Consider the following 57671-nt stretch of genomic DNA (forward strand, 5'->3'; position numbering starts at 1 on the left):
TCCTGAATAAATGGAATTACGATAGAAAACATGTCCATACCCATCTAGTGAAGCGACACCTTCCTGGATACGAGCTCCACCTGAATCATTCAGGCCGATAAAAGGCGTGCCATTTTTGGCGGCCAGATCCATGACAGCAGCGATTTTCTTACCGTGCATCTCTCCTAATGCTCCGCCATATACAGTAAAATCTTGCGCAAACAAATAAATCGGACGTCCATTTACTTTTCCATAGCCAGTAACAACACCTTCTCCTGGAACTTCTTTTCCGTCCATTCCGAAGTCAGTCACTCTATGTTCGATAAATGGATTCAACACAACGAACGAACCTTCATCTACTAAATAAGCGATTCTCTCACGTGCAGTGAGTTTTCCTTTGTCTCTCTGTTTTTGAATTTTATCGTCGCCGCCACCCATTTCAACTTTACGACGCTTGTCATATAATTCATTAATTTTATCAAAAATATCCATTTATTAATCCTCCTGCTTTTGTTGACACATTTCGAATAAAACGCCATTCGCTGCTTTCGGATGAAGAAAGGCAATTTGGGACTCATGAGCACCTTGTTTAGGTTGTTCATGGATTAATGGAATCCCATTTTCTTTCATTGATTGCAGGCGTTGTTCAATATCATCTACCTCTAAAGCAATGTGGTGGATCCCTTCACCTTTTTTATCAATGTATTTAGCAATTGGAGATTCCTCATCGATAGGTTCTAATAATTCAATCGCACTCTCGCCAATACGAAAAAAGCCTACCCGTACTTTTTCAGTTTGCACTTCTTCTGTTCCTAAATACTCTAGACCAAGAGAATCTTTGTAAAAAGGAATCATCTTATCTAGATTTTTTACTGCTATTCCGATATGAGCGATCTTTTTCAAGATGCATCACCCCGCACTAGATTTTCAATATAAGTTGCGATTTCGGAAGTGGTTGTCCCTGGTGTGAATATTTTTTTAATGCCTGCATCTTCTAAATAAGAAATATCTTCCTCAGGAATAACACCACCACCGATGACTGGAATATCATCAGCTTTACGTTCTTTTAATTCTTGGACAACTTTCGGGAAAAGTGATTTATGGCCACCTGACAATGAGGACAACCCAATCACTTCAACATCTTCCTGAATCGCTGCTTGAGCAATTTGCGCAGCTGATTGACGAAGGCCAGTATAGATGACTTCCATGCCTCGATCTCGCAATGCCTGAGCTATAATCAATGCGCCCCTGTCATGCCCATCAAGGCCAGGCTTGGCAATTAGCACACGTATTTTCTGTTCCATTCATTTATCTCCTCTCAACTTCACAATTATTATTTAAGCACCTGTGTATTCACCGAATTCACTTCGGAGCACATTACAAATTTCACCGACAGTCGCATAAGCCTTCACACAATCAAGAATGTGTGGCATCACATTTACCTTCTCGTCCTGCGCTGCAGTTTTCAACTCATTAAGAAGTTGGTCAACGTTTTCTTGGTCTCTCTTCTGACGTATTTTTTGTAAACCTTCTACCTGCTCTTTTTCCAAAGCTTCATCTACTTTCAATAAATCAGCATGCACTTCATCATCTGTTTGGAATTCGTTCATGCCTACGATGATATCTTCTTTAGATTCGATTTTCTTTTGTGCTTCATAGGCAGCTTGGTGGATTTCGCGTTGCATATAACCATCTTCTACTGCTTGAACCGCCCCACCCATTTCGTCGATCTTTTCGATATATTCCATCACCTGCTGCTCAATATCGTCTGTCAATTTTTCAACATAATAAGAACCTGCAAGAGGGTCAACAGTATCAGCAACACCACTTTCGTGAGCAATGATCTGCTGAGTACGAAGAGCAATTCTTGCTGACTCCTCAGTAGGTAAAGCAAGAGCTTCATCTCTTGAATTAGTGTGTAGGCTTTGAGTACCTCCCATCACAGCTGATAAAGCTTGTAAGGCTACGCGGACAATATTGTTATCCGGTTGCTGTGCTGTAAGGGTCGAGCCACCTGTTTGGGTGTGAAAACGTAAGCGCCAACTTTTTTCGTCTTGAGCTTGGTACTTCTCTTTCATTAACTTCGACCAAATTCTTCGTGCTGCACGGAATTTAGCTGCTTCTTCAAAGAAGTGATTATGAGCATTGAAAAAGAATGCTAAACGAGGTGCGAATTGATCAACTTTTAAACCGCTTTCAATTGCTGCATCAACATAAGCCATTCCGTTAGCTAATGTAAATGCTACTTCCTGCACGGCCGTAGAACCTGCTTCGCGAATATGGTAACCTGATATACTGATTGTATTAAATTTAGGAGCATTCTCTGCACAAAATTCAAATATATTCGTAATGATTCTCATGGAAGGCTTTGGTGGGTAAATATAAGTTCCACGAGCAATATATTCTTTTAAAATGTCGTTCTGGATGGTTCCAGTGATTTTATCTGCTGGAACGCCTTGCTTTTCTGCAACCGCAATGTACATGCAAAGTAAAACTGAAGCTGGTGCGTTGATCGTCATTGAAGTACTTACTTGATCAAGTGGAATTCCATCAAGTAACGTTTCCATATCTTCTAATGAATCTATGGCTACCCCAACTTTACCAACTTCACCTTCTGCCATCGGATCATCTGAATCATACCCAATTTGAGTTGGAAGGTCGAAAGCTACAGAAAGGCCGGTTTGACCTTGATCCAATAAATAACGGAAACGTTGATTCGTTTCTTTGGCAGACCCGAATCCTGCATACTGACGCATCGTCCAAAATCTATTTCGATACATTGATGGTTGTATGCCTCGTGTGTATGGATATTGCCCAGGAAATCCCAATTTTTCGACATATCTCTCATATCCTGATTCCTCTTCAGGAAGGTACAATGGGTCTATTTCCATCTCAGATTTGTTTAAAAAGGGTTGTTTTCTCTCTGGGAATTTTTCGTTAGCTTTTTTTACTTGCTGTTCCCATTTTGATTTCTTTTCATTATAAGATTGTGACATATGTAATTCTCCCTTCCATGTGCGTTCTTCTTTCATATGGCGTTGAAACATCTACTTTTATTGTAAAGGAAAGTTTTATCTTGTCCAATCAAAGTTTTTCTTTTACAATGTAAAGTAGTGGGAATACGTAAGGAGGAATTCACGTGGCTAATCAAAAGAAAACAAATGCTCCGTTTTCTTCAGGTAACCGTAAAAGAAAGAAGTGGACGACAATAGTCATCTATTTAATGATTATAGCAATGCTTCTTTCAGTGTTTACAATGGGAGCTGGCATGTTTATATAAGTAAAGCAAAAAAAAGGTATGGGGTCGATTTCGATCCCATACCTTTTTATGCTTCATTCACGAGAAATCCTTCTTCTTTCAGTGCAGCTTCTGCCTCGTCAAGAAGATCTTCAGACTGCGCAGAAATCGTATGAAGATGGATGCCATCTGTCAATTCAGAAAGCAAAGAGGCTTTCGAATGACCGACATCCTTTATGAATCTTTCCACTTCTTTTCTGTTCGAAATATGAAGAGATGCAGTGAATTCCCCGTAAATCGGATGATCAATGATCACATTTTTAACGTAAACACCATGATCAACTAACAAATTCAATTCTCTTTCAGTATCCTTCGGTAAATGGAAACAAGCAATCGTGCGTTCTATCATATGATCGGATTGAGATTGGCTAAAGTATACATATCCTTGACTGGTAGATATAATCGGCTCGTCTTTCGCCTTGAGTAAAGCCATATCTCCTACAATCACTTGCCGACTGACTGACGCCCGGCTCGCCATTTGACTTCCAGTAATTGGTTCATTACTGTCTTTCAACCATTTAAGAAGAAAGTCACGTCTTTTCTCTCCTACCATCTTTTCTTCCTTACTCATCATTTCACCTTCTCTACTTGGTCAATCCCTAAATGTTCATAAACGATTTCTTTTATGGTTTGGGCTAAACCAATCACATCTTCTAGCTTGGTATACTTGCCGAACGAGATGCGAATGAACTCCTTTGCCCGTTCATCTGAAACTCCTAATGCTTTCAAAGTGTTTGGTGTATGATTATATTTTACATCACATGCACTTCCTGTGGAAATGGCATATCCTTTTCGATTACATTCCAACATCAACCACTGACCCTCCAGTCCTCTAATACCAAGCCCTAGAATCGATGGTAGCTGGAAATCCTCATTTTCACATCCGTAAATTTCAATCAAGTGATTGATTGAACTCAACTTGTCTATAAATTCTTCCCTCATATATTTCATTCGTGTAAATTCTGAATGACAGTCACCCACTGTTACCTTTGCAGCAACAGTCATCGCCGCCACGCTCGGAACATCAATCGTGTTACCCTCTAGCATCAATTGGGACGTTCTTTTCGCATTTGTGTTATGGGCTTCCTTCAAATAAAGACCACCACTACCTTTAGGGCCATAAAATTTGTGGCTTGCAAATGAAAGACTATCCACTCTTTTGGTTATATGACTTATATCCAATTTCCCAAAACTTTGAACAGCATCTACATGTAATTTGATTTGTTTTTCTTCACACCAATTCGCCACTTCATCTATTGGCTGCATCGTGCCGATCTCACCATTAATATGCTGTAAAGCAACTAGACAAGTATCTTCAGTTGTTGCATTTTGCAAAGCACCAATGTTAATTCGTCCAGATTCGTCCAATGGAATAGAAGTGATTGAATAACCTTCCTTTTTAAATATCTCACATATTTTATGTAAAGAATTATGTTCTGCCTGTGAAATGATGATGTGTTTGCCACTTGAGTTATTCGTATGGAAGTCCAATGCTATCCAGTTAGCTTCAGATCCTCCATTCGTTATGAAAAGTTGATCTGTATCAGCACCTAGTACTTCGCTAATTGTACGTTTGCATTGTGTATAGAGTTGTTCCGCAGAAGTCCCTAGGTCATGCAAGCTATTAGCGTTCGCATAATAGGTTGAAGCACATTCTTTATAGGCCTCTAGAGCTTCCTCACACATTGGAGTAGTAGCAGCGTAATCGAAATATTTCAAAAAGAGGTCCTCCTCTAATAAAAGATGGTTGTACGTACTTGTCATACATTAAAATATATGTAAATATAGATGTCAAGACACATGTAAATTTCGGAGGTCAACATGAAGAAAACTGACGTGATTATTATTGGCAGCGGAGTGGCTGCTCTTCAATTGGCATCTCAATTAAATAATGACTTAGATATAACTATACTAACTAAAGATAATTTGGAAACAAGTAACTCCTCTATTGCCCAAGGTGGAGTTGCAGCGTCAGTGGGACCCGATGATTCAACTGAATCTCATTTTGACGACACTATGGTGGCAGGTTGTCACTTTAATGATGCTGATACCGTTCGCAGCATCATCAACCAAGCACCTAACTTAATAAATGGTTTACTTCAAATAGGCTGTTTTTTTGATAAAACTTCTAATAACCTCCTATCACTAGGTCGTGAAGGTGCACATAGTTTTAATCGAATTTTACATGCTGGCGGTGATCAAACAGGAAAATTTATCGTCAACTCACTTAAGAATGATTTAGGAAACACACAAACCATTGAACATGCATTGGTCTATGAAGTTTTAGTGGATGAATCCTCTAACACATGCTACGGAGTTAAATACAAAGACAAATACAACATAAATCGCGAGTTGCATGCACAAGCCATCGTGTTAGCTACAGGTGGCGCGGGACAATTATACACTTATACTTCTAACGGTCCTTTCGCTACAGGAGATGGATACATATTAGGTTATCATGCTGGTGCTACACTCACTAATTTAGAATTTATCCAATTTCACCCCACTCTTCTTTTCAGAGATGGCGAATGTAAAGGGCTGATCAGTGAAGCCGTTCGTGGTGAGGGTGGCATTCTAGTAAATGATTATAGAGAAAAAATTATGGAGAACTTCCATCCTTTAGCGGACCTTGCACCTAGACATATTGTTTCTCAGAAAATTTACGAGCACCTTCAGAATGGAGAGAACATTTATTTAGATGTCTCCTCCATTAGTGATTTTGAAAAGAAATTCCCTTCAATCACTGAGATGTGTAGAAATAATGATATTTCAATGAAAGAAGGTTTATTACCCGTTTGTCCTGGTGCTCACTTTATGATCGGTGGTATTAAGACAACGCTTAAAGGTCAGACCTCCGTCAATCAACTGTATGCAATCGGTGAAGTTGCGCATACAGGTATTCATGGTGCTAACAGATTAGCGAGCAATTCATTGCTTGAAGGTTTATATATGGGAAAGGCATTAGCTGACCATATAAATAAACGAGCACCTGTAAATCATGAGTACTTTCATAATAGTTCACCTAAAGAATCGAGTGGTCTGTCGTATCTCCCAACCCTAACAGAACTACAAGAACAAATGATGAGGAATGTTGGAATCATTCGAAATCATAACCAATTACAACAAATGCTTAATTGGTTGAATTCTTTCACTAATTTCCCATTAACTATTCCATCATTGGATTCTAGCAGCAAGAAGGAGATCGAACGGTTATTTGCTTATCAATTATCCTATTTAATTACCGAATCTGCATTAAAACGTTCAGAGAGCCGAGGAGCACATTTTCGCTCAGATTTTCCTTACGAACGACAACAGTTTTCTGCGATTCAATCACATTTTAAGAAAATGAGGGAGTCAAATGAACGAGTTAAAGCTTAAAGAAGATTTAAAACATTTTTTTATGGAAGATATCGGTTACCAAGATTTGACGAGCGAAGGAATCTTCAATGACGAACAAGGTGAAATCGAATTCGTCTCTAAGTCTTCTGGTTATTTTTGTGGGAGCAAAGTAATTACTAATGGCTACTCAGTGCTCAACCCATCTGTAAAGGTAGAAATGTTAGTTGAGGATGGTGAGGAATTACAAGAAGGTCTAGTGATTGCAAGAGCTTCCGGGAAAATTATTGATTTGTTAAAAGGTGAACGCGTCATATTGAACCTCATACAACGTTTAAGTGGTATAACTACCATGACCAGAGAAAGTGTTCAAATGTTAAATAACTCACATACGAAGATCAGTGATACGAGGAAAACCACACCAGGCTTACGCATGTTAGAGAAGTATGCTGTTTTTGTTGGTGGTGGAGTCAATCACAGGTTTGGGCTAGATGATGCAGTAATGATTAAAGATAACCATATTGAATTTGCAGGGTCGATAACAAATGCTGTAGAAGCCGTTCGAAATCGAATTGGTCACATGGTAAAAATTGAAGTTGAAACGGAAACAGAATCACAAGTTAAGGAAGCAATTGCTAATCAGGTAGATTGCATTATGTTAGACAATGTCGATCATGCGAATTTAAAGAAGATGCTTTTACTTATCCCACCTTCTATTCAAACGGAAGTGTCGGGAGGAATTACAATCGACACACTACCCTTTTATTCAGACTTGAATATAGATGTCATTTCACTAGGTTATTTAACTCACCAAATCCAGTCATTGGATATCAGCGCACGGGTTAGAACATCAACCAAAGTAAACCAATAGAGAGGATTTTGATGATGAATATATTAGAAGAAATACAGCGATCGACTCCACAATTACCAGATGAATATAAATATGAATCTGAAGAAAAGCTGATGGCTAGAATTCAAGAAGTCAAAGATAAGTTAGGCTCAGACCTTTTCATTCCTGGTCACCACTATCAAAAAGAAGAGGTCATTCAGTTTGCGGACGCTAGAGGCGATTCTCTGCAACTAGCTCAATTATCTGCTAATACAAGTGCACGCTACATCGTCTTTTGTGGTGTACATTTCATGGCTGAAACCGCGGACATTCTTTCCACTGAAGATCAAAAAGTCTATTTACCTGATCTTCGTGCAGGATGTTCGATGGCTGATATGGCGAATATCAAACAGACAGAAAGAGCTTGGGCCGCCCTCACCGAAATGTTCGGCGAAACGATCTTACCTATGACTTATGTCAATTCAACTGCTGCTATTAAAGCATTTGTCGGTGAACGTGACGGAAGTACAGTTACCTCTTCAAATGCTAAAAAGGTCATGCAGTGGGCATTCCAACAAAAAGAAAGATTATTATTCTTACCGGATCAACACCTCGGGAGGAATACAGCCGTTGAGTTAGGAGTACCATTGAATGAGATGGCAGTCTGGGATCCAATCTTAGAAAAACTAGATTATGAAGGTGACCTTGAATCAATCAAAGTGATTTTATGGAAGGGTCATTGTTCAGTGCATGAGAATTTCACTGAACAAAATATTGAACAAGTTAGACAGCAACATCCAAACATGAACATCCTTGTCCACCCAGAATGTAAACGAGAAGTCGTTGAAAAGTCTGATTTATCAGGTTCAACCAAATATATCATTGAAAAGATTGATCAAGCACCTGAAAATTCTGAATGGGCGATTGGAACCGAAATGAATTTAGTTAAAAGATTGATAAAAGAAAATCCGGATAAGAAGATTATTTCATTGAATCCTCATATGTGTCCGTGTTTAACGATGAACCGAATTGACCTCCCTCATTTAGCTTGGTCATTAGAGAGTTTGTTAACCGATCAACCAGTTCATGAAATTAAAGTGGATGAAAAAGTTACAACATATGCTGCCAGAGCGCTTGATAAAATGCTAGATTTATAAATTAATTTGTACACAGTAATATTTTTCACTATTACTGTGTATTATTTTTGTATAAGTTTTTTGTTCCAAGTATAATAAAGTTATCATTTTCACAAATCGCTCGTTTTGACACACATAGGGGGACATAACAATGACATATTTATTGCAACGCTATAAGCTAATCTTCTTGTTTTTCATTTTATTATTAATTGTAGGAATTTATACGTTTACAGAACTACCTCAAAGAGATTTCCCCGAAACACCTTTAAACACTGTAAATATCTCGACCTCCTATCCTGGAGCTGAACCTGAAGCTGTAGAATCAACTGTAACTAATCCAATAGAAGAATCGATTAAAAACTTTGACGGCGTGGAAGAATTTCAATCCACGTCTACCAATAGCTTTTCCTCTGTTATTCTAACTCTTGAAGATGGAGTAGACACCTCTTCAGTGGTTAACGAACTGAATCAAGAAATTCAAAGAGTATCCTCCTCTTTTCCGGAGGACGTTCAACAACCTGAAGTTAAAGAAAACGAACTCTCTACACCTATTTTCTCTTTTTTCTTTACAGCTGATAATCGTGAAGATTTAAATGAAATGTATGAGCATCGTGAGGAATGGCAAGAAACCATTGAAGATATTAATGGTGTACAACAAGCCCAATTCAATGGGCTCGAAAATTTCGAAGTAGCGATTAATTTAGACAACGATGAAATTCAAAACAATCAACTTTTACTTCCCGATATCATCTCAGCAATCGAGAATGAATGGTACCCCTCTCCAGCTGGAGAACATCAACAAGATGATACTAAATTCACTTTAACTATAGATCATTACGAAGAATTAGATGAACTTGGTAATACAACTGTTCAAAATCAATCAGGTGAATCTATTGAATTATCTGAGTTTGCATCGATTGATTTGCAAGAAGCTGAATCACCTAATTTAATCACTTACAAAGGTAAACCAGCACTGAACCTGACAATTTCATTACAGAGCGGTGAAGACATTCCATCGATCAGTGAACAAGTACAAAGCGAAGTTCAACCACTTGCAGATGATTTGCCTGATTCCATCGAATTCGAATCCTATTTCTCTCAATCAGAATTCATTTCAGGTGTTTTTGACAGTTTATTCTTATCACTAGCAATATCTGTTATAGCAGTAGTGCTGATCACAACATTAGGCTTATCACTATCTGGTGCAATTATTGTTGCGATTTCCATTCCTCTATCTGTGGTCTTAGGTTTAATACCGTTGCCATTCTTATGCGTTGATCTCAATCAAATCTCTGTAATCGGTGCGATTATAGCACTCGGTATACTAGTAGATGACTCAATCGTGATGAATGACAATATACAACGACGATACAGCCTTGGTGATAATGCGATGCAAGGCGCTATTAAGGGGATCGCAGAAGTCAGGACGTCTATTATTACGTCAACGTTAGCAATCGTTTTTACCTTTTCTCCACTTATTCTCTTGTCTGGAGCCAACGGAGCGTTTATCCGAGCTTTACCAGCGGTCCTTATCAGTACGATAATAGCTTCAACCATAATTGCGTTGATACTGGTACCATCTATACGGTACTTCCTTTACAAAAAGAAAAGTAATAAGATGTCCGCTAATCCTGGTATCTTAGGAAAACTTTTTAATAAAGGATCTTCTTTATACGCGGACAGTATATTGAAAAAGCTTATCCGCAAGCCAAAGATAACAGCTTCATTAGGTTTAGTGTTCGCTACGTTGTTATTCGGTTTGATCGTTTGGACACCTTTCGAATTCTTCCCAGCAGCTGATCGTGAAGAAGTGACCATCGATGTTTCACTGCCAAATGGCGCAACACAAGATGAAACGTTCGATCTTTTACAACAGATTGAATCAGACTTAATTGATGAAGGATCAGAGGTTAAAGATGTCAGTGTATTCACCGGTTCAAGTGCACCAAACCTGTTTACACAACCAATGAATCAATCAGGGGATTATACTGGGAGATTGATTGTAAGGATTGATAAAAATGATATAAGTGCAGTTGATTATATTGAAAAATGGGAAGGTCAACTGAGAGATGAATATTCAAATGCTACAATATTCATGGAAACTATTGAACAAGGTCCTCCTTCAGGGGCTCCTCTTACTGTAACTATTAAGGGTGAAGACTTAGATCAATTGATTGAGGTCAGAGATCGAACCATGGAGGAACTCAGAAATTATGATGTAGATTTAGTAGTTGATAATGTCGGTGAGCTGTCTCAAGCACTTGTATACGACCTTAATCGTGACGCGCTACAAGAGTTTGGTGTCACAGCTCAATCAATAAGCCAACAGTTCAGTATACGTACTACAGGTATCCCATTACAGCCTATTACTCAAGACCAAAACAATTACGATGTCAGACTGTTTGTGGACCGTTTAAGTCCTGGTGAGCAGTTACCACTTGAGGACATGGTGGTTCCTACAAATACACAACAAGGACCTCCGGTAATAGCAGTTGATGAACTTGTTTCTGTCAGTGAAGGAGAACAAATTCCACTGATTTATCATGAACAAGGAGATCGATCATTAAAAATAAGAGCTTACGCAGATGATACAAGTACGTTTGAAAGTGATATAGAATCCTTTGTCGCTGAAGAAAATGAAGAAGCTGATGGTGCTTACACCCTTTCAACTGGTGCTGAAACGGATAGCCAAGATAGCTTCTTCAAAGAAATAACAGTCATCTTTTCAGTTGTAATTCTGTTAGTATATCTCTTAATAGCTCTTCAATTTAACTCTCTGCGGATGCCATTCTTGATCTTGGTATCGGTGTATCTAGGAATAGCGGGTGCAATTTTAGGACTATTTATCACACAAACACCAATTAGTTTCCTTGCGGTAACTGGAATGGTTTCATTGACAGGTATTGTTGTACGGAACTCACTCGTTCTTGTCGACTTTATCGAGCAGGCATTGAAAGAAGGCAACTCCCTATCCGAAGCAATTATCGAATCTGGTAGAGCAAGATTCAGACCAATTGTTTTAACCGCCTTAACTTCTATAGTTGCTTTACTTCCTGTCGCAATCGCAGGCGATGTATTATTCCGACCTCTTGCGATAACAGTTGTTTCTGGAATTCTGTTCTCGACAATCATGACATTACTACTTGTACCAGTGTTGTATGTGTTGTTTAAAGGGAAGAAAGTTAAGAATGCTTAAAAGAAACTATAATCATAATGGAGATAACAATTAAATGAAAAGAGGAGTCCATAAACGGACTCCTCTTTTGTTATATATCGCTTTTTTTGTATGAACGTTTTAGAATCAAGTACTGCTCGATCTCATTCAAAAGCAAGTAAAGATTTGCTCGTTCTTCAAATTCTTGCTGAGTCTTAGGCAGTTCCTCATGGTTGAATTTTTCGCGTATTCCTCGGAGCTCTTCCAAGTACTTGATCGCTGTATTTCCAGGATGAACGTGATCAGCTAAATGTTCGAATAACTTCCCAATGTATAAATACTCTTCCTTAGAGGCATTAATTCTACTTATTAACGGTAGCATTCTTTCTAGAATTTCAAATTGTTTTTGTCTCATATGGAAATAATGATAAAAAGGATGGTGGTTCCGTAATAAGTGATTCTCTACATCTCTTGAAGCTAAGTCATTAGCACGATCAATTAGCTGAGCAGTGGTAGTGATCTCTTCCCCACTCCAGTTATAATCGCCGGTTTTTAAGTAGCGGGCTATTTCTCTTAAAACAGCAGAAAAATTCTCTTCAATGTCGCTTTGGATTTTCTCAAGGTCCGAATCCAAGCTAGGCATATATAGGTTCAGAAGTAACGCTACTCCCAGTCCGATAGTCAATAAGAGAATTTCATTAAGAACCAATGAAGCACTCATAGCTTCCGCTCCATATATATGAAGAATAATTACAGAACTAGTTATAACTCCTTCAGTAATTTTCAATTGGACAGTTATAGGTATGAACAATAGCAATACCAAACCGACCGCCAATGGAAAGTACCCAACGAACTCAAATACCAATCCTGATACTATTATAGCGATTAAGCTGGCATAGAAGCGATACCAAGCACTCAAAATTGATCGGCGTCTCGTTACTTGAATACATAAGATAGTCAAAATCGCAGCAGAAATAAACTGATCAAGTTGCAATAGTTGAGCAATGAAAATAGAAATAGGAGCTCCTATAGCAGTTTTTATAGTTCTAGGTCCGATTTTAAACATTTGGTTTCCTCTTTCAAAAGTTCTTTTCTCATAGAAAAAAGGTGGTATTAAACCACCTTTTTAGATTCATTAATCAATTTTATAGCTCTTCGCAATGTTCGTCAAATAGACCTTGTAGTTGCTGAACAACTTCTACTGGTGTAGAGCTTTCAACTTCATGTCTTTCAACCATCGTTACAATTTTACCATCTTTCATTAATGCAAATGACGGAGAAGATGGTGGGTATCCTACGAAATATTCGCGTGCACGTTCTGTAGCTTCACGATCTTGTCCAGCAAAAACTGTCACTAAGTGGTCAGGACGACGATCATAATGTATTGCATTTGCAGCAGCCGGTCGAGCTACGCCCCCTGCACAACCACAAATCGAGTTCACCATCACTAGTGTAGTTCCTTCTCTGGTTAATGCTTGATCAACTTCTTCTGGTGTGGTTAATTGCTGGTAACCTGCCTCCGCAATTTCATTACGAGCTTGTTCCACAAAGTCTTGCATATAAATATTAAAATCCATTGTTCATGGCCCCTTTATATTTAGTATTACCATCATAATCCTATCAAGAATATCGCTATCTTTCAAATACTTGATACTCTAGGCTTTCATTTTTATTAAGTAATTTGAGGTTCGATAAAATAATGGTTTATCAATGATTTGATTCATTTCAAAAAGCGCAGTAGCCGACACTTAATATTAATGACGCAATTATAAAAGATAATGACGTAATTCACCCTATTATTTCCCATAAATGTAGGTTTATCTTGCTTTTTCATTGAAAATTAGAAAGATAATGACGCAATTAATTCCTTGTAAGTGATCAGAATAAACTAAGCGTAACTTTTACGAACTATTTTCTCCCTTCTTTCATTTGAGTAATGGTGCAATCAATAACTGCGGATAAATCGATAATAACTATGGATAAACGCCTTTTTATTTCCAATCACAAGGGATAAATAGCTTTTTTTTACTCAAATGGCCTATTTACTATGGATTAAATTTTTCTCTTTCAAAAAAGCTGGTAGACATTTGTCTACCAGCTTAATTACTTAATAAATCGACGTATTGTCTTTAGAAATGTTTTCTAGAATTTCTTTCACTCTTGCTAAGAAGTTTCCACAAACAAGGCCATCTAAGATTCTGTGATCTAAGGATAGGCAAAGGTTAACCATATCTCTCGCTGCGAACATTCCATCGATATAAACTGGTCGTTTGACAATCGATTCTACTTGTAGAATCGCAGCTTGTGGATGGTTGATTACACCCATTGACTGAACAGATCCAAATGAGCCAGTGTTATTAACAGTAAATGTTCCGCCTTGCATATCGTCATTAGTCAATTTGCCATTTCTAGCTTTATTCGCTAATTCCACGATATCTTTTGCAATGCCTTTGATGCTCTTATCGTCAGCATTCTTGATTACTGGAACAAATAGTTGGTTCTCACTAGCAACTGCAATGGATAAGTTAATGTCTTTCTTTTGAATAATCTTATCGCCAGCCCATGTGCTGTTGATTTCAGGGAATTCTTTCAAAGCTTGAGCAACCGCTTTTACGAAGAAAGCGAAGAAAGTTAATGAATACCCTTCTTTTTGTTTGAATTCACTTTTCATTTCATTTCTGTATGAAACTAAATTTGTCACGTCAACTTCAATAGCCATCCATGCGTGTGGAATTTCAGTTGTTGATTTGACCATGTTCTGGGCAATTGCTTTTCGTACGCCTGTAACAGGAATTTCAACATCACCTGGTTGAGCTTCAGGCATCGGGCCTTTAGGTGCTTCAGGAGCTGATGGTGCAGGAGCAGATTGCGTCTTCTGAGGTTGTTCAGAAGATTGAGTTTGCTCGCCTGCTTTCGGGATATCACCTGAAGAAATAATCTTCTCTAGATCTTTTCGAGTGATTCGTCCACCTTTACCTGAACCATTGACTTGATTCAAGTCTATGTCATTATCTTGAGCCATTCTCAAAACAGCTGGAGAATAACGTTTCTTCATAGATTGATCGCCCTGATCAGCCTGTTCATTCGATTCGTTTTCACTTGTATCTTTTTCTTTTGAAGATGCTGCCTCTTCCGAAGTTGATTCTCCTCCACCCTCAGTCTCTATATAACAAATTAATTCCCCTACTGCGATGGTGTCACCTTCATTAGCGACAAGTTCTTTGATAGTTCCGGTGAATGAAGAAGGAACTTCAGCGTTTACTTTATCTGTCATTACTTCTGCAATTGGATCGTATTTGTTTACTTGATCTCCCACGCCAACTAACCAAGAACTGATCGTACCTTCTGTTACACTCTCACCAAGTTGGGGCATATTAATCTTTTCTACTGCCATTCATTTCAACCTCCTTTTCGATTAAAATTCTGCGAGTTCACGCATAGCATTTTCTACTTTTTCTGGATTGATCATGAAATATTTTTCCATTGTAGGTGCATAAGGCATTGATGGTACATCTGGTCCAGCTAATCTCTGTACTGGTGCGTCCAAATCAAATAAGCAGTTCTCTGCAATGATTGCTGCTACTTCGCCAATAATGCTTCCCTCTTTATTATCTTCAGTTACTAAAAGTACTTTACCAGTCTTTTTAGCAGCTTCAATAATTGCCTCTTGATCAAGAGGGTATACTGTACGTAAATCCAAGATATGTGCAGTTATGCCGTCTTCTTCTAACTTTTCTGCAGCTTGGAGTGCAAAGTGGACGCCAAGACCGTAAGTGATAACAGTAATGTCATCACCTTCCTTTTTAACGTCTGCTTTTCCAATTGGTAGAGTATAATCATCGTCAGGTACTTCACCTTTGATCAGACGATAAGCTCTCTTATGCTCGAAGAACAATACTGGATCTTCATCACGAATTGCTGCTTTAAGTAAACCTTTTACATCATATGGTGTTGAAGGCATGACAATTTTCAGGCCAGGTTGATTGGCGAACACTGCTTCAACTGATTGAGAGTGATAAAGCGCACCGTGAACTCCTCCACCATATGGTGCACGAATGGTAATCGGGCAGCTCCAATCATTGTTGGAACGATAGCGGATTCGAGAAGCTTCAGAGATGATTTGGTTCACAGCTGGCATGATAAAATCAGCGAACTGCATTTCAGCAACAGGTCTCATGCCATACATTGCAGCTCCGATTCCTACACCTGCAATAGCAGACTCAGCAAGAGGGGTATCGAGCACACGCTCTTCACCGAACTTGTCATATAATCCGTCAGTAGCACGGAACACGCCACCTTTTTTACCAACGTCTTCACCCAAAACAAATACTTTCTCGTCACGTTCCATTTCTTCTTGTAATGCTTGAGTGACTGCTTGAATGTAAGATTTTACTGGCATGTTATTCCCCTCCTTCTTCTGCGTATACATACTTCAGTGCATCTTCTGCCTCTGCATATGCTGCGTTCTCAGCATAATCAGTAGCTTCATTAATTTCATCATCTAATTCTTTGATTAGTTTCTCTTCTTGTTCCTCCGTCATTACACCCGAATCTTTCAAGTATTGAGCGAAGAACTGAATTCCATCTTTTTTACGCGCTTCTTCCACTTCTGATTTTTCACGATACAAAGAGTCATCATCATCACTGGAGTGCGCAGTCAAACGGTATGTTATAGCTTCAATTAATGTAGGACCTTCACCATTTTTTGCACGCTCTCTAGCTTCTTTTACAACTTTGAAAACCTCTAGAGGATCATTACCATTAACAGTTATTCCAGGCATTCCGTATCCGATCGCACGGTCTGCAACACTTTCACATGCAAGTTGTTTCTCTAAAGGAACTGAGATTGCGTATTTATTATTTTCAACCATTGTGATAACTGGAAGTTTATGAACACCAGCAAAGTTAAGTCCCTCGTGGAAATCTCCTTGGTTAGAAGAACCTTCACCTAAAGTAACGAAAGAACAGATATCTTTTTTCTCCATCTTCGCAGATAAAGCTACCCCTACTGCGTGTGGCAGCTGAGTTGTTACTGGAGATGATCCAGTCAAAATGCGATTCTTCTTCTGGCCGAAGTGTCCTGGCATCTGACGTCCACCAGAGTTCGGGTCTTCAGCTTTGGCGAAACCTGATAAAAACAACTCTCTAGTAGTCATGCCGAAAGCTAGTACTACACCCATATCTCTGTAATAAGGTGCCGTATAATCTTGTTCACGGTCTAAAGCGTAAGAAGCTCCTACTTGTGCAGCTTCCTGTCCTTGACATGAAATAACAAAAGGAATTTTACCTGCACGATTCAATAGCCACATTCTCTCATCAATTTTACGAGCAAGTAGCATTGTGCGATACATATCAAATGCCTGCTCATCAGTTAAACCAAGTTCTTCGTGGCGATTTTTAGCCATCATAATACCTCCTTCAATATTTAAAGATTAACCATGTATTTGTTTACCATCAACTGCTAATGCTGCTTCTCCGATAACTTCAGATAAAGTCGGGTGAGGATGGATGGATTCAGCTATTTCCCATGGAGTTGCATCTAGAACTTTTGCTAAACCTGCCTCTGATATCATATCGGTGACATGTGGTCCTACCATATGAACTCCTAATAAATCTTCAGTATTCTTATCAGCAATGATTTTTACAAATCCGTCTGATTCCCCGTGCACTAGTGCTTTACCGACAGCTTTGAATGGGAACTTACCTACCTTGACTTCAAAACCTTTTTCTTTTGCTTGTGCTTCAGTCAGTCCAACACTTGCCGCTTCAGGGTGAGAATAAATACACGATGGAATGTGATCATAATTGATTGGATGCACTTCTTGATCAGCAATATGTTCTACTGCTGTAATTCCTTCATGGGAAGCGACGTGTGCAAGTTGCATACCACCAATTACATCTCCAATGGCATAAATGTGTGATTCTTTTGTTTGATAGTATTTATTAACTTGGATAGCACCTTTATCTACCATAATATCGGTGTTTTCCAGCCCAATATTATCCACGACTGGAGCTCTTCCAACAGATACCAACATTCTATCTGCTGTGAAAGTTTGGGTGTCTCCGTCTATTTCTGCATCAATTTCTATTTTTCCTTCTTTTTTCAATGTATCTGGAAGTACTTTTGCACTTTTTACAATATTTACTCCACGTTTACTCAATAATTTCTCTACTTCTTTTGAAACGTCATTGTCTTCAGTAGGGAGAATTCGGTCCATATATTCTACGACCGTAACATCCACACCGAAATCAACGAGCATGGATGCCCACTCGATACCGATGACTCCTCCGCCGACAACAATAATTGAAGAAGGAAGTGACTCCATATTCAATGCGTGATCTGAGGACATAACCAATTCACCGTCTAGCTCTAAACCTGGAAGAGACCGAGGCGTAGAACCAGTAGCTACGATAACGTTTTTAGGGATGATCATGATATTATCTTCGCCATTCGATTGTTCGACTGAAATAGTACCAGCACTAGGCGAGAAAATACTTGGACCAAGAATTCTTCCGTGGCCTTCAAAAACGGCGATTTTTCCTTTTTTCATAAGACCTTTGACTCCATTATGTAACTGATCGATAATGGATTGCTTTCTTTCTTGTACCTTGAAAAAATTAAGCGTAGGGTTTTCTGTTTCAACACCGAATGATTCCGCTTCTTTTGTTTGTCTAAGAACTTCTGCACTGCGCAACAAAGCTTTAGAAGGGATGCATCCTCTATGCAAACATGTCCCTCCTAAATCACCTTTTTCAATGATAGCAACACTTAACCCAAGTTGGCTGGCACGGATTGCTGCTACATAGCCTCCTGTACCACCACCTAATATGGCAAGATCAAACTCTTCAGCCATCTACCCCACTCCTTTCACCTTATAATGATGGGTAATCCTTTGATTGTTCTTCTTTTCTAAGAACACGTAACGTGCCCTCAGCTAAAGCTTGTAATTCATTTTCTCCTGGATGCACATGTATATCAGCAATCCATTTTACTCGTTCGGATATGTTCTCTACAAAATCTTTTCCATAAGCAAGACCACCAGTTAAGACAATGGCATCCACTTCACCAGCAAAAACGGCGCTAGCTGATCCAATCTCTTTTCCTATCTGGTAACCCATCACATCGTATATCTTTTTAGCTTCTGAATCATTTTGGACAATTCGTTTTTCAACTTCTAGGGCATCATTGGTTGAAAGGTGAGCAACAAGTCCACCTTGCCCTACCAATAATTTAGCAATCTCTTCTTTAGAGTATTCACCAGAAAAACAAAGGTCGACTAACTGTCCAGCAGGCAGAGTACCAGCTCTTTCTGGAGAGAATGGTCCTTCTCCGTTTAGACCGTTATTCACATCAACCACACGACCTTTTTTATGACAGCCGACAGTAATTCCGCCGCCCATATGGCATACAATTAAGTTGACTTGTTCATAGCTCTTGCCTAATTCTTGAGCCACTTTTCGTGCTATCGCTTTTTGATTCAATGCATGAAAGATGCTCTTCCTTGGCAATTGCGGTAAACCTGATACCCTTGCTAGTTCGTCCATTTCATCGACTACTACCGGATCCACAATGTAAGAAGGGATATTTAAAGACTCACCTATTTCGTTGGCTATAATGCCCCCTAGGTTAGACGCGTGTTCTCCGTTATAACCGCTCTTTAAATCCTCTAACATTTGCTTATTCACATGGTAGGTTCCTCCTTCAATTGGACGAAGAAGGCCCCCTCTACCACATACCGCATCCAGCTTCGATAGGCTGAATCCTTCGTGATCTAATAAATCAAGAATTACTTGTTTTCTGAAAGAATATTGATCAATTATATTTGAATAAGGTTGAAGGTCCTCTGTGCTATGTCTGATTGTTTGCTCAAAAAGCACTTGGTCGTTTTCAAAAACAGCTATTTTCGTTGAAGTAGACCCAGGGTTGATCACTAGTATTCGAAATGTAGTTGACATAGCTAACACCTACTTTCATTTATCTTCTGGAAAGAATGTTGTGTTCTTTTTGTAAGAAAGTACTTCTTGTTTGACTGACACTTTGGATTCTCTCTTCAGCCATACGATCAGCCGCTTTATGTGTAGGTATGTCATCGCGCTTAGATATTGCGAAAATTTTCGTTAAGCTATCATAGATTGTTTCAACTTGCTTATACGCACGTTCTTTATTATATCCATTCAACTCGTCCGCTACGTTGATAACCCCACCTGAGTTGATCACGTAATCTGGAGCATAAACAATACCTAATTCGTGAAGCTTCTCACCATGACGGTCTTCAGCCAATTGATTGTTTGCAGAACCTGCGATCACTTTTGCTTTTAATTGTGGTATCGTATCATCGTTGATCGTTGCTCCTAATGCACACGGTGCATAGATATCACAATCTACAGAATAAATTTCATCGATTCCGACTGCTTGAGCACCAAAATCATTGACAGCTCGCTCAACAGACTCTTCGTTGATATCTGTCACAATCAACTTAGCTCCTTCCTCATGGAGATGCTTACACATTCCATATGCTACATTTCCTACACCTTGCACTGCGACAGTTTTACCTTCCATTGAATCTGTGCCGAATGCTTCTTTTGCTGCTGCTTTCATTCCTAAGTAGCAACCATATGCCGTCGCTGGTGAAGGGTTTCCGGAAGAACCAAACTCAGGTGAAATTCCTGTAACAAAGTCAGTTTCCATATAAATTAAATCCATATCTCCAACAGTAGTACCTACATCTTCCGCAGTAATGTAACGGCCGGCAAGACCTTGGATATAACGACCGAAAGCACGGAACATTTCAGGGTTTTTATCTGTCTTAGGATCTCCGATGATTACCGTTTTACCACCACCAAGATTCAAGCCAGCTGCAGCATTTTTATAAGTCATACCTTTTGCAAGACGTAGTGCATCAATCACAGCATCCTCTTCCGAATCATATGTCCACATACGTGTTCCACCAAGTGCTGGACCTAACGTCGTGTCATGGATCGCTATAATCGCTTTTAATCCTGAATTTTTGTCTTGGCAAAATACCACCTGTTCATAATCGAATTCCTCTAAGTACTTAAATAATTCCATATCTGTATTCCTCCTAAAAATTTATGATGTTAATAAAGCGAATGCTAATGAATATATTTTACTCTCTGCCGTATCGGCCCGAGAGGTCAAAACAATTGGAGCTTTTGCACCGCTGATAATCCCGGCGACCTTCGCATCAGCGAAGTAGGTGAAAGCCTTATATAATGTGTTTCCTACCTCGATGTATGGGCAGACTAATATATCTGCGTCCCCAGCGACATCAGATTGAATTTTTTTATGTTTTTTTGAATCTAAAGAGATCGCATTATCAAATGCTAGAGGACCATCCACTAAACAATTAGTTATTTGACCACGTTTTTGCATTTGAGATAACACTGCTGCATCCACTGAAGCCTGCATAGCTGGATTGACTATTTCGACTGCTGCTAATGGAGCAACTTTTGGTTCCTCAATTCCTAATCGGTTGGTTACATCAACCGCATTTTGGATGATTTGTACTTTCTCTTCTAATCCAGGTGAAATATTCATACCTGCGTCTGTTAAAAATAGCAGTTTATCTCTACCAGGGATCTCAAACATTGCTACGTGTGAAAGAATTCTTCCATTTCGCAAACCTGAACCTTCTTTCAAAACTGCTTTGAGCAATATCTTTGTTGCAACATCCCCTTTCATTAGTACATCTGAACGTTCTTCAGATACAGAAGCAACTGCTTTTTCTACTGCATGTTGTAATGATGTTGCATGGTGGAGTGTAATTCTACTATCATCTAGATCCAAATCAATATCTGAAGCAGTTTTCCTGATGTCTTCCATATTTCCGAAAAGTTTGAAGTTAGCTAAGTTCATGATAATTCCATCTTTGACTGCTTTCAAAGTTTCTTCATTCGTAGCTTCGGCTACAGCCACAGTTTTCTTTTCTTCCATATGGCTTAATTCATTAACTAGTTTATCTAAACTCATTTTCTCACCTTCATGTTGTCATTTACTATTTATCGTGTTCCTCACGATCTTTTCCTAGGTTGTACTTTTCCATCTTATAATATAGATTGCGTATAGAAATATTTAGTTGTTTTGCAGTTTTTGATTTGATGAAATTATTTTTTTCCAACATTTCCAAGATCATTTGCTTCTCAAAATCTTCCATAGCTTCTTGTAAAGGAATGACTTCGTTTTCTTCTGAATCATTCATCAATTCTAGATCGTATAGAGAATTTTTACGGAGCATCGGCAAATGATTTTCTGAAATTATATTTTCTTGTCCGCTCATACTGATCAGTGAACGAGCAAGAATGTTCTCAAGCTCTCTTACATTTCCAGGATAATTATATTGTTTAAGCCTGTTTAAAGCCTCAGGTGAAATCCTGCGAACATTCCGACCGTAACTATCGTTCAATTGTATGATCAAATGATTTACTAGTGGTTCAAGGTCGTCCATGCGTTCTCTTAATGGAGGAATGTGGATCGGTAAACGGTTCAGACGGTAGAAAAGATCTTCTCTGAATTCGCCTGTCATTATGGCACGTTCTAAATTTACATTTGTAGCTGCAATTATTCTGACGTTGACTTCAACAGGGTCACTACCACCCATTCGTACGACATGCCCATTCTCCAATATTCTCAATATTTTTGCTTGCATGTGAGGCGATAAATCACCAATTTCATCAAGAAAAATACTTCCTTGGTTAGCCTGTTCAAAGTATCCTTTGCGCTGATCTGGAGCCCCATGCTCATCGCCTAGCAACATTTTCTCTAAGTTTGACTCTTCAATAGTTGCACAATTCACTCTGATGAACTTGTTATGCTTTCTCTCACTCTCATTGTGAATGGCATGTGCAATCAATTCTTTACCAGTACCTGATTCACCACGCAAAAGAACATTCGCTGGTGTTCTTGCACCAACTTTTGCTTGCTCCAGTGCCAGCTTCATGTCTTGAGAAACAGCGACGATATCATCAAAGGTATATTTTGCCTCGAGATTCCTGATGATTTGCCTAGCTTTTTTAAGTTCCGTAGAAAGTGTTTCTATCTCGGACAAATCGTGTATGACCCCTACACTACCTTTTAGTCTTCCATCAACTATTACGGGCGCAACATTGACGAGTACATCTCGATTATTAGGTCCAACCTTCATTCTTGCGCCTCGTACAGCTCGTCTAGTTTTAAGCACTTTCATATGCATACTTTCGCCTTCAGATATATCTGCAGTTGCAGGTTGACCGATAACGTCTTTTTCAGATAGGCCAGTAATCTTTGTGTAAGCTGGATTGATCATCATCCCTACACCACGTTCATCCACTACTGAAATAGCTTCTTCACTAGATTGGATGATCGCTTGGAGCATCGTTTGTACGTTTTTTAAATCTGTTATTTCTTCAGCTAAAGCTTCAACTTCAGTTATATCTTTGAAAACGGCAAATGCGCCTATCAAATCACCACTATCTGCAATCAGCGGTATTCGTGTTGTAATTATTTTCTTTCCGTTTGTTAAACTCAGTTCTTGGTTTATTTCTTTAACTTTAGTTTTTAAAGTTTGAGGAAGTTTTGAGTCTGGGATAAGGTCTTCTACATCAGTATGAAGAGCTTTTTCTTCTGTTGTTTGAATGATGTTTGCTGCAGCCTCATTAATAAAAGTAACTTTATGATCATTATCAATTACGATCATGCCATCGTGGATTGAATGAAGGATCAATTCCCTTGTATTTCTCTCTGTTTGAATCTGATTCAACAATTTTTCTTTTTCATCCAATAATTGAAACATGACATGAGCAACAGTCCCAGGAATTAAAACAGTTCGACTCGACTTGATTTGTAGTAAGTCACGAAATACATTTTCATCTCCAGTGGTCTCCACAATAATGTCATAAAATTCATTCAATGCTTCCCGATAGGAAGTATATGTATCAATGTTTTGGTTTTGTGCTAACTGAATTCCTGGTGCAGATTCATCGATATCTGCAACACCTTGCACATGTAACATATCAACTTGTTTGAAAAGGTTAAGAATTGCAGAACCACCTTTACCAGCGCCTACAATCAACACATTTTGCATATATTAGATCAACACCTTGCAATTATTTGCACACTTCTATCATAATGAAAGCGCTTAACGATTGCAAGTTATTTCTATTTCTCATTTCGTTAAAGTTTGATATACTTTTTTAAGGTAAATAAAGGGGATTTTAGAGATGGCACGTTTCATAGCATTATTACTACTTGTATTACCAGGTTTCCTTGCTGCATATGGCATTAAGCTGATTAGAGATGCTTTTTTTGGAGAGGTAGCACCAGTTTTTCTTAATGTGCTAGTTCAGTTATTTGCGGGGTTAGCTTTCATCGTTATAGGTATCGGCTTTATTGCCGGATTCATTTATCATCGCGACCAAAAGCGACAACGTACGAAAAATAATCGTAAAGAACCAATAAGAAAACCTGACAGAAAAGATTAATATCTGATCTGTCAGGTTTTTATTTTACTCTTTGCCTTCGTTAAAAATGTTCCCTGCAAGTGCATAAAGAATAATTGTCGAAGCTAAGTGGGACGAAAAGTCATTAGGATCTTGAATTGGATAGATCTCAACAAGGTCCATCCCTCGAATACCTTTTTTCGTAAAAGCATGTACAAGTTCAAGTAATTCATACGATGTGAGTCCATTACCATCAACTGGCCCAGCAGGATTAAATGCGAAGTCCAGCACATCACTACAAATCGATAAATAAACAGCCTCCGTACCTTCACTAGCCATGTCATAAGCTTTATCAGCCATAGCTTGAAGGCTATCAGCTTGTCTAATTTCCCGAGCTGTGATTGTTGGTGCACCAGCTTCTTTAGCAAATCTTCCTGATTCAGGTTTGTTTCTAGGTCCATGAATGCCCATGTGGACAATACTTTCGTTTCTCACATGTTCTGATTCATATAAACGAGCAAATGGCGTCGAACGAGCGTAAAGGTCACCCTCATGATGCGGCATATTATCATAATGCGCATCAAGATGTATGATACCTACTTTCCCATCCACTTTCTCACTAAGCGCTTTCACAATTGGGTACGTAATTCCATGGTCTCCACCAAATGCTACAGGGAATTTACCTGTATCCCAAACCTTACCGGAAAAAGATTCGATTCTTCTCATCGTCTCTTCAACATTGGCTGGGACAACATCCACATCCCCAAGGTCGCCTAATTTATAATGTTCAAAGACATCTATCCCATCAAGTTCTGGCAAAAAACCACTATAACGACCTGAGCTTAAACGAATGACTTTAGGTCCGAATTCAGCACCTGTATAATCTCCCCAGGTAACAGCTCCTTCCCATGGAACACCATAAATCAGTACGTCTTGCTGATTAATTTTATCATCATCAAATGCAACTTTGGATCCTCCAAGAAAACATGGAGTATTTCCGTAAATATAATCTCCTGACATCATTCATTCCTCCTGTGTTTACTCAACAAAAGGTTTGGGAGTACCCCAAACCTTTTATTGTATTGCTTATTTAATTTTATAATTTTTAATGGTTACTTACAACTTTGTCGTATTCAGCAACGACTTCTTCAGATGGTTTGCTTCCAATCATACTGAATAAAATAATCGCAATTGAAGAAAAGATAAAGCCTGGAACCATTTCATAAATTGTAAAACCAGTGTAAGGCCAAGCAAATATCGTTACACCACCTATAATAATACCAGCTAGTACACCATTACGTGTTGTTTTTCTCCAGAATAGTGAGAACAGGATAGCTGGTCCGAACGTAGCACCAAATCCTGCCCAAGCGTAAGATACAAGATCAAGTACTGAGCTATTTTCATTCCAAGCGATCATTACTGCAATAACTGCGATTAATAATACAGCAAAACGCCCAACCCAAACCAGTTCTTTATCAGAAGCTTTTTTACGTAAGAACTTTCGGTAAAAGTCTTCAGAAAGCGCACTTGAAGAAACAAGTAATTGGGAATCGACTGTACTCATTATCGCAGCTAGAACTGCCGCTAATAAGAAACCTGCAACCCATGGGTTATAAGTCATTTGAACAAGTTCTATAAAGACCTGCTCCGGATCCGCTAACGGTTGCTCAATTGTAACAATCCCTAACATACCAACAATCAAAGCACCATATAAAGGAATGACCACACCCATTGTTATTGCGATTAGGCGTGCTTTACGAACTTCCTTCTTATCACGGATAGCCATGAAACGAGCTAGAATATGAGGTTGTCCGAAATAACCCAAGCCCCATGCCAGAGCTGAAATGATTCCTACAGCACCAATTGCGCCTGCAGACGTCCAAGCATTACTGATTCCAGCTTCAGCATCATATCCTGTTGCTGCAAAACCGTCATTCAAGCTTGAGCTTACTGCACCTAGCTGAGCAAATAATTCTCCGAAGCCTCCGGTTTCCATAATACCCCATATAGCTGTAACAGCTAATGCTAAGAACATTAAGAAACCTTGGATGAAGTCTGTCCAACTAACCGCTAAGAAACCACCCAAGAAGGTGTAACCTACGATTACAACTGCACCAAGTAAAAGTGCGTTATGATAATCAATACCAAATGTACCGTTAAAGAGTTTGGCACCTGCCACTAAACCTGAGGATGTGTAAAATAAGAAAAATGCCAATATGAATAGCGCTGAAATCACCCTGAGTGTACTGGAGCGATCACGAAAGCGATTCTCGAAAAATTCAGGCAGAGTGATCGAGTCATTTGAAAACTGAGTATAGACTCTTAGTCTTCTCGCAACGTATTGCCAGTTGAACATTGCACCGACAGCTAGACCGATAGCAATCCATAAACTCCACTGACCCATACCTGCAGCATAAGCAGCACCTGGCAATCCTAATAATAGCCACCCACTGAAGTCACTGGCTTGAGCTGAAAATGCAGCTACCCAGCTATTCAATTTACGGCCACCTAGAACATAGTCAGATAAGGTATTCGTCATCCTATAAGTTATGATACCGATTACAAGTAATACAACTAAGTATAATATAAATGTTATATACGTAGGGTTCATTTGTTATCATCCTTCCCTTCCGTAATATACGTGATTACAGCCCAAACAACTAATAAAGGCATAGGAACTAGGAACCAAAACCACGTACCTGGTGTTAATGTCAAGATTTCCATAACATATCCCCTCTCTATAAATTTAAAAATATGTTTGTTAATGTTTATTGTTATTATTTAACCCATGTTGTTTTGAAATTAAACTTTTATGTCCCTGGCAGAAGATACTTTTCTTGGCATAAAGGCACCCTCTGTGTAAAGAAACATCCTGTATCAATATGGAAGTAACCATCTAAAAGAGATTCGTCAAAATAAATAACAACAAACATTAAAAACAAAAGATCATTACTATCATAGGATAGCAATGATCTCTCGTATACAAAGATATATTTTTCAGACTTTTATGTCAAATATCTAACCTCTCGTTTCCTATATCGATCATGAAATGAAGAATTCGTTATATAAATGTTGAACGGTCTGGTCCAGATATTTCTCTTGAACACCAAACATCATAGAGACTTCTGAAGACCCCTGGTTGATCATATCAATGTTCACACCGGCCTTTGCGATAGCTTTTGTCGCTTTTGAAGCAACGTGAACCCTGTGACTCATTCCTTCACCAACAAGCATAATCATAGCCAAACCATGAATGATAGAGATAGTGTCCGCTTTTAATTCGTTCTTTATTCGACTATTTAAGATCTCTTCTTTTTCTTGAGTCAATTGGTCTGAACGAATAATAACTGACATATCGTCAATTCCTGAAGGTGCGTGTTCGAATGAAATACCTTCTTCAACCAAAATATTCAATAAGTGCATTCCGAAGCCTATCTCTCGGTTCATTAGATATTTTCGTACATAGATGCTTGAGAAACCTTTATCACTTGCAATACCTACAACAGGTTGTCCGTTATCCTCTTTTTTAGCTACAATCATCGTTCCCATAGCACTGGGATCGTTTGTGTTTTTAATACAAACTGGGATATTTGCTTTGAAAGCTGGAATTAAAGCTTCATCATGAAATACAGAAAAACCTGCGTATGAAAGCTCTCGCATTTCTCTATATGTTAATGAGGAAATTTCCTTAGGATTATTTACGATAAATGGATTAACACAATATACAGAACTGACATCAGTGAAATTTTCGTATAAATCTGCCTGGACGCCTGCTGCAACAATAGAGCCAGTAATATCCGATCCACCTCTAGAAAAAGTCATTAATGTTCCTTTTTCAGAGTAACCAAAGAATCCAGGGATGACCAGAATACCTTCGCGGTTTCTTAAATTATAAATTTGACTATAACTTTTTTCTAAAATTTGAGCACTCCCTGGTTCTTCGCTAACGATTATTCCAGCATCCTTAGGGTTAACATATGTAGCTTCAAGTCCCACATGGTTCAAATAAGCACTAAGTACTCTAGCTAACGAATCTTCTCCCATCGCTTTTAAAGAGTCCAGCAAAAGGGATGAGTTACTTGTTTCGTTCAATAAACGTCTAGTCTCATTTTTTATCCTGAGTACAATGTCATCCGATAAGTTCAATTCACTTGTTATAGAAAGAAAACGATCGCTTATTTTCCCTAAAGTATCTTCAATTGCTTGGCCACTGATAAATTGTTCACCTAGTCGAATGAAAAGGTCAGTGACTTTAGTGTCTTCTGGGTGCCTTTTTCCTGGAGCTGAAACAACAATAATTTTCCTTTTAGCATCACTTTTGATAATATTCGCTACTTTTTCTAACATCTCAGCACTTGCTACTGAGCTTCCACCAAATTTTGCTACTTTCATCTAATACTCCTACTCCTTTGCATTTTTAACTACTATCTTACCATGTAGAAATGCAAAAAAGCCAATGCTTAGGAGCATTGGCTTCAAACTTTCCTTAACCTACTTTATGTTCTAATCGTAATTTATCGGCGATCATAGCGATGAATTCCGAATTAGTTGGTTTAGCTTTAGTGACACTTACTGTATAACCGAAGATTGATGACAATGAGTCAATATTTCCGCGGTTCCAAGCTACTTCAATCGCATGTCGAATGGCTCTCTCTACACGGGATGCAGTTGTATTATATTTTTTCGCAATATCCGGGTAAAGCACTTTTGTAATCGACCCGAGTAAATCAATATCATTGTACACCATAGAGATAGCTTCCCTTAAATATAAATACCCCTTAATATGGGCTGGAACCCCAACTTCATGAATAATTGAAGTAATATTGGCGTCTAGGTCGATTTTCTTCGGACGCTTGAAAGAATAATCAGGATCGTGTTGTAAAGAACTTTGCTGAACAATTCCTCCTGCACGAAGTACTTGTTCCTTAAGCATATCCAAATCGAATGGCTTGAGCATATAATATGTAGCTCCAAGCTCAACTGCCTTAGTTGTTACAGACTCATGACCGAATGCTGTTAACATGATCACGTTTGGTTGCTTAGCTAATTTCATTTGTCTTAAGCGTTCCATCACAGCAAGCCCATCTACGTGAGGCATGATGATATCCAGAATCAATACATCCGGAAGTGTTTCTTCTACCATCTTCAAGCATTCATTCCCGTTGTAAGCAGTGCCCACCACTTCAATTTTTTCTTCTTCCCCAAAAAAGTCCTCTAACATCATGACTAATTCTCTGTTGTCATCAGCAATTCCCACATGAATCTTTTCCATACATTTACCTCCCAGTATACTTTCTCCATTTTACACACTTACTTACTTCGCCAAAATAATTTATATCCCTTTTAATTTTTTAAAATTTTTTTGTTTTTTTAAAATAAAGAGGGTATACCTTTGTTTTTCGATTAATTACGACATTTTTCACGGATTTTCATTTTTATATGTCGATTATCTAAAAATTACAAAACAAAAGCACCTCGAAGTTTCAAGGTGCTCTCGCTTTATTACTTATCTTATCCTGCTTTGTTCAACTTTTCATTATCTCTTTCAATGGTTAAACCTGTTTCGTTTAACATCCATTCCACGTGTACTCCATAACCGCTAGTCGGGTCGTTAAGGAAAACATGTGTCACTGCCCCGATAATCTTATCGTTTTGAATGATTGGACTTCCACTCATTCCTTGTACAATCCCACCTGTTTCCTTTAACAGTTTAGGATCAGTCACTTTTATGATCATTCCTTTTGTTTCTGGAGTTCTGCTTGGTACACTGCTGATTATTTCAATTTCATACTCTTCAACTTCGGCATCTTTTACGACCGTCAATATTTTAGCTTTTCCTTCTTTTACTTCATTTGCTCGTGCTACTGGCATAGAATTGATTTTTCCTTCAAATATAGTGTCAGCTCGCTGTAATTTACCGAATATCCCAAAATCGCTATTTCGCTGAATCGTTCCAATGCTTTGATCGCTTAACGAAAATTCACCCTTCTTTTCGCCAGGGGCCCCACTTCTTCCTTTATCAATCGAAGTGATATCTGATGAAACGATTTTACCATTATAAATATCAACAGGCTGTCTTGTTTGGTGATCAGTGATCATGTGGCCTAAAGCGCCATACTTCTTGGTCTCTGGATCGTAAAAAGTCATTGTACCTATACCAGAGGTTGCATCTCTGATAAATAACCCTAAACGGAATTTATTTTCCTCTTGGTCGTGAACCGGGGTGACTGATACTGGAAATATTTGTTCACTTCTTTTGACTAATAATTTAACTTTCTCATCATTAGCTTCAAGCTTTTTAATTTCTGAAGTGAATTGACTCATGTCTTTAATCTCAGCATCATTCAGACGTAAAATCAAATCACCTACTTCAATACCTGCTTCTTTAGCAGCTGAAGTTTCTCCGTCATCCGTCTTGGTTTTGCTGAAACCTACAACCACAACACCAGCCGTATGAAGTTTAACGCCTATAGACTGTCCTCCAGGAACAATTTCTGATACAGTTTCTGCAGCTATGATATATCCCGCAGTCAAGGATGGAATAAGAAACGAAACAAGGAGAATAATCTTTATAAAGGGAAGATATTGCTTCATTTGAACACTCCTTATTTCTTTTTTAAGAGCTGTAACGTTAATTTGAGCATTTTCGGACCTTTTTAAACGGTCAGATGAAATGAAAAGCAGTGTATCATTTCCTTAACTACTTTTAATTATTTGGAATAAAAAAACTGATGTCATTAACATCAGCCTTTTGCTTTCTGATTATTCGCTTGTTCAATTAATTCAAGAGCATGTTTTTTCGTTGCGTCAGTGAGTTCAGACCCGGAAATCATACGACCAATTTCCTCAACAGATTGTTCTTTTTCTAATTTTTTTACAGAGGTTTTGGTTTGGTTCAGATCTTGGTCCTTTTCAATCAACAAGTGTTGATCAGCCATTGCGGCTACTTGTGGAAGATGAGAAATACAAAGTACTTGTGAACCTTTTGATATTTCTTGTATCTTTTGTGCTATGGATTGAGCTACTCGACCACTGACTCCCGTGTCAACTTCATCGAAAATTACACTTGTAATTCCTTGATGTTGGGAGAAAATACTCTTTAAAGCAAGCATGATTCTAGAAATTTCTCCACCTGAAGCAACTTTGTGAAGAGGCTTTACAGGCTCACCTGGATTGGTACTAATTAAAAACTGGATTTGATCGATTCCATTTTTCATCAACCGAATGGATTCATCTTTCCAACTAATATTTCCTGAAGCTCTTGTGAATTCTACATCGAATGTTGCTTTGTCCAAATAAAGGTCTTTGAGCTCTTTATGTATAGAGTCTTTTAACTCACGACTCGTCTGGATCCTTATTTCGTGTAGGTTCTGAGCTTCCATTAGAGCATCTTCAGTCAGCTCTTTAATTTGCTTTTCAAGCGCATGTAAATGAGTATCTTTATTTTCAAGTTTTTCTAATTCTTCTTCCATGGAGATCATTAGGTCGACTAATTCTTTTATAGACTGACCGTATTTCCTCTTCAGACGGTTCAACTCATTCAACCTGGATTCAATTTCATTGAGACGCTCAGGTTGGTACTCTAGACTATCTAAGCGATTTCTAAGTTCAAAGGAAAGTTCCTCAATTGTAAAATAAGCAGATTTCATTTGTTCAGACAAAGTTTGAAGGGACTCATCTACATCTTCTAACATTTCTAATGACGTCATTGCATTACTCAAAAAATCTAGGCCTTTGTTTTCTCCATATAAGGAGTAATATGTAGCTTGAAGGCCTTCAAAGATCTTTTCAAAATTAGCAAGTTGATTACGTTCTTCCTCTAACTGTTCATCTTCATCAACTTCTAATTGAGCTTCCTGCAATTCATTCAACTGAAATTTCAATAAATCAACTCGTTGCGCAACCTCTTGTTCATTTTCAGATAAGTCTTTGAACCTTTTTTGAATCGTCGACCATTCATTATATACTTCGAGGTACGATTTTTTTGCTGAATCAATTTTCTGACCATTGAAATAATCCAATAATTCCACATGTTTTTCTGGGTTCATCAGAGATTGTGTTTCATGTTGACTGTGAATATCAATTAACTTCTGCCCTACTTCTTTTAAAATACCAAGGGTAACCAACTTTCCATTGACTCGGCAAATACTCTTCCCTTTAGAAGTGATGAAACGCTCCAAAATCACGCTACCCTCTTCATCCTCTGGCAAATCCAATTGAGAAATAACATTTTTTACAGGATGACTGTCATTATCAATAAAAAATATACCTTCTATTGAAGCTTGATCAGCATCATGGCGAACAAACTCAACTGAAGCCCTTGCACCCGCAAGTAATTGAATAGCATCGATTATTATTGACTTACCTGCACCTGTCTCGCCTGTAAGAACTGTTAAACCTTCTTGAAAATTCACAGTTATTTGATCAATTATTGCAAAATCTTTAATAGATATCTGAGCTAACATGAATACACCTCTACTTTTAAATCATTCGCATGAATTCATCATAAACCGATTTACTTTTATCTGGAGTATGGCAAATAATTAGACAAGTGTCATCGCCACAAATACTTCCCATTATATTCTCCCACTCAAGTTGATCAAGTAAAGCACCAACAGCTTGTGCATTCCCCGGAATTGTTTTCAGAACAATAAAATGGTCAGCCCGATCAATAGAAACAAAGCTATCCGTGAGCATTCTTCTCAATTTATCAATGGGGTCATGCTGGGTTTCTTTAGGAAGGCTATATTTGTATCCACCTGTTCGGGTCGGGGTTTTTACTAATTGAAGTTCTTTAATGTCCCGTGAAATAGTCGCTTGGGTAACGTGATAACCCAAATCATGAAAATAACGTACTAACCCATCTTGAGTGTCGATATCATTCCTTGCAATCAATTCTTTTATCTTGATTAAACGTTGTGCCTTTTTCACTTTAATTTCCTCACGATCCTAAGCTTTATGTATATCATAACATTTTAAAAATGAAGGCTACTTCACCAGTAGCCCTAATTGCTTCTCTTATTTTTAAAATCACTGTGTGCTACTTGTACTATTTCCTGAATTTTGTCACTCGAAACGTGATTTTCAGGCTCTTGCCCAGTCCACCGAACATGTAATAAAAACTCTATATTGCCATCTCCGCCTGTAATTGGAGAGTAATCCAAATCAATTATGTCATATCCTTCTTTATAAACAAAAGAAATCATGGTGCCGATGACTTCTAGATGAATCGAAGGGTCCCTCACAATTCCCTTCTTTCCAACTTGATCTCTCCCTGCCTCAAATTGAGGTTTTATAAGCGCGACCATATCAGAGTTGTCTTCAAGCAACTGTTTCGCCACAGGGAAAATATGTTTCAAGGAAATAAACGAGACATCAGTAACTGCGAAATCTGGCTTACCTTCCTTTAAATCTTCAGGAATGACGTATCGGAAATTAGTCCGTTCCATCACGATTACTCTGGGGTCAGTTCTTAATTTCCAATCAAGCTGATTGTATCCTACATCAATTGCATAACTTGCTCTCGCTCCATTTTGAAGAGCGCAATCAGTAAATCCTCCTGTGGAAGAACCGATATCCATTATCAGCTTATCCTTCACATTGATATCAAAAGTCTTCAACGCTTTTTCCAGCTTCAAGCCGCCTCTACTGACATATGGAATCGCCTTTCCTTTGACAGTTAACTCTAATTCAGGATCAATTTTTAATCCTGGTTTATCCAGTCGTTCATGCTTATGGAAAACCAGCCCTGCCATGATTGATCGTTTAGCCTTCTCACGCGACTCAAAATAACCATTGTCAACTAAAAAACTATCTAACCTTACTTTTTTCATTTAATTAAGCTCTCTTCTGTTTACTTGGAACCATCGTTCTAATTTTCGATACGAATTCATTAGTCGTTAAGTTGATTTCCTCAAGAAGTTCATCTACGCTTCCATGCTCAATAAATCTGTCTGGGATCCCCATTCGTTGAATGAAAGGTGTCTCTATTCCACCCTCAGATTCATAATGCTCAAGAACGGCACTTCCGAATCCACCTTGTAAAGCATGTTCCTCTATTGTTAATATTGGCAGTTTTTCCATAGCCAATCGGCTTAACATTTCTTGATCGAGAGGTTTGATAAACCGTGCATTTACAACTCGTACAGAAACATCTTCTCGGTCTAATATTTGGGCAGCTTCGAGAGCTTTTTCAATCATAGTACCGAAAGTCAAAATTACAGCGTCTTGTCCTTCTTTTAATACTTCCCAAGAGCCAATAGGTATTTCACGGAAAGGTTCTTCACTTGGAGCATCCTTCGCATTTCCTCTAGGGTATCGCAGAGCTATAGGACCATCTTGGTTTTCTATAGCAGTATAAACCATATGCTGCGCTTCATTTGCATCTTTAGGCATCATGATTTTCATATTCGGTAGATGACGTAAGAAGGAAATATCAAAGACTCCCTGGTGTGTCTCTCCGTCAGCACCCACTAAACCTGCACGATCAATCCCGAAAACTACATTCAGATTTTGTCTGCATACATCATGAACTACTTGATCAAAGCCTCTTTGTAAGAAGGTTGAATATATTGATAAAAACGGCTTCATTCCTTGAGCTGCCAATCCGCCAGACAATGTGGTTGCATGCTGTTCAGCTATACCAACATCGAACAATCGATCAGGGAACTTTTTCTTGAAATCTTCTAGTTTCGAACCTACCGTCATTGCTGGGGTCACAGCCACTACTCTTTCATCTTTTTCAGCAATTTTAATCAAAGTATCACTAATTAGCTGACTCCATCCTGGACCTGTTGAGCCTTTTTTCAATGACTTACCTGATTCGATTTTGTATGGACCAACACCATGCCAAGTACCAATCGTGTCTGTTTCAGCTGGTTTGTAGCCTTTACCTTTTTTGGTAATGACATGTATTAAAATCGGTCCCTCAGTTTTCTTAGCGTAATTGATTGATTTGAATAAATCATCGTAATTATGCCCATCCACTGGGCCATAGTAAGTAAATCCGAGTTCTTCAAAAAACATTCCCGGTACTACAAGGTATTTCATGCTATCCTTAACTCGCTCTGCTGTAGTAGCTAATCTTCCACCGACAGCAGGAATCTTTTTAACCAATAATTCGATCTCGTCTTTTACCCAATTATATTTTTGACCGCTACGTAAACGGCCTAAAATGTTATGCATGGCTCCAACGTTTGGTGCAATCGACATTTCATTATCGTTTAAAATAACAGTGAGATTTTTCTTTGCATGTCCGATATGATTTAATGCTTCAAGTGCCATACCACCGGTAAGGGCACCGTCCCCAATAATTGGAATAACTGAGTGATCTTCACCTTTAACATCTCTAGCAATAGCCATACCCATAGCGGCAGAAAGAGAAGTAGAGCTATGACCCGTTTCCCATACATCGTGCTCACTTTCATTCATCTTAGGAAAGCCACATAACCCCTTATATTGTCTTAGAGAATCAAAACGGTTCATACGCCCAGTCAACATCTTGTGAACATATGCTTGATGTCCGACATCCCAAATAAATTTATCTTTTGGGCTATCAAATGCATGATGTAAGGCTAGTGTTAATTCAACAACTCCGAGGTTCGGACCTAAATGGCCCCCTGTAATTGATAAATTCTCAATTAAGAAATCACGGACTTGTCCACTTAAGTCAACTAATTCTTCCGTATTTAAATGTTTGATGTCTTCGGGTTTCTTTATATTTTCAAGATCCATGACGGACCACTCACCTTCATCATGTTTTTGATACTTTACCATTGGCCTTCTTACTTTTTTTGGGATCAGGTAATACTTTTATGTGTAATTTGTCTTCAAGGACAGCTACTACTTTTCCTGCGAAAAGAATCAAATCCGTTGAAGCAGTAATTGCAACTGTTTTACCTAATGCTTTTCCTCCTACAGTCAAAGCAGCTACTATACTTGTCAGAATCGTTCCGATTACATATTGTAATCCAGATGATTCTCCACCATTAATTACTATGACTAGTTGTATAACAACCAGAGTAGAAGCTGTACCACTTATAATACCCGAAATGTCACCGATTACATCATTACAAAAAGTGGCGAATCTATCTGCATTCCTTACAATCCTTATCGCATGCTTTGCCCCGTAGACTTTTTCAGAAGCCATTGCGTTGAAGGGCGTCACGCTTGCCGCGGTTGCAGCTATTCCCATCATATCAAATAATACACCAGTCGATACAATAATTAACACAACAAAAAGGCCGAGTAACCAGCCTGTACCATCTAATATCATGTTGGAAACAATTGAAAAAATGGCCGCTAACACAAACGTGATAACGGCTATGCTTACACTAAATTTTAATGATCTTTTAAGTATTTTTTTCATTCATATATAACCTCAGCCAGTTCATACTAATGTTGAACGCTATGTAAGTTTAGGAGATGGTCACTCGAAAGGTAAAAATTGCGACTTAGGTCCAGTAGTTTTTCACAGTTCGCTACCGTGTGTTGCCACATCGGCGGTTCCCCATTAAAGCGAACTTAGCTGTGTCTCCACAAGCTAGACTGGATTACCACTTAGATCGCACTATAATCCCTTTCGAATGTCAACGGAACAGTCTAGGAGTTTTCCTCAGCAGCCTTTGACCACTTCCTAGCCTCTTTTGCAGTGTCCATTTCATACAACGTAACAGTACAGTCACGGTGGCCATCCGATTTTGTACAATATATTGTAATCCCCTAGACACCACTCAAGGCAGGCTACGCTGCGGATAAAGGAGATTATCCCTTATCTCGCAGGTTCATACCCCATTCCATACCATCTTAAGTGCAATTAAGGTGGTACAGAGATGGGCCTCCGCGGAAGTAGGGTCAACGCCCACATGCCTTTGTGGATCGCCCTACAACCTTAACTCCCAGCATCGACCCAAGGCTGGGCGCCTCAAGCCGACACAAGGAACTTCATCGATATGCCCTTTGGCGGATTTTTAGGCCCGCCTTCAAAAGTGGAGGACTGACTAGAATACTGCACCATCCCCTGACTACTTATATTTTACCATATCGCGTTCAATCTAACAATAAAAGTAACCGTTAGTATGTTCGCTTTCCAAATAAATTTATGAAGTCTTTTAAAATATCCTGATTAATACCTGCTTTTTCATATTTTTCTTCAGCAAGTGCCATATAATGGTTTCTGAGATGAATCGCTTGGTCCATACCCAATAAGCTAGGGTAAGTGGTTTTGTTTTGATCTACATCACTACCTATTGGTTTACCCAATTCCGTTTCGTCCCCTTGAATATCCAAAATATCATCTTGAATTTGAAATACAAGTCCTAAATAATGACCATAATCATTCAAGGCCTCAATTTGTGGTGGTGTAGCTCCACCCAAATATGAACCAATTTTGATAGCAGCTCGGATTAATTCTCCTGTTTTCTTTTGATGGATGTAATTAAGCTTTTCTTCACTCAAAGGCTCGCCTTCAGCTCTTAAATCCAAAAATTGTCCGGCAATCATTCCATTAATACCGCTAGCTTTGCTTAACTGGTGAATGATATATATTTTTTCCTCTGCACCTAACTCTGAAGACTCTGTGATTAGTTGAAAGGCTAAAGTTAATAAACCATCCCCTACCAAAATAGCAGTCGATTCATCAAACTTTTTATGGATAGTAGGTTTTCCTCTTCTCATATCATCATTATCCATCGCTGGTAAATCATCATGTATTAAAGAGTAGGTGTGTATCAATTCCAATGCCACTGCCGGTGTCAGTGCCTTTTTGATATCGTCCGAAAAGGCTTCAAATGTACTTAGCATCAATATAGGTCTCAACCTTTTCCCACCTGCACTAACCGCATAAGAAAGCGCTTCTTGTAGTCCATTAGGAGAAGCTGAATGATGAATTGTGTTTTGAACATGTGAATGAATCACATGTTGTTTTTCCTGAATGTATTCTTCAAGGTTCACTATTCTTCTTCCTCCAACGTATAAGGTTCAACCTCATTGTGCTCGTTCATGATTTCAGTCATTTCATGTTCAACTTTTTTGAGTTTGTCATTGCAATGCTTGGACAACTTCATACCTTCTTTATAATATTCGATAGCCTTTTCTAAAGGCACTTCCCCTTCTTCCAGCTTCTCGACAATTCCTTCTAACTTTTGCATTGCTTGTTCAAATGTCTGTTCCTCTTCTTTATTTGTCATTAAACACATCTCCTTTTTCAACGTCCTTCACCTTACAACTTAAGAACCCATCCTGGAGTGTTAAATTAATATCATCACCAGTCTTCACTTGATCCGTGCTTTTGATGACCTCTCCTTTATCCCCATAAGTAATGGAATAGCCTCGTTTCATAGTTTCGAGTGGATTAAGTATCATTAATTTATCAACCGCGCGACTAAAACGATGTTCATTTCTATCGATGGTGGTTTGAATTGTTTGGTCCATTTTTTTATGGAGCTCATGAACATCACGTTTTTTTTCACGGATTAAGTGATCCGGTCGATTCGCTTTCAGTTTTTCCATATAAGTTCGAAGTGTGTTGGTTCGATTTTCAATTAATTGATTCGAGCTTCTAGATAAAGCTACGACTAATCGATCGAGATCTTGTTCCTTCTGACGAGTGAGGTGAGCAGGGTACTTGAAAGCGTAAGAGTTCCTTAAAGACTGTATTCGTTCCTTGTGAGTCATTAATTGAGATTTAAATTCATGGTGTAATCGGTGGGTATATTGATTGATGGTCTTCTTTAATTCTTCAATAGATGGTACTGCTAACTCTGCTGCTGCAGTGGGTGTCGGAGCTCTTAAGTCCGCTACAAAATCACTGATAGTAAAGTCAGTCTCGTGACCAACTGCTGATATGATTGGTTTATGAGATTTTTCGATAGCCCTAGCCACAATTTCCTCATTAAAGGCCCATAATTCTTCAATTGATCCGCCGCCGCGCCCAATAATAATGGTGTCGACACTTTCAATCGAATTTGCCTTTTTTAAAGCCTCTGCAATTGAAGGCGCCGCATTTTTTCCTTGTACAGAAACTGGGATAATCGTCCTTTTTGCAGAGGGGTATCTTCTTTTTAATGTAGTTATTATATCTCTTACTGCAGCTCCAGTAGGTGAAGTTATAATGGCAATGTGATTTGGAAATGCCTGAATGGGAAGCTTTCGAGAATCTTCGAAAAGCCCTTCACTTGTCAATTTCTTTTTTAGTTCTTCGTAAGCTAAATATAAAGCCCCGATCCCATCTGGTTGCATATCTCGTACATATATTTGATATTGTCCTTGAGGTTCATATAAACCAATATCACCTCGTAGAATTACTTTGGTTCCATTTTCAGGAGTAAACTTCAACCTCTGATTATCAGAAGCGAACATGACCGCGGAAATTTTTGCGCCTTGGTCTTTCAAAGTAAAATACATATGCCCTCTGGAGTGTAAGTTGAAATTGGATATTTCGGCTTGAAGCCAAACATTTTTAAGATGCTTGTCTGTTTCTATTTTTCGTTTGATATATTTCGTTAAAGCGGTTACTGTCAAATACTTCTCCTGCATAAGTTATGCTCCCTTACTTATACTTTTAGCAGCATGAACCGTGTTATGTAGTAACATCGTGATTGTCATGGGTCCGATTCCTTTAGGAACGGGGGTGATGTAATTGACACGAGATACTACCCGGTCATAATCAACATCTCCTAACACTTTTCCATCTTCTGTAAATGAATTACCCACATCAAAAATGGCAGATCCTTCTTTCACATCCTCTGCCCCAATAACATGTGCTTTCCCAATTGCCACGATCAATATATCTGCTTGCTTAGTGAATTGACGCAAATGCGCTGTCTTAGAATGACAATAAGTTACTGTTGCATCTCGGTTAAGCAACAGCTGTCCCATTGGTTTCCCGACAATATTACTTCTGCCAATGATCACCGCATGTTTTCCTTCAATGGGTATCTTATGATGCTCCAACATTTTGATGATTCCATAAGGCGTACAAGGTACAAACGTTTCTTCCCCTACCATTAAACGTCCTATATTGATGGGGTGGAAGCCATCGACATCTTTGCTAGGGTCAATTGATTCCAAAACCTTTTGTTCGTCTATATGATCTGGTAATGGAAGTTGCACTAGTATTCCGTGAATTGAATTGTCATTATTCAATGAATGGATGGTATTCAGTAGCTCTTCTTCACTCAAAGATTCATCTTTTTCGATTACCTTTGAGAACATTCCTGAATTGATAGCAGCTTTTTCTTTCATACGGACATAAGTTTTAGAAGCTTTATCATTTCCGACTATAACTACAACTAACCCAGGCTTAATTCCTTCCTTTTTCAACTCTTCAACTTCTTGGTATAAGGAGTTTCGTATGTCCTCGGCTACATCTTTACCATACATAATAGTTGCACTCATGGATGAACAGCTCCTATTCCGTCATAAATTTTGATAGGATTCCGTTAATGAACTTACCTGACTGATCATCGTTATATTTCTTGGCAATTTCTATCGCTTCATTAACTGCCACTTTGTTTGGAGTTTGTTCAACGTGGAATATTTCATATACGGCTATTCTCAATACAGTTTTCTCAACAGTGCCGATTCGTGAAAAAGACCATTTCTCCAATTTATCAGAGATTTGTTGATCCAGATCATCTCTTTCCCTGATGACACCTTCTATAAGTTCTTTTCTTAAGTCATCTTGATTGTCCTCTAAGGACTCCAGAATTTGTTCTGTTGATACGTCTTTATTAATATCAATTTGATATAAAGCTTGAAAAGCTTTTTCTCTAGCTAGTTTGCGGTTCATTTCTATACTCCTATCAATAAAAATCTACGTGATTTATCCTATCATGTTCATCTTCCGTTTACCATAAAAATGATAACAAAAAAGAACTGGGGCCTAATGATCAGTAATCGAATTAGGCCCCAAAATTTATTTCACAGTTGACTTATTTTCTTCCACTTTTTCTTCCATCTGGACACCAACTACATGCACATTGATTTCCAGAATTTCTAAAGCAGTCATGTTTTTTAAGGTGGATCGAATGTTGTCTTGAATCTTCTGAGCTACTGTAGGAATAGAAACACCGTAATCAAGCACGGTGAAGACCTCTATAGAAATCCCCTGCTCATCTAATTCAACTTTAACGCCTTTACTATGCTTCTTCTTACCAAGACGTTCGGTCACATTTGATGCCAAGTTCCCGCGCATGTTTGCAACTCCGCTGACTTCATTGGCTGCAATTCCTGCGATGACTTCTATTACTTCAGGTGCGATTTCTACTTTACCTAATGAATGATTGTCACTGACATTAAGCAATTTTTTATCATCCATCGTGCTCACCTCTTCGTTATTATTATTCATCTTCCATTACCTTATGATCCTCTAGAAACTTAGTGTTGAAGTCTCCTTGAACAAATACAGGATGGTTCATCATTTTTTTGTGGAAAGGAATCGTCGAGTGAATCCCTTCTATAATAAATTCATCCAATGCACGATTCATACGCAGAATAGCTTCTTCCCTATCTTTCCCGTATGTAATCAATTTAGCAATCATTGAATCATAGTAAGGTGGGATGTTCCAACCTGTGTATGCAGCAGAATCTACACGCACTCCAAAACCTCCTGGTGGTAAGTACATCTTGACTTCTCCAGCGGAAGGCATAAAGTTTTTATACGGATCTTCTGCATTAATACGGCATTCTATTGCCCATCCCTCGAAAGTTATATCTTCTTGAGTGAATGAAAGTTCATTTCCATTGGCAACATTTAATTGTTCTTTAATTAAGTCAACGCCCGTAACCATCTCTGTCACTGGGTGTTCCACTTGGATTCTAGTGTTCATTTCCATGAAATAAAACGTATCTTGTTTCTTGTCATAAATGAATTCTACAGTCCCGGCACCGACATAATTTACAGCTGAGGCAGCTGCAACAGCTGCTTCACCCATTTTTTGTCGTGTGTTTTCATCAATTGCTGGTGAAGGTGTCTCTTCAATCAGTTTTTGCAGACGCCTTTGAACCGTACAGTCTCGTTCACCTAAATGGACCGTATGGCCATGGGCATCAGCCATGACCTGTATTTCCACATGACGGAAATCTTCGATGTATTTTTCAAGATAAACACCCGGATTACCGAAAGCTGTTTCCGCTTCATTTTGTGTAATACGAATTCCGCTTACCAATTCCTCTTCATCTCTCGCTACACGAATCCCTTTACCACCGCCACCTGCAGTAGCTTTAATGATAATAGGATAACCGATTCCGTTAGCGACTTCTTTCCCTTGTTCAACATTTTCAATAATTCCTTCAGAACCAGGTACGATCGGAACGCCAGCATCCTTCATCGTCTCTCTGGCAACATCCTTTGTTCCCATACGAGAGATTGAATCTGCACTTGGTCCGATGAAAATGACGTTACATTCTTCACACATCTCAGCAAAATCAGCATTCTCTGATAAGAACCCATAACCCGGGTGAATTGCATCGCAATCAGTCAATTTTGCCAAGCTCATAATGTTTGTTTTGTTCAAATAGCTATCTTTACTGAGCGTTGGTCCGACACAGTAAGCTTCATCAGCTAATTGTACATGCAACGATTCTTTGTCAGCTTCTGAATATATAGCAACCGTTTCGATACCGAGCTCTTTACAAGCACGGATCACTCTAACTGCAATTTCTCCTCGATTAGCAATAAGAACTTTTTCTATCACGGACAATACCTCCCTTATTTTTTCTTTACTCGGAACAATGGTTGTCCGTATTCAACTAATTCACCATTTTGGACTAGAATTTCTACAATTTCACCTTGAACTTCTGCTTCGATTTCATTAAATAATTTCATCGCTTCTACAATACATACAATTGAGTCTTTCCCTACTGAAGAACCTTCTTGGACATAAGGATCGTCTTCTGGGCTAGGAGAATTATAAAAAGTACCAACCATCGGTGAAACGATCTCATAATCAAAGTCTACAGTTGATTGTTCTTCTTTCTTAGGTTCTTCCTCTTTTTCTACCTTTTGAGGCGCAGGAGTTGATTCTACTTTTGGTTCAGATGCCACAGGTTGTGATTCAACAGGGGTTGAAGTCTGTTGAACTACTGGTACACTACCATTAGCGGAATCCTTTTTCATAGTTACTTTCGTTCCATCTTCTTCATACGTGAAGTCTGAAATGGACGAATCATCGATTAATTTAATAAGTTCACGAATCTCTTGCACTTTTAACATCTTTAAGGCACTCCCTTGTTATTTAATATACTGTTTTGTCCTCTACATATGTAGAATTATAACTGATAGGTTTAGTATACGCTAAAAATCATTAATTTTCATGGACAGGTACTAATAATTCCTACTAATTATTTTACGATAAATGATAGACAAACTTCAACTTTATATTTAGAAACCTTCAAACTGTCTATCAATCCATCTCTATAATGTTAATCTAAAAAGAATTCACTTCTTTTGTTTGATGAAAAAATAATTAGAAAAGCCCGCCAATTGGCGAGCCATTTCCAAAGACATTCGTTTGTGAATACCTTTTTAACTACCCTTGATCATTTTGAAGCTTTACCCGCACATCAATGATACCAAATTCATCTCTTGCCATTTGCATCATGTGGTTCGCTTCAACATTCGATAACTCTTCAGCTATTACTGTGATCAACACAAAGTCATCTTCTTTTCTTACCAGTACATCTTGGAAATCTTTTTCTTGTTGGATCGTCTTTTCTAAAATAGATTCTTTTTGAGCAACGGCTTGAATTTCGTGCATTTGATCAATGGCTATATTTTTCTCTTCAGTCGTAGAATTACTGGATGCTACAATTGAAGACAGTTGTTCTTTCATTTCACTGATATGGTCTTCCTTTTCCATACGCAAAGCGGTAAATAATTCATCTGATGAAAGATTAGAGAGAGCCATCTCATCATCTACACCTTCTTCAGAATCTGAACCTTCCTCACGCTCTTCACCATTTTTTTCCTCTTCCTCTAATTCAGTGATGGCCGCCTGATCACCCGGCATCATATAGTACACACTCAAGACAATTAACAGACTTAACATTGCTACTAACCAAACCGTTTGTTTTTTCATTACCATTTCTATTCCTCCTTACCCTTAGGCATTACTGCAATACGATGTGATGATACATCTAATAATCTTGAAACAGCTTCCATTACCATCTGCTTACGTTGTATCTGATTCACCCCTTTCGCTACGACAAGAACCCCTCTTACTGCAGGCTCTCTAGTTTGAATAAGTAATGGTTCTTCCTCATTGTTCTTACGGACCAGCACAGTTTGATGTTCGATTGTTTCATCTTCTACCTGTCTCGTGCCTCCATTTTGGTCCGTTTCATCAGTCTTTTGATGCCCAGTCATTTCATTTTTCTCATAAATTTTCATAGCTGAAGCTTCCAGCTGCAGGGTTACTTCAACTTCTGATATGCCTTCTAAATTCTCCAATGCATTCTGCAATTCGGACTCTAGAGAGTCTTTCACATCAGTGATCGAAACGTTTTCATTGTCCTTGCCTTTTTCTTTATCACTCGACCAGACTTCTTGTTGATCTGTGTAAGGCTCAGGCTCTTCAGGTTGTCCACCAAAGAAATTCGATACCATTAAAAAAAGCAGTCCGATTAAGCCTATTAACAAAATATATGATTTTTTGGATGGACGATTAGATTCGTCTTTCAATTGAAACCAATGCTTTAATCGTTGAAACATTCTTACTCTCCTTCCCACACAAATGTTATTATTTCTTGTGGGACATCTAGCAAATCAGTGATTCTCGATTTCAGTTCTTTTTCTCTGTTACTAGGATTTTCATAAGGTTTTCTTAAATCAATCGGTGCCACTTCTTCAACTTCTTCGCTAGATTCTTCTTCAAGATAAAAAGTGATAGATTGAAGGTCTTCAAGGATCCATTCTTCACTTTCTTTCTCCTCTTCAACCACTAATGAAACACCATGAATTGTTATGTCATATTGATCATTCAACTCCTCCTCTACAAGCGTGAGCATTTGATGTTCTATCTGTTCTAATATATATGCATGTCCTGTCGCTTGTATTTCTACTTTTTTTTGTTCAAGCTGATCTTCTATTTTTTCCTCTTGGAATTGATCGGAAGTATAGTTCCATTCAGAACTTATCGTTTCTGGTTCTATTTGGAATAAACGAACTAAAGGATTCAAAAATAATAGAAATATCATAAGCCCGAAGACAAATTTGATGACTTTGGAATGAGAGTTAGAAGGAATCAGGGCAGAGATGATCGTAGCTATAAATATGAAGATGACAATTTGCGATATCCAATCCTTTAGATAATCCACTTTTGATCCACCCCTCTTGGAACGATTAATCAGCATCATGTGTAGATGTGTCTTCTATGATTTATCCGAGATTAACGTCGAATACCATATTATATGAGGAGCCCGTCCGGTTTTATAACGTAGAAGTATATTTTCTTATTTAATTTATTTATAGATTTATCAAGTTGAAAACAAGTAAGGTGAGTCTGTTCAATGAGAGGATCGTTGGAAAAGAATATAACTATATAAAATATGTTTAACAAACTGACACGGTGGATGGATTTTAAAAGATTGCTTATTTTTTCCGATAACAAGTAAAAATGCTATTCAACTCGGATTCGATACAATTATAAAGAGCTCCCCGCTTAAGGAGAGCTCCAGTCAATACAAAGGGAGTATTACACATGAAAAGCAGAACAAAAGAATTCTTTTTAATAAACATTAAGTCATTTGCAATATATCTGTTAGTCACTGGCTTTTGTAGTTTACTTATCGTTGCTTCTTGGAATACAGGCAATACCAACCAAGTCGTTCGTTTTACTTTTTACTTAGCTATAATAATCTACACAATTTCGGGTTTCTTCCTTCGCATTTATTCTAAGTGGTATGAAAACGTATTATCAGTATCACTTGTGGCACTATTCGTTATGCTATTTAGTAGTATTAAAATAGGGCTTTTTGTGAACCTACCTTTTCTGTATGTAATGGGATGGACAAGGGATTTCGATTTTGCTTTTCTCCCTTTATTAACACCTTTGTTTCCATCACTTTTATTATTAATTGGATTGGGTTTGAAATACATGTCTCTTACTATAATAAACAGAAAATGAATTTCTGCAGATAGGTCCCCATTTTCTTTAAGCTGCTATAAACTTTCAAAAAAAAGAGACCAATAAAAGCAAACGATAAAATAACACTTTTTAAAGAAGATTGCTTAAGCTTAGTATTTCTTTGAGGCAGCTTAAAGTCATGTTCAATGGTGTTATTTGTGCTTTTTCTGAGTTTTAATTCTTCTCGAAATACTACATTGTATGTAGAGCATGTCCATATTACGTGGAAGAACACGATCGAGAGATTACTTTATGTAAAATAACTCAAATAAACAAAAGGATTTTTACAAAGAATACTCCGTGGGGTGGGTATTAAGAGAAATGCACTGATGAACAAATCGAAAAGTCCTTAGGTGAAAATGTAAAGGCATTAAAAAAGAGCTCTCCAATTAAGGGGAGCTCTATGTTCAATCTATAAGCTTATACTAAGAAACTTAATAACCAATATGACAATAGGGATTAGAATTAAAACAGCATATGGTAAGTAGTCAACAAGCGCCTGAACAATTTGTTGGAATTGATCTGATAAATCTGGTGTTACCAATTTTTCACCTCAAATCCTACGAAGTTTAGCCACCAGCTTTCGTATCCACCATTAGCCTATAAGAAATATGCTCAAGAGCCTCAATCATCTCTGCCATCTGAAAACACAGCACGATAAAGGAAACAGCAATAATAAGTAGAATCAATATTTTAATATTCTCCTTCATTAAATAACCTCTCTCTAACACTAGAATCCATTTCAAGTTATTGTATATTGTAATTAATATACTCTAAGTTTTTTCGTATTTTTTCTAATTCATTTGCTTGTGCATTCATTTGAAGAACGATAAATACAAGGGTAATCAATATTCCAATTAATATAAAAGTTAAAAGCCTTTGATTGAATACTGTCATCTCTTAATCCCCTTTTATAATTACCTTTAATACTTTGATTTTACATTTATTAGTGCATATTGCAACACCTTTTTATAATTATAAATTTTCTTATTTCTTTATGATACCTCTTTCTTCGGTCTGTTTTCGCCTATGACTAGAACGGTAACAACATTAATTACACGCAACCCTCCATTTATACGTGTAGCTCGGCGAACAATTTGAGAAGACGAAAGATTTAAAGTTTCTACTTCCAATCCTTCAAATTTATCACCTTCTTCTAAAGATTGATAAGTCAAAAGATTCTTCTTGATTACTAAAATGAGCAATTACCGTTTCGTCATTGAACGAATAATGATCAGGGGCGTTAGCAGTTGCTAAAAATGTTACCTTCAGGTCCACCTAAAACAAATGGCTCAGACTCAGTACGTGTCATAGATGCTCCCCCTCATGTGATGAAAGTATTAAAAAATTAATCAATAAGCAGAAAAAGTTAAGAATGAAAAGTCACTATTACAAAGGCTATCATGATCAGGTGTTTGTGTTTGATAGAAAAGATGGATCTCCTTATACTACATCCAACCGTGCAGATCGCCCCAAGCGAATCGAAAAAAAACACCTTAATTACTTAAAAAATAACTCCACACATTTTTAGGCACACCCATATTAGTATGTTAACTGAGTCTGGAGTAGATCTTGCAACCATCATGCAGAGAGTCGGTGATGAATAAACAGGCACCTGAAAATATTAGTCGCGATTATCAACAGAAATTCGAAAAATTAGAGGAAAAACTCGAAAATAAAACTTAATATTATATTTTAATGATATTTTCTCTTTTTAAACACAACAGAAAGATGATCAAGTCTGCTGTATAGGCAATTTTAGGATTTTATCGAATCATTAATGTCATGTTCCCAACTATAATCAACATGACTAATGAAAAGAAGAACATCAAAGATATCGTTAATAGTGCAGTAAGTATATAGAAGATATGTTTCCCCATGATGTCTATAACCTCTACTATTGGGCCGTCAGCTACTGGTTGAAGGATTGCCGCCGTTACTTTAAAAATCAGTCCTAATACAAGCACCTTCAATGCGGGAAATAGCGTAATGATCATCACCATTACAACACCTGCAAGACCGATTGTGTTCTTTAACAAAAGACTTGCTGATAACACCGTATCGGTTGCATCAGTGAACATCTTACCGATCACAGGTATGAAATTACTAGTAACAAACTTTGTAGCTCGTATGGCCACTCCATCTGTCACTGCTGCGTTAACCCCCTGTAAAGACATGACAGAAAGAAATAAAGTTAAAAACGCCCCTAAAATCCCGAAAGCAATATGCTTCATTAACTTGGCAAACTGAGTGACGTTGTAATCCTTATTGATTTCACTAGCGATTGACAGTATTGCTGAAAAGAAAAATAGTGGTAGAACTACTTTTGTAATCAATACTCCACTCATTTGAACAAAGAACAATATTAAGGGGTGAAAAAAAGCCACCGATGCCACATTACCGAATGCAGCCATCATGCTTAACATCAAGGGAAGTAGTGCTAACATGAAGTGACCCATCCCATGAATCGCCTCAGTAGTATAGGTGACTGCTTGATGGAAGCTGGTGATTGCCAAGGTCAGCAGAACCCCGAATATAACGAAATAACTTATTTGGGAGACCGATTGGTTTTCGAATGAATTGACCAGTACTTTCAAAAAAACACTCAACAGAGTTAGGAAAATCAATAAAGCTATTAGTCGTCCATTCTGCATCCACTCGTCAATGAAAAAGCGTGATATACCATCTAACCAGTTCTTTAACGAAAATACTGATCCATCTTTTATTGGATCTAACCAATGCTCATCAGCTGCGAACGGTAGATATTCACGGTAATCACTGAGTTCATGTCGCCATTGATCTTCTATTTCTCCACTGTCCAACCATCTATTTTGTAACTCGTCTGGGATGCTTTCCGAAACAGCAAGTACCGAACTTGGGGAGAAAAAGTAAATGAATAATAAAACAGTAATAGTTAGTTTTTTTTTCATTGAAATCCCCTTCATCAACTCGGTAAAAATTTCATCAGCGTCTCCAATACTGCAATAAATATAGGCAACGCAATCACTAAAATAAATATCTTGCCTGCTAATTCAACTTTCACAGCAATTGCTTGAAGTTGAGCATCCTTCAATAACTGTGAAGTGAATTCGGTCAGGTATGCCACCCCGATTACCTTAAGAATGGTGTCAAGGTGGATCATGGACATATTCATCCTCGTCATCATCTGTTGGAACAAGCCGAATAACTGAGAAATTTCTCTAGCTACCACAAAAAAGATTAAAATCCCTGTAAAAAGAACTAGCATAAATGCTATTGAAGGGCTCTTCTCTCTGACAAGGATGATTAAAATACTGGCAACTATAGCAATCGTTATTACTTGGACAAGATCCATTACATGAAGAGCCCCTTGATCATTTGCAATAAAAATACGGATTTTATTTGTTGGAACAATCTTGATAGATAGTCAATCACAATGATCAATACAATAATAAAACCGACGAGGGTCGCCCAATGGGCTATATCTTCTTTACCCATCTGTTTAAGAATGGTATGGATCATAGCAACTACGATACCTATTCCTGCAATTTGAAATAAAAGATAGACATCATTCATAGGGGTACTCCTCGCTTTAAATAAAAATTAACATCAATAACAGTCCAGAAAGGACTCCTAACGCACGAAACAGTTTAGAGAATCTTTTATCATCTTGATTTGCATCATCTAATTCTCCACTTAAATGGATGTGTGCCAGATGGATTTGTTTTCTTTGGTGCTCCAAGTCGTGCACTCCGAGAGATTGACCCAAATGGAGTAAAACCTCTTTCTCATTGGATTTCATAGAAGTATATTTCCATTTCTCATTCAGCACTCTTTCCCATAAAACTTCCAGGGATTCATGGGACGTTCGCATATGTTCGGATAAGTCATAAAAAATGAAAGCAATCGGGGGACCTAATTGTTTAGATAGCTGGATAAAAACTTGTCTTATCGGTTCTTGTCCGTATACCATTTCGGCTTCCATTATTTGGAGTGCGTGCAGTAGTTCCTTGATTTGTCGTGGTCTTCTCGAATAATTTCTAGCTATATCGATTCCGACCCATGTGCACGTAAACAGGATCAATATCGCTCCGATCCACTTCATTGGCGTTTCTCCTCGTCAAGGTTTTTATCAATCGAAAATGTTTATCATAAATCATCTGAATATCCCCCGAACGTTGACGGGGTATTAAAAGGACATAGGAATCAAACACTTTTTCTTCAAATAAGCTAGAGAGAATGGGTCTATTTTTGACTTCATCAAGTGCTTGTCCATGAACAGTACATACAATTCCGACACCTGCGTGTATTGCTTCTCGTAGACTTTTGACATCTTCTTCGTGTCCAATTTCATCGACTGCTAACAATTCTGGCGACATGGAACGGATCATCATCATCATTCCTTCAGATTTCGGACAGTCGGCCATAACATCAGTTCTTAAACCTACGTCATGTTGAGGTGACCCATCCAGTACTGCGGCGATTTCTGATCGTTCATCTATTAGCCCTACCCTCTGAGCTTCAATGCCGTGCAACCCATTACTTACTGACCGGACAAGATCTCTCAATAGAGTGGTTTTCCCACTTTTAGGAGGTCCAATCAAAAGAGTATTACTGATGCCTTCTTTATACAGGTGAGGTACAAGGTCCTTAGCAGCACCCTCGTAAGCTGTAGCTACCCTTATATTGAATGAAGATATATGTGTAATAGCCTTGACTCGTCCCTTTTCGGTCGACACTTTACCTGCTAAACCAACCCTGTGTCCTCCAGATAACGTAATATATCCATTGCGAAATTCATCTTCTAACCGATAGACAGAGTGCTGACTGATCTGCCCAAGAAACTCTTTTGAATCATTTTCTGTAAAAATAAAATCGTTCATCATTAGGCTTTTATGGCTGAATACAAGTTCTGGACACTTATTCAAACGAAGACGAATTTCCTCTAAACCTCTTAATTGATCACTTCTATATTTTTTAAATGCAGTTTGCAATTTCTTAGGTAGAACACGGAAAATTTCGGGCTTTAACATGGACATCCTCTCCCGTTTATAAACAGTCTATGAGCAGCTCTATTAATATATGAAAAAAGCCCATAAAAAAAGAGGACCCGGTTTCGGATCCTCTTTCAAAGTATTTGATTATTTGTGTTCTAAGCTCTTGATACGTATTTACCATCAGTTGTACTAACAACTAGAACTTCACCTTTATCAATGAAAAAAGGTACTTGTACAATGTGACCAGTTTCAAGGGTCGCGGGTTTTGTTCCGCCGCTTGCTGTATCACCTTTAACGCCTGGTTCAGTTTCGACAACCTCTAATTCCACGTTTTTAGGTAATTCGATTCCTAAAGTATTTCCATCATAAATCAGTACAGTAACTTGCATGTTTTCTCTTAGAAACTTCAAATGATTCTCGATAATCGAACTAGGAATATCCAATTGTTCGAATGTTTCTGTATCCATGAATGCATGATCGTCACCTGAAGCATACATGTATTGCATCGGACGACGTTCCAAATGAGCACGGTTCACTTTTTCACCCGCACGGAATGTCTTTTCTTGGATGCTTCCATTTTCTATATTTCTTAATTTAGAACGAACGAATGCAGCACCTTTACCAGGCTTTACATGTTGGAATTCAACAACCTGCCAAATAGAATTATCTAGTTCTATCGTTAAACCAGTTTTAAAATCGTTTACTGAAATCAAAGTCAGTTCCTCCCTTACCTTTTTATAAAGTAATTAATTCTTTTGTTGAGAAGTTCAACGGCTCATTTCCATCTTCGGTAATTACAGTATCATCTTCAATGCGGCATCCGCCTACATTTGGAACATAAATACCAGGTTCCACCGTAACAACCATCCCTGGTTTTAAAACAGTTTCTGAACGGAATGATAAACCAGGCCCCTCATGAACATCCATTCCTAAGCCGTGTCCAGTTGAATGCCCGAAATACTCTCCATAACCTTTTTCTTTAATATAATCTCTGGTTAAAGCATCCGCTTCTTTACCAGTCATACCAGCTTTGGTACCTTTCATTCCTCTTAACTGTGCCTCTAATACTACATCATAAATTTCTTTTAACTTATCGTCAATTGGCCCGACTGCGACCGTACGTGTAATATCAGAGCAATACCCTTTATATAAAGCCCCGAAGTCCAACGTAACCAGTTCGCCCGATTCAATTACTTTCTCAGATGCAACACCGTGTGGAAGAGCTGATCGGTAACCAGATGCAACAATTATATCAAATGATGAAGATGTAGCTCCTTGTCTTCTCATGAAGAATTCTAGTTCATTGGAAACATCTATTTCTTTAACACCTGGCTTAATGACGGTTTGAATATATTCAAATGCAGCATCTGCGATTTTAGCTGCTTCTTTCATAATGGTTAATTCCTCTTCAGTTTTGACTAATCGCAATTCTTCGACCAGTCCACCAACAGGAATAAACTCCGCATTAATGGCTTGTTTATAGGTTTCGTATGTATTGTAAGTCATATCATTTTTTTCAAAACCTAATTTTTTGATATCCAATTGGTCAATCTGTTCAGAAACTTCATTATGGATTGGCCCTTTGTGTTCAACGATTTCATAACCATGTACCTGTTCTTTTGCTTGAACGGTATAGCGAAAATCTGTAATGAATTTTGCTTTGTCTTGAGTTACTAATACAACACCTGCAGTGCCAGTAAAACCAGTCATATATCTGCGATTTTGGCCACTAGTGATCAGTAGACCATCAAGATCGTTCTTAGTAAGTAACTCTCTTAACTTCGTCAATTTTTCCATGTTAATTCTCCCTCTCTGTCAATTTTTCTAGTAAAGCGAATGCTGCTACTTTGTAACCTTTTATCCCCAATCCACTAATATGTCCAGATGCGACCGGTGATATGAAAGATTGATGTCTGAAGGCTTCCCTTTGATAAATATTCGAAATGTGAACTTCAATAACAGGAATCGAGATTGCTTCAATGGCATCTCGGATCGCTACGCTTGTATGAGAGTATCCCCCTGGATTGAAAATCACACCTTCAAAATGCTTTCGTGCGTCATGTAAAATATCAATCAGTTCACCCTCATGATTTGATTGTCGACATGTTAACTCCCAGCCGTTTTCTCTCAAAAAGTCATAGACTTCATTTTCTACTTCGGTAAGACTGGTACTTCCATAAGTATCCGGGCTTCTTTCTCCCAGTAGATTTAAGTTCGGTCCATTCAGCATTAATAGTTTTTTCATGGACAAGGCCCCTCTTAATTTTTTGTCCCACAATCCTACTTCAGTTTATCATACATCAACCTCATTTTGTGAATGTTTTGATGACTGTACCCTTTCTCCATGTGACTCATAAGTAATGGTGAAACCAATAAACGTTCCGTATAATATAAACTGACAAAAAGTTGTGGCAATGGTATCGGAGTTCATGTTCTGGATCGAGGGTACAGCTGAAAAAAATGGTGGTAGTAGCACAAAAAACAACACCCACAACAATGCACCCATGAAAACTCCCGGGAAGATCCCATGTAAGTTCCTCATCGTAAAGTAATAAATTACAGCTGGTAACAGGCTAATGATCGCAACCACACCCAAACTGACTAACTCTGCTATGAAGTCCTGTGTCCAAGGCTCTGTAAAATATGACCTGACTATAAACGAAGCGTGAGATACTTCAGAAAAGGATAAATAATATCCAAGTGTACTTAAACTGCCAAATAATAATCCAGCAATCACTCCAGCAAATAAACTCTTTTTAAGTATTGACGATTTTTTTTCTTGTCCGTTTTTATTTGACATTAAATCACCTCACCCTTAGATTGGTTCAAGAAGCTAGAAAACATTCGGAAAATATTAGTATTATTTAAAGAGGTTTTTAGGTAAAATGAATATATAAGCACTAATTTTTAGAATAAGGAAAGATTTTTTTCTTTTATTCGAAAGGAGCTAGCCATGCAATCAAACTTAATTAAATGGATCATCTATATTGTTCTTATCCTTGCAACCGTCGGCTTGTTAGGTCAATTAGTTACAGACCCACTAGGATTCATTCAATATATTTTGATGACCATTGGATTCATTGCTCTGATTGGTGGAGCTTTTTATTACTTTTTCATCCACAGAAGACGCCGTGGCAGCTCAGAATTCCGACAAGCTGTAAAACAATCGAAGAAAAAATATGGAACAGTCGATCGAAAGATGAACCATAACTCTCACATTCAAAAACCTGATAAATTAAAAAAGAATAGAAGTAATAGAAATCACTTGAAAGTCATTAAAGGTAATAAAAAATAGGGATCTGTTGAGAAAACAGATCCCTTTTCTTTATCCACTCCACTTTTTAAAAAAAGCATTCGCTTTCAACCTTCCTACTTCTATCAAGTAGGACTTCTCCTCTTTCGATAATTCAAAATTCGTAGCATGTATATCTTTTATCGGTATAAAAATGATGTCCTTCGCATTATCTTTGGATATGTGTCGAGCATCATGTGCCTGTAGCATCGTTAAAAATAAAGCATGTAATAAATCAACCGAATTATTGACTTTCTGCTTCGGAATAGATGAATAGTTCGCATTTAATTTAATTCCGATAGACGGTCTGGCCTTCAGTTCGCTTTTTTGATTGAATACCCAATATGGAAAATTACTTAGTACCCCTCCGTCTACGATTAAACTCTTTTGGTGCTTTGACTTTTGAATTGTGACGGGTTGGAAGAAATAGGGAATACTCGCACTCATTCTAACAGCTTTTGCTATAGAAAAGTCCTTTGGATTGATACCATATACTTTCGATAAGTCATTTGGGAATACAGCCATCCGGCCATTAGTGAGATCGGTCCCGATAATGGTCAGAGCTTTATCTGGCAAATCTCCGAAAGTCCGCAATCCTTTCTTTTGAAGCTTTTCATCTATCCAGTTTTCTAGAGCATCACCTTTATAAAGCCCCATCCGATAATAAAGTAACAGCCATTTCAATAAAGGTACGTTTTTCATCCAGAAAGGTTGGTCTAAAAACTCTTTTAAATCCACATCATCAAGCATATGATATAGTTCTTCGTATTTGTATCCTGCTTTAACTAATGATGCGATTAACGCACCCGCAGAACTTCCAGCAACTCTTGTGAATTCGATGTTCTTCTTCTCGCAAACATCGATCGCACCCAAAAAAGCGAATGCCTTCACACCTCCACCTGAAAAGACTCCATCGACTTCCATCACTCACACCCTTTATTTGCAAGTGACCTATTATATGTTTCTTAAGGATCGATTAGAAGAAAAAAGCTAGTCTACATTTAGTAGACTAGCCTTTCGATTATTTATAATCCGCATTTCAACTGTGCACCACAATTGGTACAGGTATTGCAGCCGCCCACATCCTCGACGTCACCTTGGCGACATACCGGACATGTATCTCCGACTTCAGAACCTACCGTAACATTGGTTTTATCCAATTCGTGGACAGTATCCATCAGTACAACTTTTTTCTCTTCATCTTCAAACAATTCCGTTTGCTCAGAGAAATCATTTTCTTCTGCTTTTAGAGATAGAACCTGAGTATCCCGACTTCCATCCACGTAGACGGTTCCCCCTTTGGCTCCACCGTTGTACAAACGCTCATATACATCTTGTACTTGGTCTACGCGATAGCCCTTAGGTGCATTGACTGTTTTTGAAATGGAACTGTCTACCCATTTCTGAATAACACACTGAGTATCAGCATGAGCTTCTGGTGGTAGGCTCATAGCTGTAACGAACCATTCAGGTAACTCATCATCTGATTGCTCAGGATTTCTGTCGTAATACTCTTGAACAATATCCGCTTTCACTTCGATGAATTTGCCTAATCTTCCGCTTCTATAGTAAGTGAAAGAGAAGTAAGGTTCTAAGCCAGTTGAAACTCCAACCATCGTTCCAGTAGAACCAGTTGGCGCTACCGTCAATAGATGGGAGTTACGAATGCCGTAATCTAACACACCTTGTCGAATATCTTCAGGCATCTTTTGCATATAGCCTGTTTCGATGAAACGTTCACGTAATAGCTTCGTTTCAGCCTCCGTTTCCCCAATCAAGAATGGGAAGCTTCCTTTTTCTTTTGCCAACTCGATTGAAGTTCGGTAAGCCGTGGTCGCAATTGTTTCAAAAATTTGATCGACTAACATATTACCTTCATCTGAACCATATTCAGTTTCGCAATAAATCAATAGGTCATGAAGCCCCATGACTCCTAGCCCTACACGACGTTCACCTAAAGCTTGTTTGCGGTTCTCGTCAAGAAAGTAAGGTGTTGAGTCGATGACGTTGTCTTGTAAACGAACACCAGTTGCTACTGTTTCTTTTAATTGATCGAAATCTGGTCGCTTAGTATCCTTGTTTGCTACGGATGCTAAATTGACAGCAGCCAAATTACAGACAGAATACGGTGCGAGGGGTTGCTCACCACATGGGTTAGTTGCTACTACCTTCTGACCATAAGCTGTCGCGTTGGTTTCTTTATTCGCATTATCGATAAAGAAGATTCCTGGTTCTGCAGAATATGTTGCACAGATATTAATCAGGTTCCACAGCTCTTTTGCTGGAATTGACTGATAAACCTTCACACCATACCCTAGCTTTTCCCACTCGCGAACATCGCCGATTTCGTGCCAATTCTTATTATAAGCTTCCATTTCTTCTTCACTATAGTTTTCTACATCTGGAAAGCGAAGTTCATAATCTTCGTCATTTTCTACAGCTTTCATAAAGTCGTCTGTGATACAGACTGAAATGTTGGCTCCCGTTAAAAATTCTGGGTTATGCACACTGTATGTGCCTTCATCTCTTAGCTTCGTTTCTGCTTCTCGAATATTCTCTTCAGAGAAGCCACCTAAGCCTGGGATGTGTTTGTAATTCACAATTCCTTGATACATCTGCATTTCACTAACTGATAAAGGAGTGAATTTAAGCTTGTCCTTAGCTAGCTGCTGTACTGTTTCGTCTTCAATATTTTCTATTAAGTATCTGAGGATTCTTGGGTTCTGCATCTTCGATATGATGAAATCGATGATGTCAGGATGCCAATCATTCAACATGATCATTTGGGCGCCACGTCTTGAACCGCCCTGCTCTACTAGATGTGTCAACTTAGCGATGTCATCCAACCAACTCACTGATCCTGATGATTTGCCATTGACTCCTCGAGCCAGGGAATTCTTCGGTCGAAGTGTCGAACCATTTGTTCCGACTCCACCTCCGCGTGACATGATCTCCATCACTTGCTTACGGTGATCACTGATTCCTTCCCGAGAATCGTTGATGTAAGGCATGACGTAGCAGTTGAAATACGTAACATCCGTGTTTGCACCTGCTCCGTAAAGTACTCTTCCAGCTGGGATGAAGTTCAAGCTCGATAGTTCATTGTAGAACT

57 protein-coding genes and 1 pseudogene (2 of these 58 cut by a window edge) are annotated in these 57671 nt (G+C 38.3%); 8 read left to right on the forward strand and 50 right to left on the reverse strand.

Features of this window, described 5'->3' with window-relative positions; translation table 11 throughout:
- From CEY16_RS03980 to CEY16_RS03995, 3 genes and pseudogenes are all read right to left on the reverse strand, one after another.
- A protein-coding gene (locus tag CEY16_RS03980) for an acyl-CoA carboxylase subunit beta (RefSeq protein ID WP_101330667.1) crosses the window boundary here: on the reverse strand, positions 1 to 471 show its beginning. It extends 1077 nt beyond the left edge of the window; the window shows 471 of its 1548 coding nt (coding positions 1–471); its start codon is at positions 469 to 471; the stop codon falls past the left edge of the window.
- A 3-nt stretch (positions 472 to 474) separates the two neighbouring features.
- Positions 475 to 1283: pseudogene (gene mce / locus CEY16_RS15390) on the reverse strand (methylmalonyl-CoA epimerase).
- A gap of 33 nt (positions 1284 to 1316) precedes the next feature.
- The gene (locus CEY16_RS03995; protein WP_101330669.1) at positions 1317 to 2975 is read right to left on the reverse strand and encodes an acyl-CoA mutase large subunit family protein; all 1659 of its coding nucleotides are present in this window, start codon (positions 2973 to 2975) and stop codon (positions 1317 to 1319) included.
- A gap of 143 nt (positions 2976 to 3118) precedes the next feature.
- On the opposite strand from CEY16_RS03995, the gene prli42 reads away from it, so the two are divergent.
- Complete coding sequence (prli42, locus tag CEY16_RS15115; RefSeq protein WP_162297840.1) at positions 3119 to 3259, forward strand: stressosome-associated protein Prli42; 141 nt, start codon at positions 3119 to 3121, stop codon at positions 3257 to 3259.
- A 46-nt stretch (positions 3260 to 3305) separates the two neighbouring features.
- Here the strand turns inward: prli42 and CEY16_RS04000 are convergent, their stop codons facing one another.
- Together CEY16_RS04000 and CEY16_RS04005 are read right to left on the reverse strand one after the other, a co-directional pair.
- Complete coding sequence (locus CEY16_RS04000; protein ID WP_101330670.1) at positions 3306 to 3848, reverse strand: transcription repressor NadR; 543 nt, start codon at positions 3846 to 3848, stop codon at positions 3306 to 3308.
- Positions 3848 to 4996: a cysteine desulfurase family protein gene (locus tag CEY16_RS04005; RefSeq protein WP_162297841.1), complete on the reverse strand. Its 1149-nt coding sequence runs from the start codon at positions 4994 to 4996 to the stop codon at positions 3848 to 3850. Before CEY16_RS04005 ends, CEY16_RS04000 begins: the two co-directional genes overlap by 1 nt.
- A 102-nt stretch (positions 4997 to 5098) precedes the next feature.
- Between CEY16_RS04005 and nadB the strand changes: the two genes are divergently transcribed.
- The 4 genes from nadB (at position 5099) to CEY16_RS04025 (ending at position 11774) form a co-directional block, all read left to right on the forward strand.
- A complete protein-coding gene (gene nadB, locus CEY16_RS04010; protein ID WP_101330672.1) occupies positions 5099 to 6655 on the forward strand; it encodes an L-aspartate oxidase in 1557 nt (518 codons plus the stop codon).
- The gene (gene nadC, locus CEY16_RS04015; protein WP_101330673.1) at positions 6636 to 7484 is read left to right on the forward strand and encodes a carboxylating nicotinate-nucleotide diphosphorylase; all 849 of its coding nucleotides are present in this window, start codon (positions 6636 to 6638) and stop codon (positions 7482 to 7484) included. Before nadB ends, nadC begins: the two co-directional genes overlap by 20 nt.
- Before the next feature lie 14 nt (positions 7485 to 7498).
- A complete protein-coding gene (gene nadA / locus CEY16_RS04020; protein WP_101331135.1) occupies positions 7499 to 8599 on the forward strand; it encodes a quinolinate synthase NadA in 1101 nt (366 codons plus the stop codon).
- Between the two features lie 130 nt (positions 8600 to 8729).
- Positions 8730 to 11774, forward strand: coding sequence for an efflux RND transporter permease subunit (locus CEY16_RS04025; protein WP_101330674.1), 3045 nt, complete (start codon positions 8730 to 8732; stop codon positions 11772 to 11774).
- Positions 11775 to 11844: 70 nt separating this feature from the next.
- Here CEY16_RS04025 and CEY16_RS04030 read toward each other — a convergent pair whose 3' ends face one another.
- From CEY16_RS04030 to CEY16_RS04075, 10 genes are all read right to left on the reverse strand, one after another.
- The gene (locus tag CEY16_RS04030) at positions 11845 to 12798 is read right to left on the reverse strand and encodes an aromatic acid exporter family protein (RefSeq protein ID WP_101330675.1); all 954 of its coding nucleotides are present in this window, start codon (positions 12796 to 12798) and stop codon (positions 11845 to 11847) included.
- A gap of 79 nt (positions 12799 to 12877) precedes the next feature.
- Entirely contained in the window at positions 12878 to 13309 is a 432-nt protein-coding gene (locus CEY16_RS04035) for a BrxA/BrxB family bacilliredoxin (RefSeq protein ID WP_101330676.1), read from the reverse strand.
- Positions 13310 to 13839: 530 nt separating this feature from the next.
- A complete protein-coding gene (locus CEY16_RS04040) occupies positions 13840 to 15126 on the reverse strand; it encodes a dihydrolipoamide acetyltransferase family protein (protein WP_101330677.1) in 1287 nt (428 codons plus the stop codon).
- Positions 15127 to 15147: 21 nt separating this feature from the next.
- Positions 15148 to 16131: an alpha-ketoacid dehydrogenase subunit beta gene (locus CEY16_RS04045; RefSeq protein WP_101330678.1), complete on the reverse strand. Its 984-nt coding sequence runs from the start codon at positions 16129 to 16131 to the stop codon at positions 15148 to 15150.
- Position 16132: 1 nt separating this feature from the next.
- Positions 16133 to 17137 (reverse strand): thiamine pyrophosphate-dependent dehydrogenase E1 component subunit alpha, encoded by a 1005-nt coding sequence (locus CEY16_RS04050; RefSeq protein ID WP_101330679.1) that lies wholly within the window; start codon positions 17135 to 17137, stop codon positions 16133 to 16135.
- 27 nt (positions 17138 to 17164) lie between these two features.
- Positions 17165 to 18586, reverse strand: coding sequence for a dihydrolipoyl dehydrogenase (lpdA, locus tag CEY16_RS04055; RefSeq protein WP_101330680.1), 1422 nt, complete (start codon positions 18584 to 18586; stop codon positions 17165 to 17167).
- Between the two features lie 19 nt (positions 18587 to 18605).
- Positions 18606 to 19688, reverse strand: coding sequence for a butyrate kinase (buk, locus tag CEY16_RS04060; protein WP_101330681.1), 1083 nt, complete (start codon positions 19686 to 19688; stop codon positions 18606 to 18608).
- Between the two features lie 19 nt (positions 19689 to 19707).
- Positions 19708 to 20802: a Leu/Phe/Val dehydrogenase gene (locus CEY16_RS04065; RefSeq protein WP_101330682.1), complete on the reverse strand. Its 1095-nt coding sequence runs from the start codon at positions 20800 to 20802 to the stop codon at positions 19708 to 19710.
- Between the two features lie 21 nt (positions 20803 to 20823).
- Entirely contained in the window at positions 20824 to 21723 is a 900-nt protein-coding gene (locus CEY16_RS04070) for a bifunctional enoyl-CoA hydratase/phosphate acetyltransferase (protein WP_101330683.1), read from the reverse strand.
- 25 nt (positions 21724 to 21748) lie between these two features.
- Positions 21749 to 23812, reverse strand: a complete 2064-nt coding sequence (locus tag CEY16_RS04075) for a sigma 54-interacting transcriptional regulator (protein ID WP_101330684.1) — start codon at positions 23810 to 23812, stop codon at positions 21749 to 21751.
- 136 nt (positions 23813 to 23948) lie between these two features.
- Here CEY16_RS04075 and CEY16_RS04080 point away from each other — a divergent pair, with 136 nt between their 5' ends.
- A complete protein-coding gene (locus CEY16_RS04080) occupies positions 23949 to 24209 on the forward strand; it encodes a DUF2627 domain-containing protein (protein ID WP_101330685.1) in 261 nt (86 codons plus the stop codon).
- A 24-nt stretch (positions 24210 to 24233) separates the two neighbouring features.
- Here the strand turns inward: CEY16_RS04080 and CEY16_RS04085 are convergent, their stop codons facing one another.
- The 21 genes from CEY16_RS04085 to spoIIIAF form a co-directional block, all read right to left on the reverse strand.
- On the reverse strand, positions 24234 to 25187 hold the full coding sequence (locus CEY16_RS04085; RefSeq protein WP_101330686.1) for an agmatinase family protein: 954 nt from the start codon (positions 25185 to 25187) through the stop codon (positions 24234 to 24236).
- A gap of 85 nt (positions 25188 to 25272) precedes the next feature.
- Complete coding sequence (gene putP, locus CEY16_RS04090) at positions 25273 to 26778, reverse strand: sodium/proline symporter PutP (protein ID WP_101330687.1); 1506 nt, start codon at positions 26776 to 26778, stop codon at positions 25273 to 25275.
- Positions 26779 to 27209: 431 nt separating this feature from the next.
- On the reverse strand, positions 27210 to 28559 hold the full coding sequence (locus CEY16_RS04095) for an aspartate kinase (RefSeq protein WP_101330688.1): 1350 nt from the start codon (positions 28557 to 28559) through the stop codon (positions 27210 to 27212).
- 94 nt (positions 28560 to 28653) lie between these two features.
- Complete coding sequence (gene spo0A, locus CEY16_RS04100) at positions 28654 to 29439, reverse strand: sporulation transcription factor Spo0A (protein ID WP_101330689.1); 786 nt, start codon at positions 29437 to 29439, stop codon at positions 28654 to 28656.
- A gap of 239 nt (positions 29440 to 29678) precedes the next feature.
- Positions 29679 to 30761 carry a SpoIVB peptidase gene (gene spoIVB, locus CEY16_RS04105; RefSeq protein ID WP_101330690.1) on the reverse strand — a complete coding sequence of 361 codons (1083 nt, stop codon included), beginning with the start codon at positions 30759 to 30761 and terminating at the stop codon, positions 29679 to 29681.
- Between the two features lie 149 nt (positions 30762 to 30910).
- A complete protein-coding gene (gene recN, locus CEY16_RS04110; RefSeq protein ID WP_101330691.1) occupies positions 30911 to 32632 on the reverse strand; it encodes a DNA repair protein RecN in 1722 nt (573 codons plus the stop codon).
- 16 nt (positions 32633 to 32648) lie between these two features.
- A complete protein-coding gene (gene ahrC / locus CEY16_RS04115; protein WP_101330692.1) occupies positions 32649 to 33098 on the reverse strand; it encodes a transcriptional regulator AhrC/ArgR in 450 nt (149 codons plus the stop codon).
- A 74-nt stretch (positions 33099 to 33172) separates the two neighbouring features.
- Complete coding sequence (locus CEY16_RS04120; RefSeq protein ID WP_101330693.1) at positions 33173 to 34000, reverse strand: TlyA family RNA methyltransferase; 828 nt, start codon at positions 33998 to 34000, stop codon at positions 33173 to 33175.
- A gap of 4 nt (positions 34001 to 34004) precedes the next feature.
- Positions 34005 to 35900: a 1-deoxy-D-xylulose-5-phosphate synthase gene (gene dxs / locus CEY16_RS04125; RefSeq protein ID WP_101331136.1), complete on the reverse strand. Its 1896-nt coding sequence runs from the start codon at positions 35898 to 35900 to the stop codon at positions 34005 to 34007.
- Positions 35901 to 35919: 19 nt separating this feature from the next.
- Positions 35920 to 36534 carry a hypothetical protein gene (locus CEY16_RS04130; protein WP_101330694.1) on the reverse strand — a complete coding sequence of 205 codons (615 nt, stop codon included), beginning with the start codon at positions 36532 to 36534 and terminating at the stop codon, positions 35920 to 35922.
- 704 nt (positions 36535 to 37238) lie between these two features.
- On the reverse strand, positions 37239 to 38117 hold the full coding sequence (locus CEY16_RS04135; RefSeq protein WP_238378749.1) for a polyprenyl synthetase family protein: 879 nt from the start codon (positions 38115 to 38117) through the stop codon (positions 37239 to 37241).
- Complete coding sequence (gene xseB, locus CEY16_RS04140; RefSeq protein WP_101330695.1) at positions 38117 to 38353, reverse strand: exodeoxyribonuclease VII small subunit; 237 nt, start codon at positions 38351 to 38353, stop codon at positions 38117 to 38119. The genes CEY16_RS04135 and xseB overlap by 1 nt, the downstream gene beginning before the upstream one ends.
- Positions 38343 to 39701, reverse strand: a complete 1359-nt coding sequence (gene xseA / locus CEY16_RS04145) for an exodeoxyribonuclease VII large subunit (RefSeq protein WP_101330696.1) — start codon at positions 39699 to 39701, stop codon at positions 38343 to 38345. The genes xseB and xseA overlap by 11 nt, the downstream gene beginning before the upstream one ends.
- Before the next feature lie 3 nt (positions 39702 to 39704).
- Positions 39705 to 40562, reverse strand: a complete 858-nt coding sequence (locus CEY16_RS04150; RefSeq protein ID WP_101330697.1) for a bifunctional 5,10-methylenetetrahydrofolate dehydrogenase/5,10-methenyltetrahydrofolate cyclohydrolase — start codon at positions 40560 to 40562, stop codon at positions 39705 to 39707.
- A gap of 13 nt (positions 40563 to 40575) precedes the next feature.
- Entirely contained in the window at positions 40576 to 40956 is a 381-nt protein-coding gene (gene nusB / locus CEY16_RS04155; RefSeq protein ID WP_101330698.1) for a transcription antitermination factor NusB, read from the reverse strand.
- A 126-nt stretch (positions 40957 to 41082) separates the two neighbouring features.
- On the reverse strand, positions 41083 to 41484 hold the full coding sequence (locus tag CEY16_RS04160) for an Asp23/Gls24 family envelope stress response protein (protein WP_101330699.1): 402 nt from the start codon (positions 41482 to 41484) through the stop codon (positions 41083 to 41085).
- Between the two features lie 22 nt (positions 41485 to 41506).
- Positions 41507 to 42862, reverse strand: coding sequence for an acetyl-CoA carboxylase biotin carboxylase subunit (accC, locus tag CEY16_RS04165; protein WP_101330700.1), 1356 nt, complete (start codon positions 42860 to 42862; stop codon positions 41507 to 41509).
- Between the two features lie 14 nt (positions 42863 to 42876).
- Entirely contained in the window at positions 42877 to 43380 is a 504-nt protein-coding gene (gene accB / locus CEY16_RS04170; protein WP_101330701.1) for an acetyl-CoA carboxylase biotin carboxyl carrier protein, read from the reverse strand.
- A gap of 316 nt (positions 43381 to 43696) precedes the next feature.
- Complete coding sequence (locus tag CEY16_RS04175; RefSeq protein ID WP_101330702.1) at positions 43697 to 44251, reverse strand: SpoIIIAH-like family protein; 555 nt, start codon at positions 44249 to 44251, stop codon at positions 43697 to 43699.
- Positions 44252 to 44253: 2 nt separating this feature from the next.
- Positions 44254 to 44877, reverse strand: coding sequence for a stage III sporulation protein AG (spoIIIAG, locus tag CEY16_RS04180; RefSeq protein WP_101330703.1), 624 nt, complete (start codon positions 44875 to 44877; stop codon positions 44254 to 44256).
- Positions 44878 to 44879: 2 nt separating this feature from the next.
- Positions 44880 to 45482 (reverse strand): stage III sporulation protein AF, encoded by a 603-nt coding sequence (spoIIIAF, locus tag CEY16_RS04185; protein WP_162297842.1) that lies wholly within the window; start codon positions 45480 to 45482, stop codon positions 44880 to 44882.
- A gap of 383 nt (positions 45483 to 45865) precedes the next feature.
- Here spoIIIAF and CEY16_RS15120 point away from each other — a divergent pair, with 383 nt between their 5' ends.
- Positions 45866 to 46291: a hypothetical protein gene (locus CEY16_RS15120; RefSeq protein WP_101330705.1), complete on the forward strand. Its 426-nt coding sequence runs from the start codon at positions 45866 to 45868 to the stop codon at positions 46289 to 46291.
- Between the two features lie 569 nt (positions 46292 to 46860).
- On the opposite strand, the gene CEY16_RS15125 is transcribed toward CEY16_RS15120, so the two are convergent.
- The 12 genes from CEY16_RS15125 to CEY16_RS04240 form a co-directional block, all read right to left on the reverse strand.
- The gene (locus CEY16_RS15125; RefSeq protein WP_162297843.1) at positions 46861 to 47001 is read right to left on the reverse strand and encodes a hypothetical protein; all 141 of its coding nucleotides are present in this window, start codon (positions 46999 to 47001) and stop codon (positions 46861 to 46863) included.
- A 37-nt stretch (positions 47002 to 47038) separates the two neighbouring features.
- Positions 47039 to 47188, reverse strand: a complete 150-nt coding sequence (locus CEY16_RS15130; protein WP_162297844.1) for a hypothetical protein — start codon at positions 47186 to 47188, stop codon at positions 47039 to 47041.
- 98 nt (positions 47189 to 47286) lie between these two features.
- Positions 47287 to 47466 (reverse strand): hypothetical protein, encoded by a 180-nt coding sequence (locus tag CEY16_RS04195; protein ID WP_101330706.1) that lies wholly within the window; start codon positions 47464 to 47466, stop codon positions 47287 to 47289.
- Positions 47467 to 48057: 591 nt separating this feature from the next.
- Positions 48058 to 49221: a stage III sporulation protein AE gene (spoIIIAE, locus tag CEY16_RS04200; RefSeq protein ID WP_101330707.1), complete on the reverse strand. Its 1164-nt coding sequence runs from the start codon at positions 49219 to 49221 to the stop codon at positions 48058 to 48060.
- A gap of 14 nt (positions 49222 to 49235) precedes the next feature.
- The gene (gene spoIIIAD / locus CEY16_RS04205; protein ID WP_101330708.1) at positions 49236 to 49625 is read right to left on the reverse strand and encodes a stage III sporulation protein AD; all 390 of its coding nucleotides are present in this window, start codon (positions 49623 to 49625) and stop codon (positions 49236 to 49238) included.
- Entirely contained in the window at positions 49625 to 49846 is a 222-nt protein-coding gene (gene spoIIIAC / locus CEY16_RS04210) for a stage III sporulation protein AC (protein ID WP_101330709.1), read from the reverse strand. The genes spoIIIAD and spoIIIAC overlap by 1 nt, the downstream gene beginning before the upstream one ends.
- A 16-nt stretch (positions 49847 to 49862) precedes the next feature.
- Entirely contained in the window at positions 49863 to 50375 is a 513-nt protein-coding gene (gene spoIIIAB / locus CEY16_RS04215; protein WP_101330710.1) for a stage III sporulation protein SpoIIIAB, read from the reverse strand.
- Positions 50311 to 51303 (reverse strand): stage III sporulation protein AA, encoded by a 993-nt coding sequence (gene spoIIIAA, locus CEY16_RS04220; RefSeq protein ID WP_162297845.1) that lies wholly within the window; start codon positions 51301 to 51303, stop codon positions 50311 to 50313. The genes spoIIIAB and spoIIIAA overlap by 65 nt, the downstream gene beginning before the upstream one ends.
- Before the next feature lie 119 nt (positions 51304 to 51422).
- A complete protein-coding gene (gene efp / locus CEY16_RS04225; protein WP_101330712.1) occupies positions 51423 to 51980 on the reverse strand; it encodes an elongation factor P in 558 nt (185 codons plus the stop codon).
- Positions 51981 to 52002: 22 nt separating this feature from the next.
- Positions 52003 to 53064 carry a M24 family metallopeptidase gene (locus CEY16_RS04230; protein ID WP_101330713.1) on the reverse strand — a complete coding sequence of 354 codons (1062 nt, stop codon included), beginning with the start codon at positions 53062 to 53064 and terminating at the stop codon, positions 52003 to 52005.
- Position 53065: 1 nt separating this feature from the next.
- Complete coding sequence (gene aroQ / locus CEY16_RS04235; protein WP_101330714.1) at positions 53066 to 53512, reverse strand: type II 3-dehydroquinate dehydratase; 447 nt, start codon at positions 53510 to 53512, stop codon at positions 53066 to 53068.
- 48 nt (positions 53513 to 53560) lie between these two features.
- On the reverse strand, positions 53561 to 54067 hold the full coding sequence (locus CEY16_RS04240) for a YqhR family membrane protein (protein ID WP_101330715.1): 507 nt from the start codon (positions 54065 to 54067) through the stop codon (positions 53561 to 53563).
- A gap of 153 nt (positions 54068 to 54220) precedes the next feature.
- Here CEY16_RS04240 and CEY16_RS04245 point away from each other — a divergent pair, with 153 nt between their 5' ends.
- A complete protein-coding gene (locus CEY16_RS04245) occupies positions 54221 to 54562 on the forward strand; it encodes an SA1362 family protein (protein ID WP_101330716.1) in 342 nt (113 codons plus the stop codon).
- Positions 54563 to 54592: 30 nt separating this feature from the next.
- On the opposite strand, the gene CEY16_RS04250 is transcribed toward CEY16_RS04245, so the two are convergent.
- Together CEY16_RS04250 and CEY16_RS04255 are read right to left on the reverse strand one after the other, a co-directional pair.
- A complete protein-coding gene (locus CEY16_RS04250; RefSeq protein WP_101330717.1) occupies positions 54593 to 55483 on the reverse strand; it encodes a patatin-like phospholipase family protein in 891 nt (296 codons plus the stop codon).
- 101 nt (positions 55484 to 55584) lie between these two features.
- Positions 55585 to 57671, reverse strand: the 3' portion of a protein-coding gene (locus CEY16_RS04255; protein WP_101331138.1) for a vitamin B12-dependent ribonucleotide reductase. It continues 451 nt past the right edge of the window; the window shows 2087 of its 2538 coding nt (coding positions 452–2538); its start codon lies off the right edge, out of view — the gene reads right to left on this strand; it ends in the stop codon at positions 55585 to 55587.

The sequence above is a fragment of the Halalkalibacillus sediminis genome, from assembly GCF_002844535.1.
Taxonomy (GTDB): domain Bacteria; phylum Bacillota; class Bacilli; order Bacillales; family Alkalibacillaceae; genus Halalkalibacillus_A; species Halalkalibacillus_A sediminis.

What these genes read in the sequence shown, in the direction of transcription:
- CEY16_RS03995 (WP_101330669.1), bottom strand. Translation starts at nt 2,975, where the DNA reads ATGTCACAATCTTATAATGAAAAGAAATCAAAATGGGAACAGCAAGTA.
- CEY16_RS04000 (WP_101330670.1), bottom strand. Translation starts at nt 3,848, where the DNA reads ATGAGTAAGGAAGAAAAGATGGTAGGAGAGAAAAGACGTGACTTTCTT.
- nadB (WP_101330672.1), top strand. Translation starts at nt 5,099, where the DNA reads ATGAAGAAAACTGACGTGATTATTATTGGCAGCGGAGTGGCTGCTCTT.
- nadC (WP_101330673.1), top strand. Translation starts at nt 6,636, where the DNA reads ATGAACGAGTTAAAGCTTAAAGAAGATTTAAAACATTTTTTTATGGAA.
- nadA (WP_101331135.1), top strand. Translation starts at nt 7,499, where the DNA reads ATGAATATATTAGAAGAAATACAGCGATCGACTCCACAATTACCAGAT.
- CEY16_RS04025 (WP_101330674.1), top strand. Translation starts at nt 8,730, where the DNA reads ATGACATATTTATTGCAACGCTATAAGCTAATCTTCTTGTTTTTCATT.
- CEY16_RS04030 (WP_101330675.1), bottom strand. Translation starts at nt 12,798, where the DNA reads ATGTTTAAAATCGGACCTAGAACTATAAAAACTGCTATAGGAGCTCCT.
- CEY16_RS04035 (WP_101330676.1), bottom strand. Translation starts at nt 13,309, where the DNA reads ATGGATTTTAATATTTATATGCAAGACTTTGTGGAACAAGCTCGTAAT.
- CEY16_RS04040 (WP_101330677.1), bottom strand. Translation starts at nt 15,126, where the DNA reads ATGGCAGTAGAAAAGATTAATATGCCCCAACTTGGTGAGAGTGTAACA.
- CEY16_RS04045 (WP_101330678.1), bottom strand. Translation starts at nt 16,131, where the DNA reads ATGCCAGTAAAATCTTACATTCAAGCAGTCACTCAAGCATTACAAGAA.
- CEY16_RS04050 (WP_101330679.1), bottom strand. Translation starts at nt 17,137, where the DNA reads ATGGCTAAAAATCGCCACGAAGAACTTGGTTTAACTGATGAGCAGGCA.
- lpdA (WP_101330680.1), bottom strand. Translation starts at nt 18,586, where the DNA reads ATGGCTGAAGAGTTTGATCTTGCCATATTAGGTGGTGGTACAGGAGGC.
- buk (WP_101330681.1), bottom strand. Translation starts at nt 19,688, where the DNA reads ATGTCAACTACATTTCGAATACTAGTGATCAACCCTGGGTCTACTTCA.
- CEY16_RS04065 (WP_101330682.1), bottom strand. Translation starts at nt 20,802, where the DNA reads ATGGAATTATTTAAGTACTTAGAGGAATTCGATTATGAACAGGTGGTA.
- CEY16_RS04070 (WP_101330683.1), bottom strand. Translation starts at nt 21,723, where the DNA reads ATGAGTTTAGATAAACTAGTTAATGAATTAAGCCATATGGAAGAAAAG.
- CEY16_RS04075 (WP_101330684.1), bottom strand. Translation starts at nt 23,812, where the DNA reads ATGCAAAATGTGTTGATTGTAGGCGCTGGTAAAGGTGGTTCTGCAATT.
- CEY16_RS04080 (WP_101330685.1), top strand. Translation starts at nt 23,949, where the DNA reads ATGGCACGTTTCATAGCATTATTACTACTTGTATTACCAGGTTTCCTT.
- CEY16_RS04085 (WP_101330686.1), bottom strand. Translation starts at nt 25,187, where the DNA reads ATGTCAGGAGATTATATTTACGGAAATACTCCATGTTTTCTTGGAGGA.
- putP (WP_101330687.1), bottom strand. Translation starts at nt 26,778, where the DNA reads ATGAACCCTACGTATATAACATTTATATTATACTTAGTTGTATTACTT.
- CEY16_RS04095 (WP_101330688.1), bottom strand. Translation starts at nt 28,559, where the DNA reads ATGAAAGTAGCAAAATTTGGTGGAAGCTCAGTAGCAAGTGCTGAGATG.
- spo0A (WP_101330689.1), bottom strand. Translation starts at nt 29,439, where the DNA reads ATGGAAAAGATTCATGTGGGAATTGCTGATGACAACAGAGAATTAGTC.
- spoIVB (WP_101330690.1), bottom strand. Translation starts at nt 30,761, where the DNA reads ATGAAGCAATATCTTCCCTTTATAAAGATTATTCTCCTTGTTTCGTTT.
- recN (WP_101330691.1), bottom strand. Translation starts at nt 32,632, where the DNA reads ATGTTAGCTCAGATATCTATTAAAGATTTTGCAATAATTGATCAAATA.
- CEY16_RS04120 (WP_101330693.1), bottom strand. Translation starts at nt 34,000, where the DNA reads ATGAAAAAAGTAAGGTTAGATAGTTTTTTAGTTGACAATGGTTATTTT.
- dxs (WP_101331136.1), bottom strand. Translation starts at nt 35,900, where the DNA reads ATGGATCTTGAAAATATAAAGAAACCCGAAGACATCAAACATTTAAAT.
- CEY16_RS04130 (WP_101330694.1), bottom strand. Translation starts at nt 36,534, where the DNA reads ATGAAAAAAATACTTAAAAGATCATTAAAATTTAGTGTAAGCATAGCC.
- xseB (WP_101330695.1), bottom strand. Translation starts at nt 38,353, where the DNA reads ATGACAAATAAAGAAGAGGAACAGACATTTGAACAAGCAATGCAAAAG.
- xseA (WP_101330696.1), bottom strand. Translation starts at nt 39,701, where the DNA reads ATGCAGGAGAAGTATTTGACAGTAACCGCTTTAACGAAATATATCAAA.
- CEY16_RS04150 (WP_101330697.1), bottom strand. Translation starts at nt 40,562, where the DNA reads ATGAGTGCAACTATTATGTATGGTAAAGATGTAGCCGAGGACATACGA.
- nusB (WP_101330698.1), bottom strand. Translation starts at nt 40,956, where the DNA reads ATGAACCGCAAACTAGCTAGAGAAAAAGCTTTTCAAGCTTTATATCAA.
- CEY16_RS04160 (WP_101330699.1), bottom strand. Translation starts at nt 41,484, where the DNA reads ATGGATGATAAAAAATTGCTTAATGTCAGTGACAATCATTCATTAGGT.
- accB (WP_101330701.1), bottom strand. Translation starts at nt 43,380, where the DNA reads ATGTTAAAAGTGCAAGAGATTCGTGAACTTATTAAATTAATCGATGAT.
- CEY16_RS04175 (WP_101330702.1), bottom strand. Translation starts at nt 44,251, where the DNA reads ATGGTAATGAAAAAACAAACGGTTTGGTTAGTAGCAATGTTAAGTCTG.
- spoIIIAG (WP_101330703.1), bottom strand. Translation starts at nt 44,877, where the DNA reads ATGTTTCAACGATTAAAGCATTGGTTTCAATTGAAAGACGAATCTAAT.
- CEY16_RS15120 (WP_101330705.1), top strand. Translation starts at nt 45,866, where the DNA reads ATGAAAAGCAGAACAAAAGAATTCTTTTTAATAAACATTAAGTCATTT.
- CEY16_RS15125 (WP_162297843.1), bottom strand. Translation starts at nt 47,001, where the DNA reads ATGAAGGAGAATATTAAAATATTGATTCTACTTATTATTGCTGTTTCC.
- CEY16_RS15130 (WP_162297844.1), bottom strand. Translation starts at nt 47,188, where the DNA reads ATGACAGTATTCAATCAAAGGCTTTTAACTTTTATATTAATTGGAATA.
- spoIIIAE (WP_101330707.1), bottom strand. Translation starts at nt 49,221, where the DNA reads ATGAAAAAAAAACTAACTATTACTGTTTTATTATTCATTTACTTTTTC.
- spoIIIAD (WP_101330708.1), bottom strand. Translation starts at nt 49,625, where the DNA reads ATGGATCTTGTCCAAGTAATAACGATTGCTATAGTTGCCAGTATTTTA.
- spoIIIAC (WP_101330709.1), bottom strand. Translation starts at nt 49,846, where the DNA reads ATGAATGATGTCTATCTTTTATTTCAAATTGCAGGAATAGGTATCGTA.
- spoIIIAB (WP_101330710.1), bottom strand. Translation starts at nt 50,375, where the DNA reads ATGAAGTGGATCGGAGCGATATTGATCCTGTTTACGTGCACATGGGTC.
- spoIIIAA (WP_162297845.1), bottom strand. Translation starts at nt 51,303, where the DNA reads ATGTTAAAGCCCGAAATTTTCCGTGTTCTACCTAAGAAATTGCAAACT.
- CEY16_RS04230 (WP_101330713.1), bottom strand. Translation starts at nt 53,064, where the DNA reads ATGGAAAAATTGACGAAGTTAAGAGAGTTACTTACTAAGAACGATCTT.
- aroQ (WP_101330714.1), bottom strand. Translation starts at nt 53,512, where the DNA reads ATGAAAAAACTATTAATGCTGAATGGACCGAACTTAAATCTACTGGGA.
- CEY16_RS04240 (WP_101330715.1), bottom strand. Translation starts at nt 54,067, where the DNA reads ATGTCAAATAAAAACGGACAAGAAAAAAAATCGTCAATACTTAAAAAG.
- CEY16_RS04245 (WP_101330716.1), top strand. Translation starts at nt 54,221, where the DNA reads ATGCAATCAAACTTAATTAAATGGATCATCTATATTGTTCTTATCCTT.
- CEY16_RS04250 (WP_101330717.1), bottom strand. Translation starts at nt 55,483, where the DNA reads ATGGAAGTCGATGGAGTCTTTTCAGGTGGAGGTGTGAAGGCATTCGCT.